The organism is Sphaerospermopsis sp. FACHB-1194 (assembly GCF_014696235.1).
Taxonomy (GTDB): domain Bacteria; phylum Cyanobacteriota; class Cyanobacteriia; order Cyanobacteriales; family Nostocaceae; genus Sphaerospermopsis; species Sphaerospermopsis kisseleviana.
The window spans coordinates 1-57671 of record NZ_JACJPU010000027.1; the positions used below are offsets into that span (position 1 = coordinate 1).

The 57671-nt window shown below is 38.2% G+C and carries 56 protein-coding genes, 1 rRNA gene and 1 pseudogene; 24 read left to right on the forward strand and 34 right to left on the reverse strand.

The features are described 5' to 3' along the window. Positions 1 to 208 (reverse strand): 16S ribosomal RNA (locus H6F45_RS15845); the annotation flags it as partial. 476 nt (positions 209 to 684) lie between these two features. Here H6F45_RS15845 and H6F45_RS15850 point away from each other — a divergent pair. Both H6F45_RS15850 and H6F45_RS15855 read left to right on the forward strand, forming a co-directional pair. Next, positions 685 to 1008, forward strand: coding sequence for a phasin family protein (locus tag H6F45_RS15850; protein WP_096571264.1), 324 nt, complete (start codon positions 685 to 687; stop codon positions 1006 to 1008). A 79-nt stretch (positions 1009 to 1087) separates the two neighbouring features. Continuing rightward, positions 1088 to 1615: an FKBP-type peptidyl-prolyl cis-trans isomerase gene (locus H6F45_RS15855; RefSeq protein WP_096571262.1), complete on the forward strand. Its 528-nt coding sequence runs from the start codon at positions 1088 to 1090 to the stop codon at positions 1613 to 1615. Positions 1616 to 1685: 70 nt separating this feature from the next. Here H6F45_RS15855 and dnaB read toward each other — a convergent pair whose 3' ends face one another. Further along, on the reverse strand, positions 1686 to 3473 hold the full coding sequence (gene dnaB / locus H6F45_RS15860) for a replicative DNA helicase (RefSeq protein WP_190347663.1): 1788 nt from the start codon (positions 3471 to 3473) through the stop codon (positions 1686 to 1688). 159 nt (positions 3474 to 3632) lie between these two features. After that, entirely contained in the window at positions 3633 to 4091 is a 459-nt protein-coding gene (gene rplI / locus H6F45_RS15865) for a 50S ribosomal protein L9 (protein ID WP_096571258.1), read from the reverse strand. 434 nt (positions 4092 to 4525) lie between these two features. Here rplI and H6F45_RS15870 point away from each other — a divergent pair, with 434 nt between their 5' ends. The 3 genes from H6F45_RS15870 to H6F45_RS15880 are packed head-to-tail and all read left to right on the forward strand — an operon-like array spanning position 4526 to position 8673. Beyond that, complete coding sequence (locus H6F45_RS15870) at positions 4526 to 5209, forward strand: hypothetical protein (protein ID WP_096571256.1); 684 nt, start codon at positions 4526 to 4528, stop codon at positions 5207 to 5209. Positions 5210 to 5256: 47 nt separating this feature from the next. Next, positions 5257 to 7197 (forward strand): P-loop NTPase fold protein, encoded by a 1941-nt coding sequence (locus tag H6F45_RS15875; protein ID WP_137668590.1) that lies wholly within the window; start codon positions 5257 to 5259, stop codon positions 7195 to 7197. A gap of 6 nt (positions 7198 to 7203) precedes the next feature. After that, complete coding sequence (locus H6F45_RS15880) at positions 7204 to 8673, forward strand: DUF1802 family protein (protein WP_137668591.1); 1470 nt, start codon at positions 7204 to 7206, stop codon at positions 8671 to 8673. 67 nt (positions 8674 to 8740) lie between these two features. On the opposite strand, the gene H6F45_RS15885 is transcribed toward H6F45_RS15880, so the two are convergent. The 6 genes from H6F45_RS15885 to H6F45_RS15910 are packed head-to-tail and all read right to left on the reverse strand — an operon-like array spanning position 8741 to position 10858. Then, positions 8741 to 9103: an aspartyl protease gene (locus H6F45_RS15885; RefSeq protein ID WP_190347664.1), complete on the reverse strand. Its 363-nt coding sequence runs from the start codon at positions 9101 to 9103 to the stop codon at positions 8741 to 8743. Then, positions 9100 to 9417, reverse strand: coding sequence for a hypothetical protein (locus H6F45_RS15890; RefSeq protein WP_096571251.1), 318 nt, complete (start codon positions 9415 to 9417; stop codon positions 9100 to 9102). Before H6F45_RS15890 ends, H6F45_RS15885 begins: the two co-directional genes overlap by 4 nt. Positions 9418 to 9460: 43 nt before the next feature. Beyond that, positions 9461 to 9823, reverse strand: a complete 363-nt coding sequence (locus H6F45_RS15895) for an aspartyl protease (RefSeq protein ID WP_096571249.1) — start codon at positions 9821 to 9823, stop codon at positions 9461 to 9463. After that, on the reverse strand, positions 9820 to 10137 hold the full coding sequence (locus H6F45_RS15900) for a hypothetical protein (protein ID WP_096571248.1): 318 nt from the start codon (positions 10135 to 10137) through the stop codon (positions 9820 to 9822). The genes H6F45_RS15895 and H6F45_RS15900 overlap by 4 nt, the downstream gene beginning before the upstream one ends. Positions 10138 to 10181: 44 nt before the next feature. After that, positions 10182 to 10544: an aspartyl protease gene (locus tag H6F45_RS15905; RefSeq protein ID WP_190347665.1), complete on the reverse strand. Its 363-nt coding sequence runs from the start codon at positions 10542 to 10544 to the stop codon at positions 10182 to 10184. Beyond that, positions 10541 to 10858 (reverse strand): hypothetical protein, encoded by a 318-nt coding sequence (locus H6F45_RS15910; RefSeq protein WP_137668594.1) that lies wholly within the window; start codon positions 10856 to 10858, stop codon positions 10541 to 10543. The genes H6F45_RS15905 and H6F45_RS15910 overlap by 4 nt, the downstream gene beginning before the upstream one ends. A gap of 196 nt (positions 10859 to 11054) precedes the next feature. On the opposite strand from H6F45_RS15910, the gene H6F45_RS15915 reads away from it, so the two are divergent. Continuing rightward, positions 11055 to 11708: a Nif11-like leader peptide family natural product precursor gene (locus tag H6F45_RS15915; RefSeq protein ID WP_190347666.1), complete on the forward strand. Its 654-nt coding sequence runs from the start codon at positions 11055 to 11057 to the stop codon at positions 11706 to 11708. Between the two features lie 70 nt (positions 11709 to 11778). Here H6F45_RS15915 and H6F45_RS15920 read toward each other — a convergent pair whose 3' ends face one another. After that, entirely contained in the window at positions 11779 to 13365 is a 1587-nt protein-coding gene (locus H6F45_RS15920) for a glucose-6-phosphate isomerase (RefSeq protein WP_190347687.1), read from the reverse strand. A 253-nt stretch (positions 13366 to 13618) separates the two neighbouring features. On the opposite strand from H6F45_RS15920, the gene H6F45_RS15925 reads away from it, so the two are divergent. From H6F45_RS15925 to H6F45_RS15935, 3 genes are all read left to right on the forward strand, one after another. Further along, entirely contained in the window at positions 13619 to 14734 is a 1116-nt protein-coding gene (locus H6F45_RS15925; protein ID WP_096571238.1) for a branched-chain amino acid ABC transporter permease, read from the forward strand. A gap of 120 nt (positions 14735 to 14854) precedes the next feature. After that, a complete protein-coding gene (locus H6F45_RS15930) occupies positions 14855 to 15640 on the forward strand; it encodes an ABC transporter ATP-binding protein (RefSeq protein ID WP_137669118.1) in 786 nt (261 codons plus the stop codon). Between the two features lie 247 nt (positions 15641 to 15887). Continuing rightward, entirely contained in the window at positions 15888 to 16106 is a 219-nt protein-coding gene (locus tag H6F45_RS15935; protein ID WP_242027397.1) for a helix-turn-helix domain-containing protein, read from the forward strand. A 195-nt stretch (positions 16107 to 16301) separates the two neighbouring features. On the opposite strand, the gene H6F45_RS15940 is transcribed toward H6F45_RS15935, so the two are convergent. Further along, on the reverse strand, positions 16302 to 16814 hold the full coding sequence (locus H6F45_RS15940; RefSeq protein WP_096571232.1) for a hypothetical protein: 513 nt from the start codon (positions 16812 to 16814) through the stop codon (positions 16302 to 16304). 241 nt (positions 16815 to 17055) lie between these two features. Beyond that, the gene (locus H6F45_RS15945) at positions 17056 to 18249 is read right to left on the reverse strand and encodes an HhoA/HhoB/HtrA family serine endopeptidase (protein ID WP_096571230.1); all 1194 of its coding nucleotides are present in this window, start codon (positions 18247 to 18249) and stop codon (positions 17056 to 17058) included. A gap of 258 nt (positions 18250 to 18507) precedes the next feature. Between H6F45_RS15945 and H6F45_RS15950 the strand changes: the two genes are divergently transcribed. Next, a complete protein-coding gene (locus tag H6F45_RS15950; protein WP_096571228.1) occupies positions 18508 to 18903 on the forward strand; it encodes a metal-sensing transcriptional repressor in 396 nt (131 codons plus the stop codon). Positions 18904 to 19156: 253 nt separating this feature from the next. On the opposite strand, the gene H6F45_RS15955 is transcribed toward H6F45_RS15950, so the two are convergent. From H6F45_RS15955 to H6F45_RS15965, 3 genes are all read right to left on the reverse strand, one after another. Beyond that, positions 19157 to 20179, reverse strand: coding sequence for a DMT family transporter (locus H6F45_RS15955; protein WP_190347667.1), 1023 nt, complete (start codon positions 20177 to 20179; stop codon positions 19157 to 19159). Between the two features lie 128 nt (positions 20180 to 20307). Then, on the reverse strand, positions 20308 to 22308 hold the full coding sequence (locus H6F45_RS15960) for a DICT sensory domain-containing protein (protein WP_190347668.1): 2001 nt from the start codon (positions 22306 to 22308) through the stop codon (positions 20308 to 20310). Positions 22309 to 22524: 216 nt separating this feature from the next. Continuing rightward, the gene (locus tag H6F45_RS15965) at positions 22525 to 22719 is read right to left on the reverse strand and encodes a hypothetical protein (RefSeq protein ID WP_137666458.1); all 195 of its coding nucleotides are present in this window, start codon (positions 22717 to 22719) and stop codon (positions 22525 to 22527) included. On the opposite strand from H6F45_RS15965, the gene H6F45_RS15970 reads away from it, so the two are divergent. Both H6F45_RS15970 and H6F45_RS15975 read left to right on the forward strand, forming a co-directional pair. Further along, positions 22718 to 24946, forward strand: coding sequence for an amylo-alpha-1,6-glucosidase (locus H6F45_RS15970; protein WP_137666459.1), 2229 nt, complete (start codon positions 22718 to 22720; stop codon positions 24944 to 24946). The genes H6F45_RS15965 and H6F45_RS15970 overlap by 2 nt on opposite strands. Before the next feature lie 179 nt (positions 24947 to 25125). Continuing rightward, positions 25126 to 25296 (forward strand): type II toxin-antitoxin system HicB family antitoxin, encoded by a 171-nt coding sequence (locus tag H6F45_RS15975; RefSeq protein ID WP_137666460.1) that lies wholly within the window; start codon positions 25126 to 25128, stop codon positions 25294 to 25296. Between the two features lie 408 nt (positions 25297 to 25704). Here H6F45_RS15975 and H6F45_RS15980 read toward each other — a convergent pair whose 3' ends face one another. The 3 genes from H6F45_RS15980 to H6F45_RS15990 all read right to left on the reverse strand — a co-directional run bounded on the left by H6F45_RS15980 (position 25705) and on the right by H6F45_RS15990 (position 27419). Further along, on the reverse strand, positions 25705 to 26031 hold the full coding sequence (locus tag H6F45_RS15980) for a DUF2973 domain-containing protein (RefSeq protein ID WP_187039610.1): 327 nt from the start codon (positions 26029 to 26031) through the stop codon (positions 25705 to 25707). Between the two features lie 227 nt (positions 26032 to 26258). Beyond that, positions 26259 to 26576 carry a DUF2605 domain-containing protein gene (locus tag H6F45_RS15985; protein WP_096571220.1) on the reverse strand — a complete coding sequence of 106 codons (318 nt, stop codon included), beginning with the start codon at positions 26574 to 26576 and terminating at the stop codon, positions 26259 to 26261. Between the two features lie 654 nt (positions 26577 to 27230). After that, entirely contained in the window at positions 27231 to 27419 is a 189-nt protein-coding gene (locus H6F45_RS15990; RefSeq protein WP_096571218.1) for a hypothetical protein, read from the reverse strand. 322 nt (positions 27420 to 27741) lie between these two features. Here H6F45_RS15990 and thrC point away from each other — a divergent pair, with 322 nt between their 5' ends. Then, the gene (gene thrC / locus H6F45_RS15995) at positions 27742 to 28833 is read left to right on the forward strand and encodes a threonine synthase (RefSeq protein ID WP_187039612.1); all 1092 of its coding nucleotides are present in this window, start codon (positions 27742 to 27744) and stop codon (positions 28831 to 28833) included. 134 nt (positions 28834 to 28967) lie between these two features. Here the strand turns inward: thrC and H6F45_RS16000 are convergent, their stop codons facing one another. After that, on the reverse strand, positions 28968 to 29552 hold the full coding sequence (locus H6F45_RS16000) for a Uma2 family endonuclease (protein WP_137666463.1): 585 nt from the start codon (positions 29550 to 29552) through the stop codon (positions 28968 to 28970). A 53-nt stretch (positions 29553 to 29605) separates the two neighbouring features. Beyond that, positions 29606 to 30106, reverse strand: a complete 501-nt coding sequence (locus tag H6F45_RS16005; protein ID WP_137666464.1) for a hypothetical protein — start codon at positions 30104 to 30106, stop codon at positions 29606 to 29608. Positions 30107 to 30337: 231 nt separating this feature from the next. Here H6F45_RS16005 and H6F45_RS16010 point away from each other — a divergent pair, with 231 nt between their 5' ends. From H6F45_RS16010 to H6F45_RS16025, 4 genes are all read left to right on the forward strand, one after another. Beyond that, the gene (locus tag H6F45_RS16010; RefSeq protein ID WP_190347669.1) at positions 30338 to 30574 is read left to right on the forward strand and encodes a hypothetical protein; all 237 of its coding nucleotides are present in this window, start codon (positions 30338 to 30340) and stop codon (positions 30572 to 30574) included. 10 nt (positions 30575 to 30584) lie between these two features. Continuing rightward, positions 30585 to 31466, forward strand: a complete 882-nt coding sequence (locus tag H6F45_RS16015) for a YhjD/YihY/BrkB family envelope integrity protein (RefSeq protein WP_190347689.1) — start codon at positions 30585 to 30587, stop codon at positions 31464 to 31466. A gap of 54 nt (positions 31467 to 31520) precedes the next feature. After that, positions 31521 to 32024, forward strand: a complete 504-nt coding sequence (locus tag H6F45_RS16020; RefSeq protein WP_190347670.1) for a DUF4112 domain-containing protein — start codon at positions 31521 to 31523, stop codon at positions 32022 to 32024. A 175-nt stretch (positions 32025 to 32199) separates the two neighbouring features. After that, positions 32200 to 33135, forward strand: coding sequence for an alpha/beta hydrolase (locus H6F45_RS16025; RefSeq protein ID WP_137666466.1), 936 nt, complete (start codon positions 32200 to 32202; stop codon positions 33133 to 33135). Between the two features lie 553 nt (positions 33136 to 33688). On the opposite strand, the gene H6F45_RS16030 is transcribed toward H6F45_RS16025, so the two are convergent. Both H6F45_RS16030 and H6F45_RS16035 read right to left on the reverse strand, forming a co-directional pair. After that, positions 33689 to 34048 (reverse strand): hypothetical protein, encoded by a 360-nt coding sequence (locus H6F45_RS16030; RefSeq protein ID WP_190347671.1) that lies wholly within the window; start codon positions 34046 to 34048, stop codon positions 33689 to 33691. Positions 34049 to 34219: 171 nt separating this feature from the next. Beyond that, positions 34220 to 35299, reverse strand: a complete 1080-nt coding sequence (locus H6F45_RS16035) for a D-alanine--D-alanine ligase family protein (protein WP_096571204.1) — start codon at positions 35297 to 35299, stop codon at positions 34220 to 34222. A 266-nt stretch (positions 35300 to 35565) separates the two neighbouring features. Here H6F45_RS16035 and H6F45_RS16040 point away from each other — a divergent pair, with 266 nt between their 5' ends. Continuing rightward, positions 35566 to 35760: a hypothetical protein gene (locus H6F45_RS16040; protein ID WP_190347672.1), complete on the forward strand. Its 195-nt coding sequence runs from the start codon at positions 35566 to 35568 to the stop codon at positions 35758 to 35760. Here H6F45_RS16040 and H6F45_RS16045 read toward each other — a convergent pair. Next, positions 35691 to 36353, reverse strand: a complete 663-nt coding sequence (locus H6F45_RS16045; RefSeq protein WP_190347673.1) for a class I SAM-dependent methyltransferase — start codon at positions 36351 to 36353, stop codon at positions 35691 to 35693. The genes H6F45_RS16040 and H6F45_RS16045 overlap by 70 nt on opposite strands. A 435-nt stretch (positions 36354 to 36788) precedes the next feature. Here H6F45_RS16045 and H6F45_RS16050 point away from each other — a divergent pair, with 435 nt between their 5' ends. Continuing rightward, positions 36789 to 37727 (forward strand): phosphoribulokinase, encoded by a 939-nt coding sequence (locus H6F45_RS16050; protein ID WP_190347674.1) that lies wholly within the window; start codon positions 36789 to 36791, stop codon positions 37725 to 37727. Positions 37728 to 37788: 61 nt separating this feature from the next. Here H6F45_RS16050 and H6F45_RS16055 read toward each other — a convergent pair whose 3' ends face one another. From H6F45_RS16055 to gyrA, 3 genes are all read right to left on the reverse strand, one after another. Continuing rightward, positions 37789 to 38142: a hypothetical protein gene (locus H6F45_RS16055; protein WP_190347675.1), complete on the reverse strand. Its 354-nt coding sequence runs from the start codon at positions 38140 to 38142 to the stop codon at positions 37789 to 37791. A 115-nt stretch (positions 38143 to 38257) separates the two neighbouring features. Next, on the reverse strand, positions 38258 to 39841 hold the full coding sequence (lnt, locus tag H6F45_RS16060; RefSeq protein ID WP_242052645.1) for an apolipoprotein N-acyltransferase: 1584 nt from the start codon (positions 39839 to 39841) through the stop codon (positions 38258 to 38260). After that, a complete protein-coding gene (gyrA, locus tag H6F45_RS16065) occupies positions 39822 to 42410 on the reverse strand; it encodes a DNA topoisomerase (ATP-hydrolyzing) subunit A (protein WP_190347676.1) in 2589 nt (862 codons plus the stop codon). Before gyrA ends, lnt begins: the two co-directional genes overlap by 20 nt. A gap of 1064 nt (positions 42411 to 43474) precedes the next feature. On the opposite strand from gyrA, the gene H6F45_RS16070 reads away from it, so the two are divergent. Then, positions 43475 to 44386: a histone deacetylase gene (locus H6F45_RS16070; protein WP_190347677.1), complete on the forward strand. Its 912-nt coding sequence runs from the start codon at positions 43475 to 43477 to the stop codon at positions 44384 to 44386. Positions 44387 to 44679: 293 nt separating this feature from the next. Beyond that, complete coding sequence (locus H6F45_RS16075; RefSeq protein ID WP_187039622.1) at positions 44680 to 44817, forward strand: hypothetical protein; 138 nt, start codon at positions 44680 to 44682, stop codon at positions 44815 to 44817. A 354-nt stretch (positions 44818 to 45171) separates the two neighbouring features. Here the strand turns inward: H6F45_RS16075 and H6F45_RS16080 are convergent, their stop codons facing one another. From H6F45_RS16080 to H6F45_RS16090, 3 genes are all read right to left on the reverse strand, one after another. Further along, positions 45172 to 47043: a tetratricopeptide repeat protein gene (locus tag H6F45_RS16080; protein ID WP_190347678.1), complete on the reverse strand. Its 1872-nt coding sequence runs from the start codon at positions 47041 to 47043 to the stop codon at positions 45172 to 45174. A 112-nt stretch (positions 47044 to 47155) separates the two neighbouring features. Continuing rightward, entirely contained in the window at positions 47156 to 48487 is a 1332-nt protein-coding gene (locus tag H6F45_RS16085) for an ATP-binding protein (protein ID WP_190347691.1), read from the reverse strand. Positions 48488 to 48618: 131 nt separating this feature from the next. Further along, on the reverse strand, positions 48619 to 48867 hold the full coding sequence (locus tag H6F45_RS16090) for a hypothetical protein (protein ID WP_190347186.1): 249 nt from the start codon (positions 48865 to 48867) through the stop codon (positions 48619 to 48621). A gap of 94 nt (positions 48868 to 48961) precedes the next feature. Between H6F45_RS16090 and murF the strand changes: the two genes are divergently transcribed. From murF to H6F45_RS16105, 3 genes are all read left to right on the forward strand, one after another. After that, positions 48962 to 50317, forward strand: coding sequence for a UDP-N-acetylmuramoyl-tripeptide--D-alanyl-D-alanine ligase (gene murF / locus H6F45_RS16095; protein ID WP_190347692.1), 1356 nt, complete (start codon positions 48962 to 48964; stop codon positions 50315 to 50317). A 189-nt stretch (positions 50318 to 50506) separates the two neighbouring features. After that, complete coding sequence (locus H6F45_RS16100) at positions 50507 to 52558, forward strand: S-layer homology domain-containing protein (protein WP_190347679.1); 2052 nt, start codon at positions 50507 to 50509, stop codon at positions 52556 to 52558. Positions 52559 to 52663: 105 nt separating this feature from the next. Then, positions 52664 to 53869, forward strand: coding sequence for an ATP-binding protein (locus H6F45_RS16105; RefSeq protein WP_190347680.1), 1206 nt, complete (start codon positions 52664 to 52666; stop codon positions 53867 to 53869). Here the strand turns inward: H6F45_RS16105 and H6F45_RS16110 are convergent. From H6F45_RS16110 to H6F45_RS16130, 5 genes and pseudogenes are all read right to left on the reverse strand, one after another. After that, positions 53859 to 54212, reverse strand: coding sequence for a hypothetical protein (locus H6F45_RS16110; protein ID WP_137666477.1), 354 nt, complete (start codon positions 54210 to 54212; stop codon positions 53859 to 53861). The genes H6F45_RS16105 and H6F45_RS16110 overlap by 11 nt on opposite strands. Before the next feature lie 142 nt (positions 54213 to 54354). Then, positions 54355 to 56100: a VWA domain-containing protein gene (locus H6F45_RS16115; RefSeq protein ID WP_190347681.1), complete on the reverse strand. Its 1746-nt coding sequence runs from the start codon at positions 56098 to 56100 to the stop codon at positions 54355 to 54357. A 48-nt stretch (positions 56101 to 56148) separates the two neighbouring features. Next, entirely contained in the window at positions 56149 to 56799 is a 651-nt protein-coding gene (locus H6F45_RS16120; protein ID WP_190347682.1) for a hypothetical protein, read from the reverse strand. Positions 56800 to 56891: 92 nt separating this feature from the next. After that, positions 56892 to 57047 (reverse strand): annotated as a pseudogene (locus H6F45_RS16125) (cation:dicarboxylase symporter family transporter); the annotation flags it as partial. A 140-nt stretch (positions 57048 to 57187) separates the two neighbouring features. Further along, a complete protein-coding gene (locus tag H6F45_RS16130; protein ID WP_137666480.1) occupies positions 57188 to 57640 on the reverse strand; it encodes a tetratricopeptide repeat protein in 453 nt (150 codons plus the stop codon). Positions 57641 to 57671 lie beyond the last annotated feature (31 nt).

Here is a 57671-nt window from a genome sequence, read left to right on the forward strand (position 1 = left end):
AGACGCGAGCTTATCTTCAGGCGATAAATCTTTCACCTTCCGGCACATCCGGTATTAGCAGTCGTTTCCAACTGTTGTCCCCGACCTGAAGCCAAATTCTCACGCGTTACTCACCCGTCCGCCACTAGATCCTAAGATCCCGTTCGACTTGCATGTGTTAAGCATACCGCCAGCGTTCATCCTGAGCCAGGATCAAACTCTCCGTTTTGTTAAGTTTGTTTAGCTCTTTTATTTTTGTTTTACTTCCGAATTCCTTTTTTATCGCCAGAATTCGTTAGTTAAATTTCTTTGACGAGGAATGGTCGTCTTTTTTCTTTCAAAGTATTATTTTGTCTCGGTTCAGTGGTGGGCTTCGTTTGCCTCACCTCATTTAATATAGCTGACCTCTCTGGGAATGTCAACTACTTTTTCAAAAATTTTTTAGACTTTTTGGGGAATGGGTTGAAAGCTTTACTGGAACAGGGTTTGGTGCTGTTGGGACTACCATTATTTGTGCAGAGGGGAGGAGAAAGGGTTGGATTTTGTGATCTATTTGAGTTTTTGAAGTGGTGAGGTTAATTTGCTGATGTGGTCAAATTTGCCAAAATATATCTGTAAGCTAGGATCAGTGGGCATTCAGGATGGTCTTTTGGGGTTCAGGATGGAAGGTCTGCTGGTTATATATCAAATAAATAGGAAGGATGTATGGATAGCAATAACTGGTTGGAACAGTTAATGATGTTAGGCTTAGGAACTACATCTTTGGTTGCTGATAAGCTTAAACAGGTAGGTGATGAATTGGTGAAGGATGGGAAGTTGAATCCTGAGCAAGCTAAGGTGGTGATGGATGATATTGTGCAGCAGTTGAAGTCGGAGCAGGGTAATTGGGAAGTGCAGATGCAACGGCAGATGCGGAATATGATGCAAGATTTGGGGGTTGCTCGTCAGTCTGAGGTGGATGAACTGCGGGGAAGAATTGATCGTTTGGAGCGTCAGGTGCGGGATTTGGAAAATAAGCTGTGGCGTTAGAGTGCGGATTGTGTTTTAAACTGGTTTCTGTCCTGTTGGTAATCTGTTTACCAAGCTACCTATATAGGGAGGGCTGATTTTGAAAGGAATTTTTTTGAGCGTGGTATTCATGCTGGTGTGTGTTGTGGCTTTGGTATTAGCACAAATGGGTGGTAATCAGGATACTGCTGTTGCTGCTAAGTTAAGTCACAATCCACCAGTTTCCACTGCTGTAATTGAAGAAAAAACTACTCTAGTAGCGAGCAATATTATGTCTGATGCGAATGTCGTAACTACTTCCTCTGGACTACAGTATATTGAATTAGCAAAGGGGGATGGTGAAGCTACTCCTCAAAAGGGACAAACGGTTGTAGTTCACTATACTGGTACTTTGGAAAATGGGAAGAAGTTTGATAGTTCACGCGATCGCGGTCAACCTTTTAGTTTTAAAATTGGTATAGGACAAGTCATTAAAGGTTGGGATGAAGGTCTGAGTACAATGAAGGTGGGCGATCGCCGTCAGTTGATTATCCCTTCTGAGTTGGGTTATGGTGCGCGTGGTGCTGGTGGTGTGATTCCTCCTAATGCTACTTTGATTTTTGATGTGGAATTGTTGGATATTAAATAAAATTTGGTGATGGGTAATGGGTAATGGGTAATGGGTAAACCAATTACCGATTATCAATTACCTGTTATTATTAATAATTGTTTGGTCTAGCTAGGTTTTTGAATTTTGTAAATTGAGGATCAAATAATAGTTTTACTGTTCCTGTTGGTCCGTTACGGTGTTTGGCTATGATGACTTCTGCTATTCCGCGATCTGGTGTGTCTGGTGAGTAATATTCGTCGCGGTAAAGCATGATGACTAAATCTGCATCTTGTTCGATGGAGTTATGAACAATGATGTTATTGGCGACAAAGTTATGTAAATTGGGAACTGTTAAGTCAAATACTTCTTCTTCTCTATCTGGTATGATTGCGACAATTTTATCCCAATCAGTCATGGTTTGTTTACCCGAAATAGATAGATGTCTTGGTAAACATATATGTTGTTTAGGACTTAACTCATCTAGTTTTTTCCAACCATGAATTGTGAGGAATTTGTGATTAGCAGTTGCTCTAATTTTTCTTCCTAGTCGAGTTTTTAAGGTAAATACAGGTTTGATACCTGTAGAAAAAGCGTTACTCACAATAGCTTTTTCTAGCTTCATTGTTTTTTCATTCAATGCCCAAACTGCAAAACCAGATTTACCTACTAATTCTTTAATTGGTACTTGTAATCCAGTATCTGCTAAAGTGATTAAGCTATCACCTGTTAAACAACCAGATTCTCTTAAATCTGACAACATCGGGCGTTTATTAGTCCTTGCTTCTACTCCCCGACTTAACTGTGATAGGGCAATTACTGGTACTGATAATTCCCTTGCTAAACCTTTTAAAGAACGGGTAATTTTTGATAGTTCTTGTACGCGATTATCTCCTGCGCCTTCCATTAATTGTAGATAATCTATTATTATTAATCCTAGTTCTGTGTTCTGTTGTGCTTGGAGTTTTCGCGCTTGACTCCGCATTTGTGTAACTGTAATATTGGGAGTGTCGTCAATAAAAACGGGCATTTCTGAAAGCATACCAATTGCACGACCTAAAGAGTCCCATTGGGTTTGGCTAATACGTCCACTTCGTAAATAACCGCTTTCAATTTGGGCTTCACTGGCTAATAGTCTTTGTACTAGCTGTTCTTTTGACATTTCTAAGCTGAATACTGCGACTGGTAATTTATAACCTGCGGCGATGTTGTGAGCTAAGTTCAAGCAAAATGCTGTTTTTCCCATTGATGGTCTGCCAGCGACGATGATTAAATCAGAACGCTGAAAACCGCTAGTCATGGCATCTAAATCATAAAAACCGCAGGGAATACCAGGTAAAGCAATGCCTTCATGTCTTTTTTCAACGTCTTGGAAGGCGTTAATTAATGTATCTGCTATGTGAACTAAACCTGATTCTGGTTTTTCTTGAGTAATACTAAATACTTTCTGTTCTGCTTGATCTAAAACTATGGGTAATTCTGTTTGTGTCTCGAAACCTAGTTGTACAATTTCGTTACCTGCTTTGATTAATTGCCGTCGCAGGTATTTTTCCATGACTAATTCTGCTAGGGCATCTATGTTAACTGCTGAAACTGTACGATCTACTAGGGTGGCTAATTTATTTCTGCCACCAATGCGGGTTAGTTTATCGTTGTCTGTTAACCAACTGGTGAGGGAAAGTAAGTCTGTGGGTTTACTTTGGGCGTGAAGAGTGAGGGCGGCTTGATAGATTTCTCTATGGGCGTTAATATAAAAGGCTTCGGGAACAAGGCGATCGCGTACTCTTCCTATAGCTTCTGGATCTAGGAGAATACCCCCCAAAATCGCTTCTTCTGCTTCGATGTTTTGGGGTGGGAGACGATCGCTGCCATCACCTTGAAAACTTAGTTCTTCAGCCATAAGCAATTTAGGATTTATCAGCAGGATTTAAATATTAGCTTCAAGCTTAACTTGGTAGTTTGCAGGTAAAAGGCAAAAGGCAAAAGGCAATACTTAATTTTCTTCATTACCCTATAACCTTCTTACCTGTCACCTGTCACCTGTCACCTGTCACCTATCTTAGCTGGCAACAACTTCGATATCAATTTGGGCTGTTACTTCAGAGTGCAGCTTGATTTCGGCTTTGTATGTACCCAGGTGGTTGATATCAGGAATGGTGATACCACGTTTGTCAATTTCTTGACTGGTAGCTGCTTTAATTGCATCTGCTACATCTTGGGTGGTGACAGTACCGAAGATGGCTTCGTTTTCGCCTACTTGCTTGGCAATTGTTAATTTAGCAACTTTTTCTAGGGCTGCTTTTTGCTCTTGTGCTTGTTGTTTAAGTTCTAGTTGACGTTGACGTTCTTGTTCACGACGGCGTTCTACTTGTCTTAAAATACCGGGGGTAACTTGAGTAGCTAGACTCTGGGGAATGAGATAATTACGAGCATAGCCGGGAGCTACATCCACTAAGTCGCCGGATTTTCCCAGCTTGCTCACATCTTTTGTTAATACTAACTGCACTCGTTTGGCCATTGTTTTTCTTTTTTCCTGTAAAATCTCGTTAAATTGGGTGTCAGCAGGATAGGTTACAAAAGTGTAGCTTGACGAGAAGCGACTTTGTTTATATCCCAAAGACTAGATATTTTAACGAATTATGGGGGGCGATCGCAACACTCAATCCCCAAAAACTTTGCCCAATATTTGCTCAATATATTTGAGGACTTACGTAAGATTGGACTAAAAATCTGATTATTTCTGGGGGAGTAATTCATGAATTACCGCTATTTTGCTTCTGTTTTGCATCAGTCCAGATATTTTATAAGTTAGGTAAATTCTCTGTTGCTTTTTGTGTAGATATTTTGCGTTATTGATCGGCAATATTGAGAAAATAAACAATTTTTGAGTTGTGGTGACATAAAAATTACAATCACTATTATAATAGTTGCACTTATTTAACACACATTACCATGAGTTCAAAGATTAAGGATTTACAGGCAAGTTACGCTAAAACTCGCTTGCTGCTTGCGTTGTGGGATTTGGGAGCAAGTCAGCAGAAGGTAGCTAAGGGTAAATTAGGCAAGCGGGTAGTGTCTAAAGGTCAGAAGATGGCGGACTATCAGGGTATTTTAGAGGATTTGGAAGCACAGGGAGCGATCGCTGTCTCTAAAAAAGGTTCTGCTATTAGTTATACTCTCACATCACCAACTGGTTTAGAGGTGTTGGGTGCGGGTTTGCGTAGTAAAGAGTTTAAGTTTGAGGGAACTATTGTTGGTACTTGGGCTGCTAATGCACTGTTGCGGTGGATAAGTGATCTTAATGTTGTGTTAGGTGCGCCGGTTGCGTCTGGTAATGGGGTTAAGGGTGGGGTTATTGGTTCTTATGAGGAGTTTAAGACTGTAGCTTTAGATGTTTATGATAAGTTGAATTACGAATATAACCTGGATGATTTAGTGCCTATTTATCGCATTAGAAGAGAAATAAGTGAACGAGTTAGCCGCGAAAAATTCAATAAATGGCTGGTAGAAATGCAAGCTGATGATATTTTGCAACTGATGACAGGAGAAATACCAGATTTTACCCCTGATAAACGGGAAGATTCAATTTCTATACCTGGGACACAACTACGTTCTTATGCTAAACGCTTGATTTAATCAAATTATTTCTAAACTTTTTCGTTCCTGACACCTAAGAAATTATCATGACAAATACCCCTGTTTCTGCCATAGAAGCTGTTAACGCCGCTATCAATAGTCATAATCCATTTACTAACGCTGGAATTACTCAACAACAGAATATTTGGGGAAAAGGATTTCCCGATGTACCTACTTTAAATAGTCATGCTTCTAATAAAGTTTTTAAAGCCATCGAAGTTGTCAAGAAAAGTAAATCTAGTCAAGATAAAGTAACCTCAATTGCGATCACTGCACAAAAGGGAGTTGGTAAAACGCATCTCCTTAGTCGTATTCGTCATGAACTAGAAAAAGTAGGCGGCGCTTTATTCGTTTATTCAGGTGCTAGTAACTATACAGACTTAAATTTAGTGAAGTACCAATTCCAGCAAACTTTAGCAGATAGTCTCAGTAAAACTGGTAGTCAGGAAGTAATGCAGTGGCAAGAAGTAGCCGCAGCTATGGCCAATGAAGGTAAAGAAAATGCACTCAGTCCAGCAGAGTTAGTCAAAAAATTTGACCAAGCCTATAAAAGTAGTTTGACTAAAAATAAAAATCTCATGAATGCCCTGCAAAAACAGGTGATTAAAAATAAACCTGATGCAGATCCCTACATTATTCGAGCTATTTTGTGGACACTTTCAGAAACCCAAGCCCCTTTTGCAAGTAAATGGTTATCTGGAGAGGAATTAGCTCAATTAAATGCTGATGAATTGGGATTACCTAATCCTAGTAAAACTCCTCAAGATAGAGAAGCTGAAGCTCTTAAAAATATTCAGCAAATTTTAAATTTAGTGAGTTTTTATAACCCAGTAGTTATTTGTTTTGATGAAATCGATGTTTACAACAACTCTACTGAGGATGGTTTGCCCACAGAATGCGTAATTGCTAATTTAGTTAAAATTCTCCATGACACTCTGGAAAACTATGAACTTAGCCAAGGCATTGTTATTCTCACTGTAATGATGCCTGAAATATGGACTAACAAGATCAAGACAATACCAGGTGGTACACCTGACAGGATTTCTAAATTTACACAAGGTAACCCACTAAATTTAGATAGTATTAATGCTGGTTATATGGTTGAATTAGCAACTGTTTGGTTAGGAGAATATTACAGTTCAAAAAATTTAATTCCTCCCCATCCACTTTATCCATTTGAAGAAAGTCAACTTAGAGAATACGGTAAAAATAAACCTAGTGTTAGGGAAGCTTTGCGATGGTGTGCAGATAATTTTAAGGTTGAAGAAGAAATACTTCCTAGTGATCCTTTGGAAAGGTTTGAACTAGCCTTTACAAGAGAAAGTGAAGCAAGATTTGAAGAATATATAGAGGATGCTGCTCTTATTGCTGAAGCTCTTTATTTTGGCTTTAGCACTTTAAAAGGACAAACATTAGAAGGAGTAATAATTGAAGAAATTACCAAAGATATTTTACCTAAATCCAAGAATAACAATTTTATAAAATTCAAAATTATCGGTAATGAAAATGGTAAAGAAGTAAAAATTGGTGTAGCAGTTGTCCAAGATTCTCAATTTACATTAAATGCAGCTTTAAGACGGTTAAATGACTATCATACTTTTGATTTAACACGTGGTTGTTTAGTGCGTTCTAAATCCAAAATAAAACAAATGCAAAAAAAATCAGCAACATATAGGTTGTTTGATGAATTGATTTTACAAAAGGGGGGAGAAAATGTAGATTTAATCGAAGAACAAATACGCCCATTGATAGCGATTTTCAATCTTTATCAAAAACAACAAAATTATCAATTAACAGAAGAACAGATTTTTGATATTATCTCTAAGCATAATATTACTTTTGATAATCTCTTATTGAGAGAAATATTAAGTGATCCATCGGGTAATATGCCTGATGTTGATGATGAAGATATTATAGACGAATTTCTTACTTCTTCAAATATGAATGAAACAGAAGATGCTGATGATTTAAGTGATTTATTTGGTTAATTAATTATGAATAAATCAATTTCAATTTATAACGCCTTGTGTTTACCTGCTCCTGATGTTGAAGCTTTAATACAAGGGCAAATTATTACTGCTTTACCTCAGAAATTACTAAATTTGGGGCAAATATTCGCCCTTTATCCTGTTGATATTTCTACAATAGGAATAGATAAATATTACAGTTCAAGTTTTTTAGCTACTACTCAAAGTGTTAACAATCAAGTTAATTATGAGGAAGTTACAATTAAATCCTGGGCTAGATGTGAATTTTTAGAAATTCCAGATAAATCTAAACAACTAGATATTTTATCTCAATTAACCATCTGGAAACCAGAAAGATTTGAAAAAATATTACAAAACCGTCCGCATTTTTTTCTGGCCTATTTAAGAGTTTATCATTTAGATAAACCTTATGAAATTCCAGCTATTCCCAATATTCAAGAAAAACTAGGAAAATTTGCACCCTTACCTAATAACATTTCTGTATCTGAAGCTAAACCCGTATTAAGTGATCATGTATTTAATCAGCGTAAACAACAACTAGAAAACCGCCAACCTCCCCTACATCCTGAACTAGAAGAATTACAAATTTTATTATTAGCTATCGCTAATAATAACCTAGTAGCACAACAATTAGAACAGGAAATTAGAGTATTTTTAGGATGGAGTAGCAAACAAACGACAAATACACTAAAATCTGATTTAGCTTGGATCAAAACCATAGCAACTTTAGGAGATAGAAGTATAGAATTTGAAGAGAAAAAAACTAACTATCAAGCGGGTACAGATTTTGAAAATATCTCCCGTAAAAGTTTAGAATTTTTAGGATTTAAAGTAGAAGAATCTTGTAAAGGAGGTGCGGGAGGTTTAGATTTATATTGTTCTCAACCTTATCCTTTAGTGTGCGAATGTAAAGCAGGTAGAAGCATTCCAGATCGTGCAGTGGAAGAATTAGATAGAATTGGTAAAAGACATCTGCAAGAAAATTATCTGCAAGCATTACGTTTAATTATTGGACCGGGTGAACCTACCAAACAACTAAAAGAGTCTTTAATTAAATCTGCAAAACTATCAAAAACCAGTGTGATTAAAGCTATGACATTACAAAAATTAGTAGAACTAAAAGCCAAATATCCAGGTGCTATAGATTTGATGGAATTAAAAAAATATTTAGAACCGGGGCAAATAGATGATAAGATTAACGAATATATAGAGAAAGTAGAACAAGAAATAAAATTGCGATCGCACATTATCCAACTCGTCAAAAATTATCTACAAAATGCAGGAATAGAATCTACAGGAGTTGATACTTTACATGGTGCATATTTCGGATCACATCCACCACAACCATTAAAACCTGAAGAAATGCACGAAATATTAATAGAACTTTCATCACCCCTAACCGGTTACTTAGGAAGAGAAAAAGGAAATGACTGGAAAAACGATAAATTCTACTACCTACGCGATTTAGCAATATAAAAATAACTCTTCTTTCTTCTTCTTTTATCTTCACGCTCTTGGTGTCTTAGTGGTTCGTTTCCTCAACCTATGCCAAAGTTAAAACACCTGCTGAAAAATTCACCACCAAAGGTAAAAACTCCAACCACTCTGAACCCAACAAAATCTCCGTCAACTCATCACCAGCATAAACAGGAATTTCATACTCTTGGTTATCAAACATCACCTTACCTAAATATCTTTTAAAATTAATTTCACCCTGAGCAGTTCGCAAAATTTCTTTATCTATATACTCCCATTGGAGACTATCTAAATCTTGCGTATTAATAGCCATAAACCCTGTAAAACCTGTATCGAACAAAGCATCCACAGGTAAATTTAAACCATCATTAGTAATTAATTCAATCTCAAAAAATAACTGCTTCCTCTCACCAAAATACCCTCGTATCATATTCTCCCAACTGCTCCCGATTCATTCAAGCAAAAAACACAGTGATCTGTATTGGTGAACTTTTCCCGTGCTTTTTTATGTGCAACTTCTTTATCTTGATCAATCACATAATCACCACTATTTAGCTCAATGGCAATATACCAACCATAATGATCTTTGATCAACTCAGGACGTAATTTTTCAAAAATAGCTCTATAAAGTTGATGTTCTGCTTCATTCTCAGCTTTACGTCTAGCTAATTCTTCCGGTGAGAAAGTCAATTCTGGAAAAATTCTTCCTCTTCTTCTGGGTGGTTTTGGTGTTAGTTGAGTCATAATGTTAAACTCCGATTTTTAATTATTTTAATTGTATCAAAAATTATCCCAAAGTCAAAACATCTGCTGAAAAATTCACCATTAAAGGTAAAAACTCCAACCACCGCGAACCTAATAAAATCTCTGTTAACTCATCACCAGCATAAACAGGAATTTCATACTCTTGATTATCCAAAATCACCTTACCTAAATAAAGATCAAAAGCTTTTTGTCCTTGCGCTGTTATCAATTCTTGTTCACGCAGAAATTGCCAATTCAAAGCTTCTAAATCTTGTTTATTAATAGCAAGAAAGCCTGTAAAACCAGTATCAAACATAGCATCTACAGGCAGATTGAAACCATCAGTAGTGATTAATTCAATTTCAAAAAATAATTGACCTCCATCACCAAAATAACCCTGTATCATATTCTGCCAACTGCCCCAATTTCATTTAACCTAAACATACAATGTACAGCATGAGGGTGTTTATCCCGTGCTTGTTGACTGGCAACTTCTATGTCTTGATCAATGAAATAATCACCGCTATCTGGTTCTACGGCAATATACCAGTTATAATGTTCTTTCATTAATTCTGGACGGACACGCTCAAAAATTGCCCGACAGCGTTTATGAAATGCTTCTTTTTCTGCTTTACGTTTTGCTAACTCTTCAGAGGATAAAGTCAGTTCTGGAAAAATTCTACCTCTTCTTCTTAGTTGTTTGGGTGTTAGTTGAGTCATGGTTTTAAACTCCTATTTTTAATTATTTTAATTGTAGCAAAAAATCACCCTAAAGTTAAAACACCTGCTGGAAAATTCACCATTAAAGGTAAAAACTCCAACCACCGTGAACCTAATAAAATCTCCGTTAATTGATCTCCAGCATAAACAGGTATTTCATACTCTTGATTATCCAAAATCACCTTACCGGAATAAATATCAAATACTTTTATTCCTTGTGCAGTTCGCATTCTTTGTTCACTAATAAATTGCCAATTCAAAGCATCTAAATCTTGTTTATTAATAGCAATAAAGCCTGTGAAACCCGTATCTAACAAAGCATCAACAGGCAAGTTTAAGCCATCATTTGTAATTAATTCAATCTCAAAAAATAACTGCCCCTCATCACCAAGATAACCCTGTATCATATTCTACCAGTTACCCCAGTTTCATTAATGCGAAATAGAAAATGTATCACATTAGGATGTTGCTCCCGTGCTTTTTTACTAGCAATTTCCATATCCTGATCAATGAAATAATGACCGCTATCTGGTTCTACAGCAATATACCAGTTATAATGTTCTTTCATTAATTCTGGACGGACACGCTCAAAAATTGCCCAACAACGCTGATGAAAGGCTTCTCTTTCTGCTTCACGTTTTGCTAACTCTTCAGGGGATAAAGTCAGTTCTGGAAAAATTCTGCCTCTTCTTCTTGGTGGTTTGGGTGTTAGTTGTGTCATGGTTTTAAACTCTAATTTTCACTATTATTATGGTATCAAAAACTGAGTTTGATGTCAAAATGTTAACTTATGTTTTGATTACAGTTCAAATACAACCAGTTGAAATTTTTACATCTTATAATTAAGGCAAGATTAAACAACAGGGAATCTCTACCAAATTTAACTTCAATAAAAGCGAAAATTGGGAGTGAGAATAATGAGACACATACTCAGGAACTTTTGGCAAGAGGATGATTATATAACTTGGTTAGACAAGATTCAAAATAGCCCAGCAATTAATATTTTACAATGGGATAATGTGCAGAATTTTCTAAACTTATCAAGTTCTAGAGAAATTCTCATCAAACAAATAACTAAAACTATCAGCCTAAAACAGTTCATAGCGATAGTCAAAGAATATGGCTATAGTTTTACAGAACAAGAATTAGCTTGGGTAATGATTAATCAAGAAATAATTTGGGGCTTTTTAGCCATTGCGGAAAAATATCCAGATTTGAAAGATAAGTTGCTATCAACAACTACACCACAAAATTTTCTGGAAATTGCCAGACAACACAATTATATATTTCCCATAGAAGCCTTTATCTGGATTTTAATTGATATTAAATCATCCTCCAGAGTCAGAATTTCTATTGCTACGGGTGAAGCTTATGTCACACCAGTAATCAGTATGATTCCTACAGGACAATGGATATGGTTAGCGGAAGAATGGGGAATGTTAGCTCCCTTTTCCCATGTAAAAAAACCAGAGATGGGATTTTTTAAAAGTGGTGATATAGATGATGAAGAATATTTTCTTCGTCAATGTTTTTTACCTCATGGTTACTTTAATCAGCGTCTATTAAACTAAAAATCCCCGACTTCTTGAAGAAATCGAGGATTGTAAAAACAGGATATTTTAACAGGAGAATTGATTGTATTTAACCCAAAGAAACTGTTAAAGTTCCTGGTTTGCTTAAATCACCTGTTAACACCACACCGCGATTATTAGCATGAAGATGACGCAGAATTTTGTAAATTGCTTCAACTTGTTCAGCAGCACCAGCTTTATCAGCTATTTCGGTAATAGAAAGGGCTTTCTTTTCTGTTTGCAATACTTTGATTACTTTTTGTTGTAAATCGAGAATTGCAGCGGCAGCTTTTTTACCAGCTTCTACACCAGGTTGGTGATAAGCGTTAATATTAACTAAGCTGGCATAAAATCCTACAGCCCGTTCATATAATGCAATTAACGCTCCCACTGTGCGAGCATTAACTTGAGGAATTGTCACTGTAATAGAATCGCGGTTATTCTCATACAATGCTTGACGAGTTCCTAATAAGAAACCTGATAAATAATCACCAGATGTGACACCAGGATCAATTTCAGGAGATGCACCTTGACGATCTTCTAAAACTTCAATTAAAGTTGCAAAGAAATTGGGTACACCTTCCCGCAATTGTTGTACATAGGCGTGTTGGTCTGTTGAACCTTTGTTACCATAAACGGCAATACCTTGATATACAGTTTTACCGTCTAAATCTTGTTCTTTACCCAAAGATTCCATTACCAATTGTTGTAAATAACGGCTAAATAATAACAAGCTGTCTTTGTAAGGTAAGACAACCATATCTTTTTCGCCTTTACCGTTACCGGAGAAATACCAAGATAATGCTAATAATGCTGCTGGGTTATTTTTAATATTAGCAACACGGGTGGCATCATCCATTTCTTTTGCACCATCTAACATGGCACGGATATCAATACCCTGTAATGCTGCGGGTAATAATCCTACGGAAGACATTTCTGAAGTACGCCCACCTACCCAGTCATACATGGGGACAGTTGTTAACCAACCCTCAGATTGAGCCACTTTATCTAAGTTACTATCTGTGCTGGTGATGGCAACTGCATATTTAGCAAAGTCTAAATTTTTGGCAGCGTAGGCTTTTTTCACCTCGATCATGCCGTTGCGGGGTTCGGGTGTACCACCAGATTTAGAAATGACTAATACCAGGGTAGTAGCCAGTTTATCGTCGATAGAGGAGAGAACCCGATCAATACCAGCAGGATCGGTATTGTCGATAAAGTGAATGTTGAGGGGAGGAAAATCGGGTGCAAGTGCTTCAGCGACAAACTGGGGACCTAAAGCCGAACCACCAATACCGATAGAAATAATGTCAGTAAAGCGGCTTTCTTTGGGGGGATGAACTGCCCCGGTTTGTACCTGATCTGCAAAAGCTTCGATTTGTTCTAAAGTTTGAACTATTTCTTGTTTTAGTTCTGGAGAGGGTGCTAAGTCTGGGTTACGCAACCAGTAGTGTCCTACCATGCGGTTTTCATCAGGATTGGCGATCGCTCCCTTTTCCAAAGCGGCCATATCCGCAAAAGCCTTATCAAATTTCGACTGCAACGACTCCACGAAAGCGTTATCAAACCGCATCCGGCTGATATCTAGATACAGTCCTAATCCCTCGTGGTAATATAACCATTCTTGGTATCGTTGCCAAAGTGCCTTAGCATCCATCATGAGGGAATTCTCACATATACTTGATCAAACTCCAGTTTAATCTATGGTTTTGGCGATCCCTGCTCTGTCTTATACAGTTTGTAATGAGGAGGCAGGAGGCAGGGGAAGAAAGGGAGGTTAACCCAGTCACCAATCACCAATTTACACATCTGGCATTGGCACAACACGCAAAAACTTGACTATTTCACCTGTAATTTCTATCGTGGTGACTGGGGATTGGGGACTGGGTAAAAATAACTAATGACTAATTATGATTGAATATCTCATTTTTCTGGCTATTTCTACTGCTACTTTTGCTTTGTTCGCATTAGGGCTTAATTTACAGTGGGGTTTTACAGGTTTGATTAATTTTGGTCATATTGCTTTTATGACCTTGGGTGCATATACTACAGTTTTATTAAGTTTAAAAGGTGTACCTCTATTATTTTCGGCGATCGCTGGGGCAATTGTCTCCGCTTTGTTAGGTTTGGTTATTGGTTTTGCAACTCTACGCCTCCGGGAAGATTATCTGGGTATTGTTACTATTGGTACTGGGGAATTAATTCGTTTGGTGGTGAATAACCAAGATTTACCAGTAGGTGATGCTTGGATTTCTGGGGCGTTTGGTGTCCAAAGTTATGCGATTCCTCTATCAACCACACCCAATTTATTTTTCCGATTTTTGATGATTGGTGTACTTTCCTTACTTGCAATTGTTACTTTATTTTCTTTGTGGCGTTGGGTAACAACTGCTCAAAAATCTGTCACTGTTTCCATTAAAAAAGAATTTTCTTCCCGTTTGGTAGTGGGTATAATTTTAGGTTTATTGTCAGTCGCTATTTATGTTGCTGGTGTGGTGGGATTGTATAATTACAACCCTAAAGCGGGCTTAATGTTATTGGCTTTGTTAGTCTTAGCTTTTGTTTTTTGGCGCTTAGAATTTTTAGTCAAATCTCCTTGGGGTCGAGTTCTCAAAGCTATCCGTGAAGATGAAGAAGTACCCAAAGCATTAGGTAAAAATGTCTTTTCTTATAAGTTACAATCTTTGATGTTAGGCGGTGCGATCGCTGGTATTGCTGGTGCTTTCTTCGCTTGGCAACTGAGCGCCATTTATCCTGATAATTTTCAACCTCAACTCACTTTTGACGCTTGGATTATGATAATTTTAGGCGGTTCTGGTAATAATATCGGTACAATTTTAGGGGCAGTAATTTATTTCGCTTATGATGCCCTCACACGGGAATTTTTACCAAAAATTGTTCCTTTAGATGTAGAACGTATCGGTGCTTTTAGAATTATGTTTATCGGTCTAATTCTCATGGTACTGATGATTTGGCGACCTCAAGGTATTCTAGGTAAAAAAGAGGAACTTACTCTTGGTAAATAGGTGATTGGTGATTGGTGACTGGGAACGGAAGTTATTAATTTTGATTAATTTTGAAAATTGGTAATTGATCAAAAACGTTGATAATAATTAATTAAAAGTTAAGTTGAGAATAAAAACATCATGGTAAATAATATTCAATCTCCCCAAATTCCCCTATTAGCAGCTACCGGACTTTGTAAAAATTTTGGTGGTATTCAAGCGGTTCAAGATGCTAACATCGAAGTTACTCAAGGTAGTATCACTGGTTTAATTGGTCCTAATGGTGCGGGTAAAACGACTTTATTTAATTTACTGTCCAATTTCATCCACCCAGATAAAGGAAGAGTGATTTTTGATGGTGAACCGATTCACAATTTACAACCATTTCAAATTGCCCAACAAGGTTTAATTCGTACCTTCCAAGTTCCCAAAACTCTATCACGTTTATCAGTTTTAGAAAATATGCTGTTAGCAGCACAAAAACAAATTGGTGAGAATTTTTGGCAAGTGCAATTTCAACCACACATTGTCGCTAGAGAAGAAAAACAAAATAAAGAAAGGGCAATGTTTTTATTAGAATCTGTAGGATTAGAAAAAAAAGCAAATGACTATGCTGGTGGTTTGTCAGGTGGACAGCGTAAACTATTAGAAATGGGACGCGCTTTGATGACAAATCCTAAGTTAATATTATTAGATGAACCAGCAGCAGGAGTGAATCCTAGATTAATAGATGATATTTGCGATCGCATCCTCAAATGGAACAGAGAAAATGGTTTAACTTTTTTAATTATTGAACATAATATGGATGTAATTATGTCTTTGTGTGACAAAGTTTGGGTATTAGCAGAAGGACAAAATTTAGCAGTCGGTACTCCTACGGAAATTCAAAAAAATGCCAAAGTTTTAGAAGCGTATTTAGGACAATAAAATCATCAGCATTCAGTAATCAGTAATCAGCTTAAAGCTATAATTGAGATAGGTTTTGCATCAAGTCAAAAGTTTGATCACAAAAGTTTGATCACAGGAGTTGAGAATATTAGGATTATACAATTTAGCTGTGTAACAGCTTACCACTGTACTTGTAGTCAAAACGTCAAGTTTTGTTGAAAAAACATTAACCTCCGTTTTTTTATCCAGCAACATAAAGATCTAATAACTCATTTTTCATTGCCTTATGTTACATACATTTGCAAGCCGAAAAAGAAAAAGAGGATGTATGATCAACTCCGGTACATCCCTAACAGAAGCAGCGAGATTTCTCGGTGTAGATCACCACACATTGTATACAGCTTTAAGAACCGGACAAATTCCCACCGCTAGGAGAAATGGTTGTAATGTCATTACTCAAGGTGCATTAATGGACTATCAAGCGAGAATGAGACAAATTTTGTAAGTTTCTGGGAATTTGTATTATTTGATTTAATAACATCAATATCGTTCAATATCGTTCCTTTGCTCGTAAGTATTCAGCCGTCGGTGTCCATCAACTTTCAGCTTTCAACGCTAAAATACAAAGTGGAAATTTCCTCAATTAATGCTGCTAAATCTTTGTTTTTGCTGTTATAAACTGATAGCTGAATGCTTACATCTATTTTTGCCAAAAGCGAAAATTGAAACTGCCAGAAGCGCGACGATAACGACGGGTAGATATTCTTTTTCTGCCTCTGGTACTTTTCTCGTTGGGTTCTGGGATTTCTGCTTCTTCTAAAATTTCATCTGATAATTGAGTTTGAGTTGCTTCTTTACTTCTCCACCAAGCAATAATCCAACCACCACCTACAGCTGCTATTCCTCCAAATAAAATACTTATTGGTGCGGAATAACCAAGAAACACAAAGCTGAACATGAAAAATAACCAGTATTTCAGTGCTGCATCAATGCCATCATTAGAAGCTACATCTGGTATTTGGGGGTTATTTTCGTTGACGTTTGTAAACCACCCTAAAGCAACACCACCCATAATCCCCACAAATAAACTGAGAATTAATGAAGCTCCTGCAAAACTGGAAATAATAGCTAACAGAAAGCCAAATACCAGTTGAGAAAAAAAGTTTGGCGAAGAAGATAATATTTCGCTGAGAATATTTTTGTTAGATGCCATATTTTCAGAAATTCAAAATTAGGTAATTGGTAATAGGTAATTGGTAATAGGTAATGGGTAATTGGTAATTGGTAATTGGGTACTCTTCCCAGTCACCAGTCCCCAGTCACCAGTCCCCAGTCCCCAGTCCCCAGTCACCTAGCCTTCACAGATAAATTTTTCAGCAAACCCTAATTAGAAACTTAACATGAAAAAATGAGGATATGCCTCAACATATCCCCATTTTCTTGGGATTTGGATATTAAGAAATGTCTTGTAACTCAGCAGTACGCACAGAAAGCACCTGAAGTTGATTTCCTCTTTGTACTTTTACCTGCAACGCTTCACCTAAACGACTATCTTCTACAACTCTTTGCAATTGTTCAGCAGTGGTAATTGTTTGACTGTCAATTTGTAAAATCACATCACCGCGTCGCATACCCGCAGTAGCAGCAGGGGAGTTAGGTACAACTCGGATCACTAACACACCATTCACTTCTGGTATTTGAATTGCAGAGTTAGGATCAGTGTTATTTTGTCTTGCTAACTGGGGTGTTAATGTCACCATCTGTACCCCTAAATAGGGATGAGCAACTTTACCGTTTTTTTGTAATTGTGCAGCGATCGCCTTAGCTTTATCTATCGGAATAGCAAACCCGATTCCCATTGCATCTGCACGAATAGCGGTATTAATGCCAATTACTTCTCCTTCAGCATTTAACAACGGACCTCCAGAGTTACCAGGGTTAATCGCTGCGTCAGTTTGAATGAAATCTAAACGTTTATCACTAATTCCCACCTGGGCGCTAGAACGTTTTAAAGTGCTGACAATACCCAAAGTGACAGTATTATCAAATCCTAACGGATTACCGACAGCGATCGCCCAATCTCCCACCTGTACACTGCTAGAAGATCCCAAAGGTGCGATCGGTAAATCGCTACCAGCATTAATCTTAACTACTGCTAAATCAGTAACTTCATCAATGCCTTTTACCTTACCTTCATAAGTACGGCCATCTTTCAAGCGTACAGTTACTTTATCAGCTTGATCTACAACATGGGCATTAGTCAAAATTATCCCACTTTTATCCAGAATAAAACCAGAACCTAAACCCCTTAACTGTTCAGTGGGTGACATTTGGGGGAAACCATCACCAAAAAACCTTCGTAAAAACGGATCTTCCAAAATGGGATCAACAGGACGAGTAATAGTTTTTTCGGTATCAATCCTTACCACAGCAGAACCCACACGATTTACCGCCGCAGTGACAAAGCTACTGTTACCAATAGCACCAACAGCAGCAGATGGTTTTTGGGCAACCACTTGATCCGGTGCTGTTTCTGCGTGGGAAGGTAAAACTGACACACAAGAAACCGTTAACACCACTCCTAAAAAAATCGCTAAAACACGGGTACTGAGTTTACGTATAAACTGAGGTAGTTGAAAAATTTGCATAATCACAACCTAATCTAGAAGCCTAATGTTTGCTATCTATTTACAAATCTAGCTACAATTATTTTTATAGCTGGTTTACAAATCTGTGCTGATTGAAGTTTTTACCCAACTTGTGATCTAACAACTTCTGTCATCAAGTTAATGGAACATACACCAACCAAGCTATTATGGACATCTACCCTGACTCAGTACGGTTTTTCCGCCAATCTCAAATCACTCTAGGCTAGGATCTAATTAATACCAAACCCCACAGGACTCATGACAGCATCAAACCGATTAGCTGAAACATCCTTGCCTTCATCACAGCAAGCAGAACACACACACCACCACAACCACGAGCATACAAATCATAATTCAGAAACAGTCAACTCGGTTCATCCTCATGTTCATAGTGAAGAATCTTTACGGCGAATTGTTAACCGACTATCACGAATAGAAGGACACATTCGCGGTATTAAAACAATGGTGCAGCAAAACAGCCCTTGTCCCGATGTATTATTACAAATTGCGGCTGTGAGGGGTGCATTAGATAAAGTAGCGCGGATTGTTTTAGATGAGCATTTAACGGAATGTATTGCTAGAGCTTCAGAAAATGGCAATATTGATGTAGAAATTGAACAACTCAAAGCAGCTTTAGATCGGTTTTTACCATAGAGTTGATTATCTATGGTTTGGTAATTGATAATTGATAATTGATAATGGGACTTACGCACTGTACAAATTTACCATGATGTGCATGAACGAAAATCCGTTGTTTCAGGCTTTTGGCGATTAACTTCCGATCAATAGCGAACTGCTTGCAGCAGCGCTTCGCTATCGCTCAAAAATCATCAAAAAATCACGTTAAAATGCATGAAACCCATACCTCATTTTCCTGATCTCCCAAGGAGTATATTAGGGTAATTTTTTAAAGTTTCTTAGTTACAGATGCTTCTAAAACTGGTTTTTGTTGATTAGTGTTTTCATTGATGGTAGCTTTTTGATTTTGTCCTGCTAAATTTTCCCGTTGGTTAATTAAATAAATACTGATTAAAGTCAGCATAACTCCTAGCCATTGAATGGGGGTGAGAACTTCTGCAAGAAAAAGATGACCAAATATTAAAGCAAAAACTGGTGTGAGAAAGGTAAGAGAACTTAAACTCGTTAGATTTCCACTTGATGCAAAATAAAAGAATAAACCATAGGCGATCGCACTACCAAAGATAGTTGCATAACCCAAATTTAACCAATCGGACAATACCAGATTTTGCCACTGTTGGTTTTCTACAACCGCAGAAATTCCCCACAGAGGCAACCCCCCCAAAATTATATGCCATCCCGTGGCTGTTACCGGATCAGCATATCTACAGACAAAGCGAATTAATACCGTACCTACAGCCATTGATAAAGCTGCCAGTAACATTAACCATTCACCACTGTTAAATAATTGCTGCCAATTATCAGTAGTAATTTTTACCCCTGAATCGAGAAGGTGAAAAATCCATTCTTCTTGTAGGCCAATTAAACTAATACCAGTAACTCCCAATCCTAACCCTAACCATCCCCAAAGACCAATATGTTCTTGAAATAACCACAGGGACAATAAAGCTACTGCTAAAGGTTGGGAGTCAATCATTACAGAACCTAAACCCGCACTGGTTCTCACTAAACCTTCTGCTAAAAAACCTTGAAACAGGGTAGCATCAACTAAAGCAAAGATGATAATCCATAACCATGCTAACCATCCTTTGGGTTGGGGTCTACCCATGAAAGCAGCAGCGATGAGAATTAATACCCCCGCAGGTAGTAAACGTACTCCTGCCATAAATAATGGTGTGGTATGAGGTATGACTCCTTTCATTGCTACCATTGCTGTACCCCAGAGGAAAAAGGGAGCAATTAATAATAGGGAAGCTAGGGTAGATTTTGATCCTCTCAGTTGCAGTTGCATCAGTTGTATTGGATTTTTGTTAAATTAAGTGTAAATATTACTTTACCTAATTTTACAGAAACATTGGTTTTTCTGTTTATGTAACATTGTTACCGATCTTTTTTGCATTATTACTGTCACCTGTCTCCTCATCTTTTGATCTTCTCTAGCTCCTGACTACTCTGAACAATGGGAATAGTGAAATGAAACTGACTTCCCTGGTTCTTACCTTGGGACTCAGCCCAAATTTTCCCACTCCAACCGTTGACTATTTGCCTACAAATGGCTAAACCCAGTCCCGTACCTCCTGCAGTCCGTCTTAAAGCTCCCTCTTCTTGATAAAAACGATCAAATACTATTTCTAAGCGGTTGGGTTCAATTCCCCTACCAGTATCAGCTATAATCACTTCTACCTCATAATTACTATTTTGATGAGCTTTAATTGTTATTTCCCCTGATGTGGGTGTGAACTTACAAGCATTATCTATAATTTTGGCTAATACTTCCACAAGCCAATCACCATCAGCCCTAACTAAAGGTAAACTTTCGGCAATTTGTGTTTTGATGGTTGGTGGTTTTTCTGCTGTGGAGCGTGTACGTAGGCGACTAAGGGCTAAATCTACACATTCTTGTAAAGTCAAAGATTCGGGATGCCATTCCACACGCCCGCTTTCTAAGTTAGAAAGAGTGAGAAAATCCTGTACCAGTTTCCGCATTCTTTCTGAATCAGAAAGTGCTGTAGTTAGCATTACCTGTTGCAACTCTAAAGGCATATCCGGTTCACTGGCCAGACTTTCTAAACACACTTGAATGGTGGAGAGGGGGGTTCGCAGTTCATGACCGGTGATAGCAATTAAATTACTGCGGGTACGGTCAAGGGCTTCTAATTGTTTGTTTAGTTCTTCTAAATTGGCAAAAGCTTCAGCTTGAATCAAAGCTGCACCTACTTGAGTAGCGATCGCCTTAACTAAATCCAATTCTCCAGCTTGCCATTCATGGGCAGGTAAATGACAAAAATGTAACTCTACCATTCCCAGTAGTCGTCCCTGGGAAAATACAGGTTCTATCAACCACGAATGAATAGTAAACCTTTTAACAATTAAAGAAAGTGCGGTAGAACTAGTAACACGACAATCTGTAAGTGTATCAGTAATACATATACCTTCACCCAGTTGGGTAATTTCGTGAAATAAAGGATTTTGTGCCAAATTCCAGGTTTGTCCCCGTACTGAGACAACATCAGGACTTAAAAACTCATGTTCAATTATTGCTTGGTCATCAGTAGATTGAGCGCGGTAAATCAGACAACGATCAGCTTCTAGATGTTGACCTAACTCTTGAGCAGCTACTTGCAAAACTGCCTGTGGATCAAGCGATCGCCTAATTGCCATACTAATAGAATTGATCAACTTTTCTTTTCTAGCTTGAGCAGCAATAGAACGATAAGCTTTATGCAGCTTATATTGACTAGCTTGCAAATAAGTTACTAATCGCTGTACAAAAGGGTCAGTATCAATACTAAAAGCGGATTCATTAATTGATTTTGGTTGGGACTTGAGTGGTACTGAACCGATACCAAACCTCTGACGTGCCTGGTTAATTTTGCCCGCTAAATCGGGTCTATAAACTTCTATTCTTTGCAATATCAATTCTGCGGCCTTGAGACTAACTCCTCTGTCAGAAGTCCAAATTCCCTCAAATCTCCGCGCTGTGTCTATATCCAGACTAGAGGTCATTTCTGGTAACTGCTGATTTTTAGCAATTGACCTCACACTTTCTCGACATACTAAACAAGTAGCATAATTATCCGCGATTACAACTAAATGCCATTCTTTACTTAAAGCATCATCCGGTTCAAAAGCTACCTTTTCATAGTCATCCGAACTATTAGCAAACTCTGTTTCTGGTGCAGATAATACGTATATTTGGTCACTTCTCTCGGCAAGGCGTTGATAGCGATGAGCTTCTTGACGATAAAATCGCTCTCGCTGAAAACTAGCAATAATAAGCGGTTGATCCAAGGAAGTCGCCAAAACCTGATCTTCCATTGCATGGGAGAGCGCAGTTAGGGAAGCCTTGAAATACAACTGAGTCCGCAAGTAAGGTAGTGACTGTAGCAAATCACTCAGCACAGAAGTCGAAATGCTCATGAATATCTTTAAACGCCCAATCTAGACCTTTAGAAAGCACCTGTCCAGATATTAACCCAAAAACTACCTTGGTAAGTTTGATGACTGTTGACCATTGACAAAACTCAAAATTTTTTTAAATAAACATTAACTAAACATTAACTAAACATATTTATGAGTATTTTCTAGTTCTAGTATCTCTCATTGCTGATCAAAGAATAAAACCCTAGAAAATCCTCAGTTTTCAGCCTTGACTTCAGATGTAAAAGGTATAGATTTATTGGTGACTGGTGACTGGTGATTGGTGATTGGTGACTGGTGATTGGTGACTGGTGATTGGGTTATTAATCTTCCCCTGCCCCCTGCTCCCTTGCCCTGTGCTTCCCTGCCTCTTCCCCAGTCCCGCGTCCAGTATAGGGAAATTTGGCTCATGACACCGGATATGTTGATGACCCCAGAGAAAATCGTCCTCGATGGCAAAATTTTTATTCCTGCTGAACAAGTACCCATTCCAGAATGGCCTTGCGTTGTCAGTGAAAGACCACAACCCACTTTAACGGTTAAAGATGATGATTTATTTTTGGTGACAGATACAATGGGGAACATTTCCGGTTGTTCCCTAGAAGATGGGAATCCCAGTGTGGGTTTATTTTGCGCTGATACCCGATTTTTGAGTCGTTTAGAGTTACAAATTAATGGGCGATCGCCTGTTTTATTAAGCAGCACTGCTGATAAAGGTTTTGCTCTCTCTGTTTTATGCACTAACCCCAAAATTGATGATCACTTAAATGCTGATACTATTGGTATTCATCGGGAAATTGTCCTTAATGGTGCATTATTTGAAGAAATAGAAATTTCTAACTACAGCACTTCTAGCATTACTTTTGAAATTAGTCTTAGCTTTGATGCTGACTTTGCAGATTTATTTGAAGTTCGTGGTTTTTATCGAGGAAACCGGGGTAAATTATTACGATTATCAGAACTAAAAAACTGTTCAGAAAACCTCAGCCTTGCCTATCAAGGTTTAGATGGTGCAGTGATGGAATCCCGGATACAATTCCAACATCAACTACCAGATTATTTTCAAGGTTATACCGCAATTTGGCGTTTAGAATTAGCTTCTCACGAAACCAAAAAACTCGGTTATCGGTTGCAGAGTTTAACTAATAATCAACCGATTTCTAATGTCAATGCTGCCACAACTTTGGCACAAGCAAAAGCTTCTGAATTAATGGAGGAGCAAAACTGGGTACAACAAATTACCCGCATTCACTCAGATAAAAGTCTTTTTAATAGAGTGATTGAAAGAGCAGAACAAGATTTGTATTTATTGCGCCAATCTTTTGGCAAATATAAAACTGTTTCCGCAGGTGTTCCTTGGTTTTCCACTTTGTTTGGACGGGATTCTATTATTACCGCTTCCCAAACTTTGATGTTAAATCCCCAAATTGCTAAAGAAACTTTAATGATCTTGGCAGAATATCAAGGTAAAAAAGAAGATATTTGGCGAGAAGAAAAACCAGGGAAAATTTTACATGAGTTACGGTTTGGAGAACTAGCAAGGTGTCAAGAAATTCCCCATACACCTTATTACGGAACAGTAGATGCAACGCCTTTATGGTTGATGTTGTATGCTGATTACTATGCTTGGACTCATGATCAAGAAACCCTAGAAACATTGTGGAGAAATGCTTTATCCGCCATGGATTGGATTGATAGAAATATTCAAGAAACAGGCTATCTTAGCTACAATCGTAAATCAAAAGGTGGTTTAGTTAACCAAGGTTGGAAAGACTCTGGTGATTGTATTGTGAATAGAAAAGGTGAGTTAGCTAAAGGGGCGATTTCTTTATGTGAAGTGCAAGCTTATGTCTATGCTGCAAAAATCAAATTAGCAGAAATAGCGAAGATGAAAAAGCGGCTAGATTTAGCTGAAACTTGGTTAGAAGAAGCTAAAAATCTCAGAGTTAGATTTAACAAAGATTTTTGGATAGAAGATCAAGATTTTTGTGCTTTAGCTTTAGATGGGGAAGGAAATCAAGTAGATAGTATTAGTTCTAATCCTGGACATTGTTTATCTTTGGGAATTTTTACCCCAGAAAAAGCCTACAGTGTAGCAGAAAGATTGCGAGCGCCGGATATGTTTAATGGTTGGGGAATTAGAACTTTAAGTAGTTTGTCACCTGCTTATAATCCAATGGGTTATCACATTGGTTCAGTGTGGCCACATGATAATTCTTTAATTGCGATGGGACTGCGTTCTTTGGGTTTAATTGATCAAGCTTTGGAATTATTTCAAGGTTTGTTTAATATGACTTCTCAGCAATCTTATCAACGTCCACCAGAATTATTTTGTGGTTATGAAATGAATGGAGATAATGCACCTGTGCAATATCCTGTTGCTTGTAGTCCCCAAGCTTGGGCTACAGGTAGTATATTTCAATTATTGCAAATGATAGTGAATTTAGTACCAGACGCACAGAATAATTGTTTACGAATTATTGACCCTGCTTTGCCGGAATCAATTAATCGTTTATCGTTGCATAATTTGCGTGTTGGTGCGACGATTCTTGACTTAGAATTTGAGCGGGTGGGGAGTACAACTTCCTGTAGAGTTGCGAATAAAAGGGGGAATTTAAGAGTTGTAATTGAAGCTTAGATTAGTTCATAGATCCCCGACTTCTTGAAGAAGTCGGGGATCTGGGTATAATCAGATGAACACAGATAAACGCAGATTTTTTTGATAAACATCCTGTTAATCCTTTAATCCTGGACATCCTGATTCTGACAAAAAAATAAGTTATAATAATCTATCAAAGACTTCATAATTAAAGCCTTATGCTAACTACATACACTGCAAAATATACTAAAACCAATAGCGGATATATGGGACAACTAATTGAATGGCAAGAAGTCATTACAGAAGGAGAAACATTAGAAGAATGTAGAGATATGTTACAAGATGCTCTCAAAGAAATGATTATTGCCTATACCTATATCAGCAACTAACCACTGAAAATCACCTGATATTTTTTCTATTTCATCTTCTGAAGTGGAAACCATAACTTGAGAATCTTGTTTTAATTCACCCTTTTTTTGAGTGCATTAAGCTGTTGTGCATTTAATTTGTATAAGTGGAACAGGCATCTTGCCTGTTAAATAAGAGTTCAGAATATTAGGATTATACAATTTAGCTGTGTAACAGCTTATTTGTCAATAATTAATATTAATATTAATATTAATATTATAACAAAAGTAGGGGTAAAGCACATTGCTAAACCCCTACAGATTCCCAAATTATAAAAATAATTATTGAATTACAGCAGATTGCAGATAAGTGAGGTACAGAATCTAAATTGAAACCTATACACCAAGCCAGTTTTACTCCTGACCCCTGACTCCTGACTCCTGCTGTAATTAAGCATCTTCTGAACGTTCAATTTTTTGACCAGGAGAAGATTCATATAAAGCATCCAACTGTTGACGCGCATCATCCACATTAATAGAACGCATTACCAAAAGCGGTTCTTTAATTAAATTACCGGAATTATCTAATAATTCTGGATGAGGTACAGATTGTCTTTTTGCTCCATAATAACCAAAGCTACCTTTATTCCCCGCAGAGGATGTATTTGGATAAGGTCGCTCCCGATCAAAACTGAACATGACTAGGTTACGAATTAAATTACTGACAGCAATAAACGCTAAAACGGTAAAAGCTAAAACGTAGAGCAGGTGTAACATAAAATTATCCTCCAGGGGCAACAAATTTTACAAAATCTAAAGTTTTATATCGTAGTCCTCAACTTTTCTTTACCTGCAATTTACAGGGAAAACAAAAGTTAAGTTATTTATTTGTGTTGTGATATTTTGTAATCTTATTCAGATTAACGTAACATGGTATACATTATTTTTTTATGAAAATAATGTTAAGGTCTTTGTCCTAATGTTGGGATTTATGACCATAAAGATCACTCATGCTGTGATTGACGGTAACGCATACCAACTTTCCAACATTCGCCTAATAATTGATGCCAAGGCATTAATGTAGCCATATCCAGTCCCACTTTTTTACCAGTTACAGCAAATAGCATTTTGGAAGTATTTAATTCTGCTTGTGCTTGCGTAACTCGGTTGAGTAAATCAGATTGTTCCTGTTCACTCATAAATGAGATTTTCTCATTTTCTAATAATTGACGTGATCGCGCAAACCAATATTCAAAATCCTCTAACAGCGGCTCCAAGACTGACTTTAGCAACTCAGCACTTGGTGAATTTGAGTCACCCATATATAAGAAGCATATTTCCTAATGTCTTCTTAATATTAACGCTATTTACGAAACTTAACAATCGCCTCATAACTTACCTGCCAAAACAACCAAAATTTGTAATTTGTTATACAATACACAATTGTATAATTTTGGCAAGAGGTTTGTACAGTTCCTTGCGACTATTTTTTGATCTGTCTAAAGGAGTATCTATTGTTAACATTTAGAGATAATAATTACAAACAATTGTTAGGGGGCAATGCAGTTTTGTGGGGTCATCCCACAAAATTGCATTACTCCCAGATCAAAATGAGTGACTGACCTGTACAGATGATTGATCTTACCAATGATGGTAACTATGATGTGGTTTTGACTATTTCTGGTTCAGCTATTGCTTCTTTGACTCCAGATGGAAATGAAAATTTAGTAAATGAATAAGAGCAGAAACTTCCCCAAACCATGATTTTTTCCGTCCGAACCATGATTTTTTCTGCTAATTGTCAGGTTATCTATACTGAATTTTACTGATAAATCACCACAAAATCTGACAGCGATCGCTCAACTCCACAGTGACCAATCTCTAGCTTTGCTGGTGGAAACTGCTGATATATATAGCTTTAGGCGCTGGTCGAAAATTAATCAGCGCCTGGAATGATGACCTCGCTGGTTAATTTATTATTCGTGGCTAGAAGTTTCTAGTCTTTGGCTTTTGAGGTTCTGTAACTGTTGCAGCAGGGAATCTACTTCTGCTTGCAGGTCAATAAATTTTTCTTGTTGTTCGTCTTGGTAGTAAGCCTTGGTGAGCTTCTTTACCAATTCACTATGAGATTCGCAGCTGGCAACACTGGATGATAAAGTTGACATAGTTATGTTCTTTCCGAAACTAAACTCACACCATTAGAGATATTATAATAAAGCTATCTTAACCTTTCTTAAAATCAAGTATACTTTTAATTACATACTCTAATAGGTTTCCTGCTAAATCATAAGTGACTGCGATAATAGTGAGTGTGTTCCTCGGTGGTGATTGGTGACTGGTGATTGGTGACTAGGAAAAATCTTTCCTCCCCTGCTCCCTGCCTGATCTGTTGCTAGATATCGCCATTTGCATGGTAAAGTGATTGACACTATCAAAAAAATCTATTTTTCTCATCTCCTAATCCCTAGTTAAGAAGTTTAGAATCCTGTGACTTTGAGCTTGTCTGTTGCTAAATCTCATCGCCAACCTTGGCCGGGGCTAATAGAAGCCTACCGTGAATACTTGCCTGTGAGCGAAAGTACCCCTGTGGTGACTTTGTTGGAGGGTAATACTCCTTTGATTCCTGTACCAGCGATCGCTGAACGTATTGGTAAGCAGGTGCAAGTATTTGTTAAATATGATGGTCTGAACCCCACTGGCAGTTTTAAAGACCGGGGTATGACTATGGCTATTACCAAGGCTAAGGAAGCTGGTGCTAAGGCGGTGATTTGTGCTAGTACAGGCAATACTTCCGCTGCTGCTGCTGCCTATGCTAAACGCGGAGGAATGCGCCCCTTTGTATTGATTCCTGATGGTTATGTGGCTTTGGGTAAGTTGGCTCAAGCTTTGTTATATGGGGCGGAAGTTTTAGCTATTAAAGGTAATTTTGACCGGGCTTTAGAAATTGTCCGGGAAATGGCGGATCATTATCCGATTACTTTGGTAAATTCTGTCAATCCTTACCGCTTGGAAGGTCAGAAAACAGGGGCTTTTGAAGTGGTGGATGCGTTGGGTAATGCTCCTGACTGGTTGTGTATTCCGGTGGGAAATGCGGGAAATATCACAGCATATTGGATGGGTTTTTGTCAATACCATCAAGCGGGAAAATGCGATCGCTTGCCAAAAATGATGGGTTTTCAAGCTGCTGGGGCTGCACCGTTGGTAAATGGTCAACCAGTGCTACATCCTGAAACTATAGCGACGGCGATTAGAATTGGTAATCCTGCGAGTTGGGATAAGGCGATCGCTGCCCAAACTGCCAGTATGGGTAGTTTTAACTCTGTTACAGATGAGGAAATTTTGGACGCTTATCGGTTGTTAGCGTCTTCTGAAGGTATTTTCTGTGAACCTGCCAGTGCTGCTTCCGTAGCTGGGTTATTAAAAGTGAAAGATCAAGTTCCTGCTGGTGCGACGATAGTTTGCATTTTAACTGGTAATGGTTTGAAAGATCCAGATACAGCCATTAAACACAGTCATGCTCAGTTTAAACAAGGTATTCCCGCAGATTTGCAAGCGGTAGCTGAGGCTATGGGTTTTTAAATAATGCTGGGGACTGGTGACTGGGAAATCAGGCAAAAGGCAAGAGGCAAGAGGCAAAAGTTTCTTAATTTTGAATTTTGAATTTTGAATTTTGACTTGATACCTCCCCTGCTTCCTCTGATTTTAATAGCTATCTATGAAACGAGAATATCACTGACCTTAATCTTAATTTCTGGCAATACTTCACTTTTAATTAATTCATCACCTGTATAAATAAATTCTTCATACAATCCTTCTACTAAAGATAAAACCGTAATTTTGTTTTGTGCAGGATCAACAATCCAATATTCAGAAATTCCCCTAGCTGCATACTCAGAACGCTTGAAGCGATAGTCTCTAACTTCATTTTCAGTACCAGGTGATACCACTTCTATAGCTATTAATGGTGGTGGCATTTCATGGGTAATAGTTCCTCTTTTTGTCGCTTCTAAAGCGGCGCGACATTCTTCACCCAAGATTAGTAAATCAGGGATTCTTACCTTAGCTCTACGTCCACTTACTTCAATCATAATTTCTTTATATTTTAATAAATGAAGAGGGACTATTTTAGACAATTCCAACAATAATCGCATTGATATATCAGAATTAAAAATTGATTCTGGTGGCATTAAAACTAATTCTCCATCTACTAATTCATAGCGATTTCCAGTGCCATCATCATAGGCATAGTAATCTTCAAAGGAAAAATAATTGATTGGTGCTTGAGGAGTTTGAACCATAAATATAATTCCATAATTCCATTCGCTTAGTACATATTAACCCAAGTTGATAACTAGGTACTTACGTTATCTCCCACCTCCCCTGCTTCCTCTGTCTCCCCTGTTGCCTTTGTGGCTGCTCTCAACTGTGTCAAACTATCAATAGCATCACCTAAAGCTGTAGTGAGATTTTTACGGGTTTGCTCGTGGTTTTCCTGTTCTGTTTTGAATGCTTGAATGAGGCGATCGCGTTCTTGAGTCACAGCGATCAATTTAGCTTTTAATTCCTCTATAGATGTGTCTTCAGTTAGTTCTGACTCAATAGCCGTTGTGGTCGTTTCTGTAATTGTATCAGTGTTAATACCTTGAAGTTTCCAAAGTTCAGCTTTTAAAGATGCAATTTCTTGTTGATACATCTTGGCATCGGTGCGACGTTGTTCTGATTCAGTGTTATAGAGTTGTCGCCATTTTTGTGAACTTTCCCAAGCTTCATCACGTTTTTGTTGCAGTTGAGCCATCTGCTGTTTGAGGCTTTGAATTTCGGATAACCATTTTTGTGTTAAATCTTGAGTCATATCATGTCCGGTTGCACAATTATCATATCTGTTGAGGCTGGTAATTGGTAATTGGTAATTGGTAATTGGTAATTGGTAATTGGTAATTTCTCATGAAACAGCTATATCGTAAGTGATTGGGCGGACATTATATCATAGTAGCTTTTATGTATAAATTTTGACATAAAATCTGTTCCCTGTTCCCTGCTATATATTGACAGTAAAACTGGACTCTCATCAATTATTGGGGCAATGTTGATTTCTCCATTGATGGGGAGTATTCTAGTTAACCAGGAAGTTACCGAAGCACAAGATATAATTCAGAAGCGATCGCAAGCTATTACAGAATACCTACAATTAAAATGGCAAGTCAGTGATGCTCGGATCAGCACCCAAATAGGAACAGAAACTCAAAGAAATGCCAAACTCCAACTTACAGTAGAATCGCTGAGAAAACCATCAATGGAAATTCTAGAAACACCACGCTAATATGCTGAATATACTCAAGCATCGCTGGATCAAGTTCTTTCGTCACCTCAATTGGCGTACACTGAAAAAAACTTTTGCCAGGACTATGGAAAGGAGACTTTTAGGACTGGCTTCAGAAATCGCTTTTAATGCTATGTTATCGTTGTTTCCGGCGATTCTTACCTTGTTAACAGCAATTGGCTTATTTGCAGAATCTTTGCGAAAAACTTTTATTCAACTCACAACACAACTGAGTCAAGTTGTACCCCAAGAAGCGTGGAATTTGATTAGTGAATTTGCTACTAAAGAAATTGCTGAATCTAAAAATTCTGAGTTATTTTCTTTGAGTTTTGCGATCGCTCTTTGGACAGCTTCTGGTGCAGTTAGTACCGCTATGACTGCTTTTGATCAAATTGAGCAAGTTTCCCCACAAGATACGCGCCCTTTTTGGAAAGCTAAACTCATTTCTTTAGGATTAACAATTGGTACTATCTTACTTTTAATGCTGGCTTCTTTTCTGGTATTTATTAGTGATTTACTTTTGGGTATGCTGGTGCGTGGTAATCCTTATTTGGGATTCTTATTACCTCTTTGGACATTGTTACTTTGGCCTTTAGCTTTAATGATTGTTGCTGCTACATTTAGCTTAGTCTATCGTTATGGACCAAGTGTGTGGAAACCAGGTACACCATTAATGCCAGGAGCAGTTTTAGCAGCTATCTTTTGGGCGCTGGTTTCGGCATTATTTCGCCTTTATGTTACCAACTTTGGAAATTATAATAAAGTTTATGGTACAGTGGGAACTTTTATAGTATTAATGTTATGGTTATGGATGAGTGCCTTTGTTCTCCTTGTTTGCAACCAATTAAATGTAATTGTTGGTGACTCTATGACAGTGAAAACAGGAAACTAGGAAGGTAAATAACCCAATTACCAATTACCAATTACCAATTACCAATTATATAAAATGTCTAACTCTCACAATAAAATTTACATTGAATATGATGGTTATGCACCAACATTAAAACGTTTACAACAAATTAGTAAACTGTTAGATAATGCTATTACCATTCCGGGAACTCCAGTAGGTATTGGTTTAGATCCAATTTTGGGATTAATACCTGTTGGTGGTGATGTTTTGGGATTGATATTTTCTCTTTATATTATCATTGAATCGGCAAAGTTAGGTATATCAAAAGCAACTTTAGGCAGAATGATTGTAAATATTATCATTGATGCTTTAGTCGGTGCTATTCCGATGTTGGGAGATTTATTTGATTTTGCTTGGAGAGCAAATAATTACAACCTGATTTTATTGGAAGATTACTTAAAATCTCCTGGTGAAAAAAAGAAGGCCGATCAAGGTTTTATTATTGCTCTTTTTGCAGTGTTGGTTGTACTTGGTATTGTTTTAATTGCATTACCTGTTATTTTTATAGGAATGCTATGGAAAGCTTTAAATGGTGGGTAAATTAATCATTAACTAAGCTGTTATGCATTTAATTTGTATAAGTGGAACAGGCATCTTGCCTGTTAAACAAGAGTTCAGAATATTAGGATTATACAATTTAGCTGTGTAACAGCTTAACTCAAAATATCCTATTCCCTATTCCCTATTCCCTATTCCCTATTCCCTAACTAATAATATGAAAAACTGGTGGCAATTTCATTTTCCTCAAGGTCAACAAAATATAATTATTACTGATGCGTATGGCTATCCTGTAAAAATTGCTTATGGTGAAAAAGGTACAGGTAAACCATTAATTTTATTACATGGTTTGGGCAGTTGGAGTTATAATTGGCGATACAGTATTGAACCATTATCTAAATATTTTCGGGTAATTTGTTTTGATGCTAAAGGTTATGGTTTTTCGGAAAAAGCTATTTACCGTAGAGAAAAGAGTGGTCATCAAATAATTGAATTAGAACGGATTATTCAATCTTTATGTGATGAACCTCCCGTCATTGTCGCTGAGTCTTTAGGTGCGTTAGTTTCTTTAGCATTAGCGGCTAAAAATCCTCAATTAATTGGGAGTTTAGTGGTTATGAATGCGCCCATTTTTACCGAAACCTTACCTCATTGGGCAATGGGTTTATTAGCACAAACACCATTAGAAATTATCCACACAATTGATTTTTTACGTCTTGCTTTTGTGTTTGCACCTCTAGTTAGGGAAGTCATGGGTATGGAAAGACGAAAAGTGTTATTTAATCCTGCTATTCTCACAGAGGAAGATGTTTATTGGATAACTTATCCTTTTATTGAAATTCCCGGAACTTTAGTGAAAGTTGCGGAAGAATTACAAATAGCAGCTAGAGAAATTGAGAATTTACAAGCTAAAAAACCAAATATGTTAACTGAAATTCAAAATAGTCTCACTGCTATTGAATGTCCAACTTTAATTTTATGGGGTGATCAAGATAGTTGGTTTCCTGTGAGTCACGGTGAAAAATTACATCATTATATTCCTCATTCACAGTTAAAAATTATAGAAAATTGTTATCATGACGCATCCACAGGTGCTAATGATGTAGTGAATAGAGAAATTATGAAATTTTTGCAAGATACGAATTTCTGTTAAACTGTAATTTAAGCCATTATCAATTGTCAATCATCAATTATCAATTATTAATTGATAAAAGAAGAGTGGGAGAAGGCATACCAAGCGCCTTTTTTCTCCCACTCTACATTTGCTGCTGGGGCGTTCAGGAATATGTTTTAATAGACGCTATCCGTTATTTAGGGGGCTATGTATTTCAACGATAGTGTCTAGATGATGTGAGTATTCCTGTTGCAGCAAATGTTAAACCTGATTTCTTTTTGATTTCTTTGATTTTTTATTATTTTTTGCTGAACTAATAGCCCAACAAAATATTAGTAGATTGCTTTGTTTGTTCATAATTCAAACTTGTGAAACAGCCTTTTTAAGCAGAAGCTATTTTATGTAGTAACCCCAGATAACAACATTATTGAAGTCGTTTATCTTTTAATAATTTAACCGGGTTGTTTACTGATTGGTTGCCAAGTTGGCACTTTTTATTATTTGTTTTTAACCATTAGTCATTGGGGAAAATCTTCTCCCCTGCTTCTTCACTGTCACCTGTCACCTGTCACCTATTCCTCGACACCCTTTCTTAAATACGTTGTGGAAGTTTGAGTATGCGATAAATAACCCAACAACCAGATGCACAACTGAGGGCGATCGCCAACATTAACCATAAAGGTGTAGGATTACTGATATTAGAAGATATTACGTTTTCTTTTTTACTGACTACTTCTATGGTTTTTTCTGGTTCTATTTTGGGAACGTAGCCAATATAAATTAGCTGGAAATAGCCAAATATTCCCACTCCCAGGGGAATAACTAACAACCCCACAAACCATAACCAAGGATACTTTAGGCACCGTTTCTTAATTAGAGATGTATTTTTTAATTCTTCTGAAGTGCTGTTTACAGTTGTGGTTAGTTCTGGTTTTGCATTGTGACTGTTCATGATTCATTTCCACTTGCATCCTCTAGTAGTTTATTATACTATAAGATACAAGTGTTATTTAACAGTAGGATAAAGAGGGTTGAAAGTAGTTTTTTGGCAAAATAGCGGTTTTTTACCAAAAATTTCCAAAAAAATTGGATATTATGCTACTTTTTCCCCATTATCTGCAAATTACTTTACTGAATCTTCTAATTTAGAATTGGTATGTCTTTCAATGGCAAGTTGAATTAATTGATCTACTAATTCTGTAAAAGAAATACCAGTATTTGCCCAAAGTTGCGGATACATACTTGTAGATGTAAACCCTGGTAAGGTGTTAATTTCGTTAATCAAAATTTCTCCAGTAGCTTCTACATAGAAAAAGTCTACTCGCGCTAAACCTGCACCATCAACTGCTGCAAAGGCTTGTAATGCCATTTCTTGAATTTGTTGAACTACTGTTTCTGGTAAAGGTGCAGGAATTAATAAGTCTGCTTTACCCTCAGTATACTTGGTTTCATAATCGTAAAAATCGCTATCAAAGGTAATTTCACCAATAACGGAGGCTTTGGGGTTGTCGTTGCCTAAAACCGCACATTCTACTTCTCTGGCAACTACTCCGGCTTCGACTATGATGCGTCTATCATAAGTTGCAGCGTTATCTAAAGCCGCTTCTAATTCTTGACGCGATCGCACTTTGGCTATTCCTACGGATGAACCCAGATTAGCAGGTTTGACAAAACAAGGATAGCCTAATGTTGCTTCTATTTCATCACACAATTTAGGAAATATACAAGGGTTTGACCAAATTTGCGCTCTCGTTATTGCTTTGTATTTTACCTGGGATAAACCTGCTTGGGCAAAAGCGGTTTTCATAGCAATTTTATCCATCCCGGCGGCTGAACCTAACACCCCAGAACCAACAAAGGGAACTTGCATTAATGTTAGTAAACCTTGAATTGTTCCATCTTCGCCATTGGGTCCGTGGAGTATGGGAAACCACAAATCAATTTCTGCTGTTTCTGCGGGAAATTGCCATAAATTAGGGGTTATAGCGGGATTTTCTGTGGCTTCACTAGATTTTAAAACTTGTTGTGCAGTTTCTCCCCCTTGCCAAACACCATTTTTTTGGATGTAAAAAGGCACAATTTCATATTTCTGACTATTTGCTTCTGCACTCAAAGCATTTGCGATCGCCCTTGCAGAAATTATTGATACTTCATGTTCTCCAGAACGTCCACCAAACAGCAACCCCACCCGCAGTTTAGACATCTTCCTTACCTCGACACTATCTAAAGGTGATAGCGTACCACAAGGAATGTTATTAGGAGTCAGGAGATCAAGGAGTCAGGAGAAAGATAAATAGGGTTTGCTGAAAAAGTTATCTGTGAGGGCTAGGAGTATGGCTAACGCCACGCTTCGCTATCAAGGAGTTTTTTTTATTTTGAAATTCTGCAAACACTCACAAAGTGCAAGCTTTTTGAGGATCATAGCACCTAAAACCAGGCGCAATTTTAATTTTCATCATCCTCAATCCCTTGATTTATCTAGGTTTTACATTTATTCAGCATCCCCTAAATATTTCCTGTTTCTTGTTTTCACAGTCCCCAGTCATCAGTCACCAGTCACCAGTCCCCAGTCCCCGTTCCCCGTTCCCTGTACTTCAATTTTTATTAGCTAATGTCAAACCATCAGCTATGGGAACTAAACTCAAGGTAATTCTTGAGTCTTGATATAATTTTTGATTAAAGGCGCGAATTTTTTTAGTTTGATTATCTTGTATTTCTGGATCTGCTACTTTCCCAGACCATAAAACATTATCAATGGCAATTAGTCCACCGGGTCGAATTAATTGCAGCGATCGCTCATAATAATTTTCATAGTTTCCTTTATCAGCGTCAATAAAGGCAAAATCAAAACTTTCTGCTTCTCCTGCTGCTAACAAGTTATCCAAAGTTTCCAAAGCTGGGGCAATATGCAAGTCAACTTTATCTGCTATTCCTGCTTTTTCCCAATATCGCCTAGCTATGCTGGTATATTCTTCACTGACATCACAGGCAATAATTTTACCATCTGCTGGTAAAGCCAACGCTACCACTAAGGAACTATAACCCGTAAATACTCCTATGTCTAATGTTTTTTTTGCTCCTATCAATTTAACCAACAATACCATAAATTGTCCCTGTTCTGGGGAAATTTGCATTATAGACATTGGTAGCTGGGCGGTTTCTTGACGTAGTTGGGTTAAAATTTCTGGTTCACGTACAGAAACAGAAAGTAAATAATCATACAGGTTTTGTTCTAAGCCTATAGTTTGTTTTGCCATTACTGTGATGCTAAATTTATTGAACTAATATATCTGTATCTCAGTATTTTTTATTAGACATCTCCAGAAAAGAAATTATGGAACCTATTTATGGGGGCAGGGCGAAGCTTATGGGATATCTAGATGTCTGATTTTTCCGTTAAATTATCGCCCATAAGCTTCGCCCCTACAACTTATGACAAATTAATACATTCTATTGTGGAGATTTCTATTTAACTTAACATATTTTTTCCTTATCACAATTATAAATGCGAATTTTACAGTTTTTGAATCAGGATAAGAGCAGGATTATGTTGAGAGATGTTGCGAGAAAAGAGAAAGCTGGAATTTTCTAACTAATTTGCCACTAGAATGAATAAACTAACTAAAAATGTTCTCCAGAAACATTATTAAGTAACCAGCATTAAGTAACCAGCTTGTATTCAAGGGGGTAAGATGAGTCGTCCAATCATTCTTGGTATTGTTGGTGATAGCGCAGCAGGAAAGACTACGCTAACTAGGGGTATTGCTCAGGTACTTGGACCGGAGAATGTTACACTCATCTGTACCGATGATTACCACCGTTATGATCGTCAACAACGGGCGGAAATCGGTATTACAGCCTTGCATCCTGACTGTAATTACTTAGATATTATGCAGCAGCATTTATCGCTGCTACGGACAGGTCAAACAATTCTAAAGCCTGTTTATAGCCACAAAACGGGTAAATTTGAGCCTCCACAGTACATTAAACCGAATAAGTTTGTCATTATTGAAGGCTTACTGGGTTACTCTACCCGTGCTGCTCGTGATGCTTATGATGTTAAGGTTTATCTTGCTCCTCCTGAATCACTACGGGCAAAATGGAAGGTTAAACGGGATACAGAAAAACGCGGTTATAGTGAAGAACAAGTATTAGCAGAGTTAGAAAAACGGGAACCTGACTCAGAAGCGTTTATTCGTCCCCAACGTCAATGGTCTGATATTGTGGTGAGTTTCTATCCTCCCAATGAAAATGAGGATGAAAGCAATGGACATTTAAATGTACGTTTGGTATTGCGTCCAACTATTCCCCATCCTGATTTTACTCAGATTATTCACCCAGATAATGATGATTCTGAATCAGCGGTGCGTTTGGGACTAGGTAGGGATATGGGTAAACCGGTGGATGTGTTGGAAGTTGATGGACACGCTACCTTGGAACAGGTGAATAAGATAGAGCATATCATGTGTAATGATCTGCCTTATTTAAAGAATATTTGCGATCGCGAAATCAATCCTGAACTTGGTAAAATCGCTGGCACAACAGGGGAAACATTGCAAAGTTACCCCCTAGCTTTGACACAGTTGATTATTACCTATCATATGCTCAAAGCAACGCAGATTCATCAGTAAATAGGACTGCTGATTGGTGACTGGTGGTTAGCAGACTAGGCAGACATGATAAGTATTAAACTTAATCATAAAATTCGTAACTACCACCTGCCAATTTACAAATATTGATATCATATTTTTCCACTACACCACCATCAGCAAATTTGGCTAGAAAGTCATAGATACAAGTTGTGCGCTCGTCATTGAAATTAATTTCTATCACCTTTCCAGATCGTAAAACATCATCACCTAAAATATCGTTTTCCCAATTTTTAACCCCACTAGGAGAAGCGTAAAATTCTGTCATATTTGCCCTTGTTTTATTTTCTAACAGAATGGTAATGTCTTCAGCCAAAACTTTTGATGTATTTGCTAATACACTGGGAATAACCAAAGCGGTTACGGCAACACTGGTCAAAAAGGTTTTCAGTTGCATGGTGACAACTCTTTAATTTAAAAAAAGGATACTTTAAAAGTATGTGTTACAAAATAGCTACTTGTCAAATAAGGATATCTTATATCCAGCAAGTCCTACTTACCAAAATTCCCGGCTATTTAGTCATAAACCACCCCAAAAACCCCAAAACCAACAACAAAGGCATCAACCAATCACCCCAACGCACGTATAAAGTCTGAGTTTTCCGAGTATAAATAGTTTCAGCGTGGGTTTCATAAATATTATACCCTGATTTCCACAAAGTTCTCCCATGCGGATCGACAAAAGCAGAATAACCGGTATTTGTTGCCCTCACAGCCCATCGATCAGTTTCAATTGCTCGCATGATATCCTGGGCATGATGTTGATCTGCCATTGCTGCCGTATAATGGGCATCATTAGAAGAACTCAAAATAAATTCCCCACCATTAACAGCCTGATATCTAAAGATTTCCGAAAAAGCAGACTCATAACAAATACCCACAATAACCCGCCCCAAAGGAGTATCAAAAACTTGATTTTTTGCCCCATGTACTTGATGTTCATCCAAAGGAGATAACCGTTGAACTAACGCCCCAATAACTTCTTCAAAAGGAACAAATTCCCCCAAAGGTACAAGCTTTGACTTATCATATCTACTAGTAACTTCCCCTTTACCATTTACCCCAAATAAACTATTAGTATAACTTCTCCCCCTTTGCCCAAAACCACCGATCCAAACTACAACCCCTTTATCCTTCACCGCATCTAACAAAGGAGTATTTTGAAAATTACGTTCATATAAAGGTAAAGCACCTTCAGGAGTTAACACCCCATCAACACCTTGATTTACTAATGTTAAATATCCATTAGTATAGTTTGTAATTGCTCGTCTAAATCCTTGAGGAAGCAACTTAATTTCATTAGGAATATTACCTTGAACAATACCTATTTTTAAACCTGAATTTTCATGATTATTCAAAGGTTGAGAATAAAGAACAAAGCCTAAAACATGGGAGATAATTAACAGTAAAACAGCACAAACCAAATAACAATTAAAAAACCCCTTCCTTAAACTCTTTTTCTCCTCTGCGTCTCTGCGTCTCTGCGTGCAAAAATAAATCCAAGACTCCGCAACCAACCCATTAACCGCCACAATAACCGCCGTTACCGTATTCGGTCCAGAAAATTGCCCCAAATGCAAAATTACCAAATTATGCGGTGACTGAGTGTAAGATAAAGAACTCCACCACAAAGATCCAGAACTCCACAAACTTTCCAAACCACACCATAAAGCTGTACCAATTAACACCCTTAACCAAGACTGTTGCTTATCTAACCGCACCATCAAAAACGCCCAAAGAGAGACTAACAAACCTCCCCACAGGCTAATAAATGACCAGCAAAAGATGGTAATAAATAAACTTGGCCACCAGGGTACACCTAACCATTTCATGGGGTGAATACCTGTGATCCATGATAGGGCTATTCCATGATAGGCGATCGCCCAAATAAAGGCACATAAAAAGGCAGGAGTATTTTTTTGTGTTGTGTATTTAACAACTATCACCCAAAGAGGTGCAAGGGCAACCCAAGCCAAAAACCAAGCACCGACAGGGGCGACTGTCACCCCCATCAATGCCCCACTAGTTAAAGCTACTAGGTAAAGAAGTAAGTATTTTAACTTCTGCCTTGTTCTTTTACTCAGAGTCTTCAGCATCTCCAGCATCGGGGGGAACTACTGCTACTCCAGTAATGGCATCATCTTCATCGAGTTTCTGTACTCTTACCCCGGTTGCTGTCCGTGATTGTACAGAAATGGCGTTAACAGATTGGCGAATAATAATACCTCTGTTTGTCGCCATCATGATCTCTTCGTCGGGGTTGACTATCCGCAAGGTTGCTAGTTGATCCTTGGTTTTGCGGTTTTTAAATTTGGTGGCGGTGATACCTTGTCCAGCGCGGTTTTGTAGTCTAAATTGTCCTACGGGTACACGCTTTCCATAGCCTCCCATCGTGATGATTAATACCCAGGGTCCTGTGCTGTTTGGTGTTTCGGTGGTTTCTTCGCTATTTTCTGCGGTTTCTTCAATTTCGATGGTTTCTTCTTCTAGTTCCGCTTCTGTTTCTGTGTTTAAGGTGTCGAGAATGGCCGCAGGAAGAATATCCATTCCTACCAGTTCATCACCAGCTTTGAGTTTCATTGATTTTACCCCACGAGTCGCCCTTCCCAGAGGACGCAGTTGATCATGGGTACAACGGAAGTGTATGGCCATACCATGACGTGAACCGATGATGATACTATCTTCTACTTTGGCACGTCTCACCCAACGCAAATGATCGCCTTCTTCTAAGGATATGGCTATTAACCCGTTAGCGCGAATGTTGCTAAATGCTTCTAATGCGGTTTTTTTGATGTTACCGCCTTTGGTGAGCATGACTAAATATTCTTCGCTGCTAAATTCGTCTACAGGTACAATGGAAGTGATTTTTTCTTCTTTGGGTATGGGTAACATCTGGACGATGGGTGTACCCCGACTGGTGCGTGAACCTTCTGGTATTTGATAAGCTTTGAGGCTGTAAACTACGCCGCGATCGCTAAAAAATAAGACGCTATCATGATCACAGCAGGTTAAAAAATGCTCGATGGTATCATCTTCTTTGACTTTAGCACCGGCTTTTCCTCTGGTAGCCCGGTTTTGAGCTTCAAAGGTATTCACGGGCATCCGTTTGATGTAACCTTGTTGTGTCACCAAAATTAAAACTTTCTCGTTAGCGATCAAGTCTATATCATCTATTTCCCCTTCGGCATGGGTAATAGCTGTGCGTCGCGGTGTAGCAAACTGGGTTTTAATTTGGGTAACTTCGGTTTCGATAATTTCCAGTACCCTTTCCCGTCTATCCAGAATATCCCGCAAGTCTGCAATTTGTACTTGCAATTCTTCATGTTCTAAGCGAATTTTATCCGCTTCTAAGGCTGTTAACCGCCGCAATTGCATTTGCAAAATGGCATCAGCTTGCACTTCGGAAAGCCCATAATTGCTAATTAATTCACCTTTGGCTGAGGGTGCGTCGGGGGCGCTTCTAATCAGGTTGATAATTGCATCTAAATGAGAGAGGGCAATTAATAAACCTTGCAATAGATGATCTCTTTCCTCTGCTTTTCTCAGTTGGTAACGAGTACGTCTGTTAATGGTTTCAATGCGAAAATCTAAAAAGACGCTGAGGAAGTTTTTCAGGGTGAGTATTTGTGGTTCCCCGTTCACTAAAGCCAACATATTCGCGCCAAAGTTGGACTGAAGTGGGGTTTGTTTATAAAGGTTATTTAAAACAACACGGGGATAGGCATCACGTTTTAATTCTATGACGATTCGCATCCCGTCGCGATCGCTTTCATCTCGGATATCTGCAATACCATCAATTTTCTTATCATTCACCAACTCGGCAATTTTTTCAATCAAGGCCGCTTTGTTGGTTTGGTAGGGTAACTCGGTAACAATTATTGCTTCTCTAGCTGGGCGGTTGCGTTGTTCAACGGTTTCAATAGTTGCCACACCCCGCATGGTAATTGAACCCCGTCCGCTGGTGTACGCTTCTTTAATGGCTGATGTTCCTAGAATTTGCGCCCCTGTGGGGAAGTCAGGACCGTGAACATACTGCATTAATTGAGTGTCGGTTATTTCTGGGTTGTGAATTAATGCCACTAACCCATCAATTAATTCTCCCAAATTATGCGGAGGAATGTTAGTAGCCATGCCTACCGCAATTCCCGAAGAACCATTAAGTAATAGTTGGGGAATACGGGAAGGTAATACTGTGGGTTCTTGTTGAGAACCATCAAAGTTATCAATAAAGTCTACAGTTTCAGCTTCAATATCTTGCAATAAGGAATGACTAGTTAATGCTTGTAGACGACATTCTGTATAACGCATCGCCGCCGGTGGGTCATTGTCAATAGAACCAAAATTACCATGACCGTTGATTAAAGGCGATCGCATGGAAAAGTCCTGCGCCATCCGTACCAAAGCATCATATACCGCCGTGTCACCGTGGGGGTGATATTTACCCAAAACTTCCCCCACCACACGGGCGCACTTTCTAAACGGGCGATCGTGCAACAGCCCTAACTCGTGCATAGCATAGAGGATGCGACGATGCACAGGTTTTAGACCATCCCTAGCATCTGGTAGCGCCCGACCGACAATTACGCTCATAGCGTATTCCAGATAAGATTGTGACATCTCTTGTCGTAAATCCGTCGGGATAATCCTCTCCTGTGAGGTTGTCATAACCTGCAAAACTCCAAAAAACGTAGATTTTAGCCTTTGTACTTGACAAAATACAAAATTATGTCAAATTAATCTTGAAAAATTGTCATATTTTCCTATAATTCTAACATATATTGACCCCGTTTGTGGTAAAGACAGTCAAACAAAAAGATCATATCAGAGAAAAGTAAGAATTTAGGAGTCAGGAGTCAGAGTAATTATCAAATCATAAATTCACAAATTCAAGATTTTATTAAAAAAATGCAGCTAATAATTGAGGATTCAGAATTAAGAATTCAAGATTGAGGATTGAGGAATAAAATCAGTTTGATGTTTGATAACCTACGCCACGGTGACAGGTGACAGTTTCAAGAGTTGGATAGGAACGATTTTTTCTTTATGTAGGAATTACAGCTATTTTCAGGTAAATAAACCACATTTTGATTTAGGTTTCGCGTCAACAATGTAGGGGCGAAGCATTCGGATGATAGTCTTAGGTAAAAACCGATAATTAATTGTCCGAATGCTTCGCCCTTACCGTGGTCTAAAGACATGAAAACTGCTGTAAGTGCAGGGTTTTTCACTTGCCACCTCATAAAAGCTGGCACTTTTTGAAAGCACTTCGGCTTACTTCGACACCGCCCTTCGACACCGCCCTTCGACACCGCCCTTCGACACCGCCCTTCGACACCGCCCTTCGACACCGCTCAGGACAGGCTCAGGACAGGCTCAGGACAGGCTCAGGACAGGCTCAGGACAGGCTCAGGACAGGCTCAGGACAGGCTCAGTACAAGTCGCTCAGTACAAGTAAAAATAGCTAAAAACCTTTACCTGTAAATTTTTCGGATTTATTCATATTAGAATTATACAATTTAGCTGTGTAACAGCTTTAAAACAAACACGATTTGATCAAGAAGCGTTAGAAGAAGGTAGAGAAGAAGGAGAACTTAAAGCTAAATTAGAAACAATTCCTCGCTTGTTAGCATTAGATTGAAGTTTAGATTGAAGTACAGAAAAAATCATAACTGGTTACAGCAAGGAACAGTCAGGCTAGAATTGCATTCAGTATTTTGCTATTCCCGCCCATGCTACCAATTATTTATTCCGATGAATTTCTCGAACACCAAACCGGACGCTACCACCCAGAAAAACCAGAACGTTTAAGTGCTGTTGTCACGGCTTTAAAAACTGCTGACTTTGCCCAAAAAATCCACTGGTTAACCCCCACACCAGTTAAACAGGAGTTAATGTCTTGGATAGAAACCGCCCACACTGCAACATACATTGAAAAACTGAAACATATTGCAACTACTGGTGGTGGTTATTTAGATGGAGATACCCCAGTTTCCCCCCGCAGTTATGATGTAGCTTTGTTAGCTGTAAGTGCTTGGTTAGATGGGGTGAATGAGGTTTTAAGTAGAGAAAATCCCGCCTTTGTGTTAGCACGTCCCCCTGGACACCATGCCGAAAGTAATACAGGAATGGGGTTTTGCTTATTTTCTAATGCAGCGATCGCCGCTTTATATGCCTTACAACAACCAGGTATTAACCGTGTCGCCATCTTAGACTGGGATGTACATCACGGAAATGGTACTCAAGCCATAGTAGAAAGTTACCCAGAAATTGCCTATTGTTCTTTACATCAATACCCAGCTTACCCTGGTACGGGAAGAGCTTCCGAACAAGGCTTTTACAAAAATGTTTTAAATTTACCTCTACCCCCTGGCAGTGATATCAGCGTCTATCAACCTTTGTGGCAATACAAAATACTACCGTTTTTAAACAACTTTCATGCAGATTTATTGATTGTTAGTGCTGGTTATGATGCTCTAGAAGCCGATCCTTTAGCAAGTATCTCTTTGCAACCCGAAGATTTTGGTTTATTTACTCAATATTGTTTAGGCGTAACTAGAAAAGTCTTATTTGGTTTAGAAGGAGGTTATGAATTACTATCATTATCAAAATCAGTAATTTCTACAGTTCAAGCTTGTTTGTAAGTAGGTAAACAGAAAAAACCGAACTATGTAACGAAAAGTAAAATATCCAAAAACCTATTCCCTATTCCCTATTCCCTGTTCCCTATTCCCTTGTCATATAGGTTTTTACTAAATCTGGGTTAATTTCCTCAAATCTTTAGCTAGAAAATTTTGTCATGGGGTTTTGAAATAGCTAAAGTTTTGTTAAGATGGTATTGCTAGGAGTTAATCACCGAAATTGACTTATCAGGGTGTGAAGAAAGAAATTACACTAAATAACACTAGTAGCCGCTTAAAGTTCAGAAGGTGAACAGATGACCACCTACATTTTTTTTGACGAAGCCCTCCGAATGCTGACCAGTGCCTATCTGATCTCAGCAGTCCTGTTAATTGCAGCTTCTGGTATAGGTTTAGCAGTTATTGAAACAATTGAAAAAACAGGAGAACACTAAATTCACACCTTTGGGTGTCTTTCACCAAAGCAAAAGTTTTAATTTTTAATTCGGGCTTGCTGAAAAAGTCCTTTCGTTAGGGCTAGGAGTCAGGAGTCAGAAGTGGTAGGGGCGAAGCATTAGGGCGACTAATTATAAATTTTTGTCCAAGCATATTTTCCGAATGCTGATGCTTCCAGCACGCTTCGCGAACGCCCGTAGAGGAGTCAGGAGGAGAGTTAAAAACATTTTTTCATCTCTGGCTACCTACAAAAGTGCAAAGTTTTGCCGTGAGCATCAGCCATACGGTTTTTCAGACTCAAGACGCTATAACCTTGCACCTACTGTCTTTCTTATGAGCCTCTAACCTTTGATTTATAAAGATTGAAAACGTACATCCTCCCGAATAGCATCAAAATCTGAGTCAGTTTTTACCCATTCTTTAACTGTCTCAGGATGCAAATTAATTGCTGTTTGCAGATTTGCAATTGCTTGATTAATATTACCTTGTAGAGCATAACTACAAGCTTTGTTGTACCAAGCTTCATGTTTATCAGGTTTAAATTCCAGTGCTTTGTCGTAGGATGCGATCGCCTCTTCATACCTACCTAAATTACGTAGGGAATTACCCCGGTTGTACCAAGCTGCATGATCATCAGGTTTAAATTCCAGTGCTTTGTCGTAGGATGCGATCGCCTCTTCATACCTTCCTAAATCATCTAGGGAATTACCCCGGTTGTTCCAAGCTTCATGTTTATCAGGTTTAAATTCCAGTGCTTTGTCGTAGGATGCGATCGCCTCTTCATACCTTCCTAAATCATCTAGGGAATTACCCCGGTTGTTCCAAGCTTCATGTTGATCAGGTTTAAATTCCAGTGCTTTGTCGTAGGATGCGATCGCCTCTTCATACCTACCTAAATTACGTAGGGAAATACCCCGGTTGTACCAAGCTTTATGTTTATCAGGTTTAAATTCCAGTGCTTTGTCGTAGGATGCGATCGCCTCTTCATACCTTCCTAAATCATCTAGGGAATTACCCCGGTTGTACCAAGCTTCATGTTTATCAGGTTTAAATTCCAGTGCTTTGTCGTAGGATGCGATCGCCTCTTCATACCTTCCTAAATTATCTAGGGAAATACCCCGGTTGTACCAAGCTTCATGATCATCAGGTTTAAATTCCAGTGCTTTGTCGTAGGATGCGATCGCCTCTTCATACCTACCTAAATTATGTAGGGAATTACCCCGGTTGTACCAAACTTCATGTTTATCAGGTTTAAATTCCAGTGCTTTGTCGTAGGATGCGATCGCCTCTTCATACCTACCTAAATTATGTAGGGAATTACCCCGGTTGTTCCAAACTTCATGATCATCAGGTTTAAATTCCAGTGCTTTGTCGTAGGATGCGATCGCCTCTTCATACCTACCTAAATTATGTAGGGAATTACCCCGGTTGTACCAAGCATCTTGATCATCAGGTTTAAATTCCAGTGCTTTGTCGAAAGAAGAAATTGCAGCTTGATAATCTTGTTTAATACGTTGTAAATAACCTAATTCAAAAAACAATTTAGCTTTTTGTTCATTATCTATTTGATCATGTTCAATAATTTCCATAATTTCTATAATTTTCTCATTGGTTTCTTCAGGAGTTAAATTGACATACTTTTCATAAGTTCCTTCCTGAATAATGCGATTTGATTCTTGTTCTAGGGTTGTGGAGTCTAGGGGAAAATTAAATAAACCAGAACGCCAATCAAAAAAATCAGGGGCGCGGTGAATAAAATATTTAATTGCAAACTGTGGTAATAAGAATACAAAACAAATTTTAAATTGATCTCTAAATCTTTCTCGCTGCTGGTTAATGTTAATTAAAATTGGTGGTACACCTTCCCAGCTATAATGATGGGTTTTTCGACTACTCCAACCTGCTAAGGTTTTGGCTTCTTCATATTTATACAATGCAGATTCTAAACCTGTAATGAATAAAATATTGATATGATTTTTGTTAGGTAATTGATCAACTTCTACATATAAATTAGTAACATTTTTATTTAATTTGAGAATTTCTATCTTTTGATCATGAATATCTTCTTTAACTTTACTAATTAATTGTTCACCACTAGCAGGAGAACAGCGTACAAATAATAAAGCAAAACCTTCTGTAAACCGCAGTGTCCGCAGAAAGGCTTGATATTCTTCGTCTTGTTCTATGGGTAAATCATTATCCCATTCACTTAGTTTTAGAGGCATAGTTTTAGATAAATAAGAATCATAAATGTAGGTTGGGTTGAGTAAACCCAACATTTCCAAAACTGCTGTTATTCTGTTGGGTTTCACTTTGTTCTACCCAACCTACAATTTTTTATTCAGGATATAATTGATTATAGGCATCCTGAAATTCTTTGATCCCTTTAATCAGAGGATGAATATCATACCAAAATTTAGTTTCTCCATCAGGTTCTTGATAACGATATTCTAAAATACAGCGATTAAATAATAAACCCCGATAAAGTTGATCATTGACTATTTCTTTAGATTTATGAACCTTTGCCAGTGCTTCCCATTCATTAAAGTAAATGGTATTTTTATAGGTATTTCTTAACTCGCTAATTGACCGTTGTAAAGCCTTTTTAGAAATCGGTAAAGTATTGGTGTATTTGAGAGCTTCCTTCATTAATAATAATAAATTTCGCACATGACCACCACTCATTAAACATAAATTTTCTAAAGATTCCCTGTTGTCAAATAAATGCACAATAGATTTACTAGGGTCTATGGTAGTGAGTCGTTTTTGGAGAACTTCAATAACTTTATTAATTCCTGGTGGATAGGGTTCATTTTTAGGAGTTTGTACCATAATCATTGGTAATACTTGGGGAGTACCATATATATCTACTAATGAAGATGATCTGTCAGAATAAATTAAAGAAATTGGTACTGTATAAACTAAATGACAATCTAAAGCTTTCAGTTGTTCATTGCGATCTATAAAAATTTGATCATGGTTGCTGCGGTCTTGTCCTTGGATAACAGGAACAATTCTATCTAAATTATCAGCAATTAAAACTAATTCGTCATATCCTGAAGGTAGATTTTTTTTGACATCTTGAATAAATTCATTTAATGCCTGAGTTAAAGTAGTCGTATGGGGATTAATTAAATCGCGAATTTTGCGGCGTTCATTGGGTTCACTGCGGATTTTTGTAGTGATTTTGGCAAGTTGTGAAACCTGTGCTTCAATTGATAATTCATCTAGGAAAATTTCTGTTTGTAAGAAATCTTTTAAATCCTCAAATCGTCCTTTTAACCAATTTAATATAGCTGGTGAATTAGTTTGATCTTTAAATGCTGCTAAAATATTGCGAGTGCAAGCTAAAAGAATATCTGTATATTGAACATCCTCTGGATCAATATCTTTTTCATCTGCCGGAAAGTAGACGACAAAAAACCCTTTTTCATCTAAAAATTGTTGTAGTCTTAATAATTCTGTAGATTTTCCCGCACCACGATGACCTGCATACAGTTGACAGGTATTTCTATCAGAATATAAAATTTCATTTCCTAATGCTTCCAATATATTCCCATCTCCCCGCACTTCCTCGCAGTCAACATAAGCAGGATCTCCCGCAGGTAAAGGTTGAAAGGGATCAAAAGCGTTATATAGCCGTTTAAGAAAGTTAAAATCTGATGTTATTTTAATCATTTTAGTAGAAAATCTCACCACTTGGCGGTATTTTAACACGAAAATACTGAGATTCATATTTTGAATTACAGCTATTTTCAGGTAAATAAACCACATTTTGATTTAGGGTTTGCTGAATAAACCTAAAACCTTGATATATCAAAGGTTAGAGGCTGATAAACACAGAAATTAGTGCAAGGGTTTTGAAGGGTATACCGGAAAAAGTGTGCATTTTTGGGGATTTCAAGAGATGGCAAAGAAATTTTCAAATCTCCTCCTGACTCCTGACTCCTGACTCCTGACTCCTGACTCCTGACTCCTGACTCCTGACTCCTGACTCCTGACTCCTGACTCCTGACTCCTATGCCCTCACGGAAAGACTTTCTCAGCAACCCCTATTTAGGTTTCGCGTCAAAAATGTAGGGAGTGTCAATTCTGTCCTCAAAGATTGTAGGATTTGGTAATTAACTTTTATTGATGATCAGTATGTCTGTTTCGGCTACTTTATCCCAATTGGTTGAAGTTCTATCAGCCCATCCTGTAAATTTATCTGCATCTGCATTAGCTCAAGTAAGCAAGGGTATCCAAACAGACACCAGGATTTTACAACCGGGTGAAGTGTTTTTAGCTTTACGCGGCGAAAAATTCGATGGACACAAGTTTGTAAAAATGGCGATCGCCAAGGGTGCAATTGCCGCCATTGTAGAGTATACTGATGAAAACCCTGACATACCTGTATTACAAGTTCCCGACACTCTGAAGGCATATCAGCAAATTGCTAGATGGTGGCGGGATTCCTTGATTATTCCTGTAATTGGGGTAACAGGTTCAGTAGGTAAAACCACAACCAAGGAACTGATCGCCGCAGTTTTAGGAACTAGAGGACAAGTTCACAAAACCTATGGAAATTTCAACAATGAAATAGGTGTTCCTAAAACGCTGTTAGAAATGGGTGCAGAACATGATTTTGCAGTCATAGAAATGGCCATGCGAGGAAGGGGACAAATTGCGGAATTAACACAAATCGCTAGTCCAAATATCGGTGTGATTACTAATGTGGGAACAGCACATATTGAGCTACTAGGTTCAGAACAAGCGATCGCAGAAGCTAAATGTGAGTTATTAGCAGAAATGTCTGATGATAGTGTAGCAATTCTCAATTACGATAGTCCCCTATTAATGGAGATAGCAAAGAAATTTTGGCAGGGAAAAGTGATTAGTTATGGTTTTTCCGGTGGAGATATTCAAGGGAAATTAATTGACAATGAAACTATAGAAGTAGCAGGAATGGATTTACCATTACCCTTACCAGGTCGTCATAATGCCACTAATTTTTTAGCAGCATTAGCAGTAGCTAAGGTATTAGAAATTGATTGGCAAACCCTAAAAAAAGGGGTAATTGTGAATATGCCAGGAGGGCGATCGCAAAGGTTTACATTACCTAATGATATTGTAATTTTAGATGAAACTTATAACGCCGCCCCAGAAGCGATGTTAGCAGCTTTGCAGTTATTAGCAGATACACCAGGAAAGCGGAAAATTGCCGTATTAGGAGCAATGAAGGAGTTAGGAGACAGATCCCCACAATTACATCAACAAGTTGGGGAAATGGTGCAGAAATTGAATTTAGATGGGTTATTGATTTTAGTTAATAGCCAAGATGCAGAAATTATTGCTGATAGTGCAAAAGGAATTCCTTGTGAATGTTTTGCTACTCATAGTGATTTAGTAACCAGATTAAATACTTATGTAAAGGAGGGCGATCGCTTATTATTTAAAGCTGCCCATTCCGTAGGATTAGATCAGGTTGTTAATCAGTTTCGATTGTCAATTGATAATTGATAATTTGCAAGGAGTCAGGAGTCGTAGGGGCGAAGCATTCGGAAAATAGCCTTGGACGAAAATTGATAATTGATTGCCTTCGGCACCCTACGCGAACGCCCGAATGCTTCGCCCGTACTTCTAAAACCATTGAAATTAATATAAAGTATAAATTATTAATTATGTATTATAAATCCTGAATTATCAATTATGGCTGTTGCGACACTCCATGTAAATCCCGTCACAGGTAACGATGCTAATACAGGTTCTCGGTTAAGTCCGTTAAAAAGTATCACCCGTGCCTTGAAAGCCACCAGAACCCCAGGAATTATTCAGTTAGCACCAGGAACATATAGCAAGGCTACAGGTGAAGTTTTTCCGCTGATTATTCCTGGGGAAATGCTCATAGTAGGTAACGAATCTAACAAAGGTCAGGGAATTATTATTTCTGGCAGTGGTGAGTATCAAAGTCCTACCTTTGGTTGGCAAGATATCACATTACTGTTGTTAGGTAATGCCAGTTTGTTAGGGGTAACAGTGATCAATCCTGTTTCTAAGGGTACTGGGATTTGGATTGAATCAACAGCACCGACTTTAGCTAATAATACATTCAGTAAATGTGGACGGGAAGGGATATTTGCAACTGGTAAGGCTAAACCCGCCATTTTAGATAATGTATTTGTCCAAAATGCTGCCAGTGGTTTAATGATGGCACGTTATAGCAAAGGGGAAGTGTTGCGGAATGTATTTGAAAATAACCCTGTAGGGATAGCTATTAGCGATTTTGCAGCCCCTCTAGTGGCCAATAACAAACTTGCCAATAACTCGATAGGTATAGCCCTTTCTCGTGATGCTAGTCCCGTATTACGACGAAATTTGATTTGCCAAAATACCCAAGGTGGTTTATTGGTAAATGGTAATGCTGTTCCTGAGTTGGGTAAACCCGAAGATCCGGCTGATAATATTTTTCGTGATCACAAAGATTTTGATATTCAAAATATATCATCTCAAAAAGTGATTTCTGTAGGCAATCAGTTAAATCCTGCCCAAGTTCAGGGAGTAGTAAAATTTCTCGCTGCTACAGCCGATACTCCTAGTCAAGTTGTTAGTACCAGTTTTTCAGACTTAGATGGACATTGGGCAGCGGCGTTTGTAGAAGCTTTGGTGAATAAAGGTTTTATTAGTGGTTTCCCTGATGGCACATTTCGACCTGCTACACCTATTACCCGCGCTCAATATGCTGCCTTAATTACTAAGACTTTTCAACTACCTGCTAGTAATAACCTGAATAGATTTAAAGATGTCAGAACTGATTTTTGGGCAGCTTCAGCTATTGCTAGTGCGGCTGATGCCGGTTTTTTGAGTGGCTTTCCCGATGGTACTTTTAGACCAGGACAAAATTTAACCAAAGTACAGGCGATAGTATCAATTGTTAATGGTTTAAAATTTACAGGCAGTAATCCTAACGGGTTAAATGTGTATAGCGATCGCGCCCAAATTCCTAGTTATGCTACAAATGCAGTCACAGTTGCTACTCAAAAACTGCTAATAGTCAATTATCCCCAAATAGAACTATTAGAACCACTCAGAGAAATTACTCGTGCAGAGGTAGCAGCATTAATTTATCAAGCTTTAGTTTCCAGAGGTGAGGCACAAGTTATTTCTTCTCCCTACATTGTCAAACCAGATACAGAAATTCCCTCATTTTCTGATTTGGTAGGACATTGGGCAGAAGCATATATTCGGGCGTTGGTGAGTATGAATTTAACTCAAGGTTTTGCTGATGGTAGTTATCAACCAGATAAAGCCATGACTCGCGCCCAATATGCGGCTTTAATAGCCGCTGCTTTTAACCCTACACCCAAACGTCAAGGAATAGAATTTATAGATGTTCCCGCTGATTTTTGGGCAGCTAAAGCCATTCACATAGCTGCTAGAGGTGGTTTTGTCGGTGGGTTTAGCGATCGCACTTTTCGCCCAGATCAAAATGTGCAAAGAATACAGGTGTTAGTTTCCCTAGTCAACGGACTCGGACTACCACCAGCTAACAATGCTAATAACAATTTATTAACTGCCTACACTGATATAAAATCAGTACCTGAATATGCCAGAACCGCGATCGCAACCGCCAACCAACACAAAATTATTGTTAATTATCCAGATCCCAAACTGCTTGCACCTACCAGAGAAGCCACACGGGCTGAAGTTGCAGCTATGATTTATCAGGCACTAGTGGCAATTAAACGGGTTAAAGATATTTAGTTATTAGTAACAGGGAATAGGAACAGGATAAAATTCATCAACTCTTGCTATTTTGCTTGTTGCCTTGTCATAACGACAATTTTTAACACTCACCAACTTAGTGTAATGCCTAGCTTAAAACTTTCTCAGACTGGATTGCAAATTACTAAACAAGCTCGTAAAGAAAAAGGTTGGACAATTGATAATCCGCTTTGGTTAGAACAAACCAGTCAAGTTATTGAACCTAACTGTAACTGGGAAAATGCCGAAGTATTTGCAGCAGGGGTATCTTTAGCGACATGGAAACGCTTCCTTAAAGGTGATGCCATTGATGCCTCAGCATTTAAAGCATTTTGTCAGGTTTTGGGTTTAAATTGGCAAGACTTAGTGGAACGTCCTCTCAATTCTTCCATAGCTAATACAGCTAATACAACCCAAATCCCCTATATTCCCTTATTCTTTGGCAGACGTTACGAACTAGCGAAACTTAGCCAAGCAATAGAACAAAGAACACCCCTGATTGTCATCACAGGAATAGGAGGTATTGGGAAAACAGCTTTAGCTGTAAAATTAGCAGAAAATAGGCGATCGCATTTTCAACAAACTCTGTGGTTTTCCTTTCACCACAACCCACCAGCAACAGATAAACCACCAGATTTAGCACCGCAAACCCTACTAATTTTTGATGGTTGGGATGCAATTTTAGGCGGTAACCGCGGGGGACAATATCGTGCAGGATATGAACTATATGCAGACTTTCTCCGCAGTGTTGTGCAAACGTCTCATGATAGTTGTGTGATGATCACTAGCCGCGAACAACCAGAGGAATTAAATCTTTTAACTGCTGCGGGTGCGGTGATTTTTCCCCTGGGTGGACTTATGGAAGGTGCAATTGAACTTTTGCAGCATCATCAACTTACCTTTGATGCTCAACAGTGGATTACTCTAGTTAACCAATATGGTGGTAATCCCTTATTTCTGAATATGGCCGCCAATTTCATCCATGAATTATTTGCTGGAGATGTGGGAGAGTTTCTTGCTTCTGGAACATTAGTCTCTGGTGAATTTGCTCCCCTGGTAACACGATGGCTAGAACAAATTTCTCCTTTAGAAAAAATGATTATGGAGTTTTTAGCCACTAAATTACAAGGATTCACTCGTCAAGAAATACTCTTAAACCTCAAAAATAATGCTGCTAATGGCGATATTTTAGCAGCACTCTTATCTTTAAAACGACGAGCGTTGATAGAAACAATCAAAGATGAAGCAATGGAAAGATTTTATCTACAACCCGTGATTCTTAAATGCGTACAGCGATTATTTAATTGTTAATCAAACGACAACTCAATAATTGAGCTTTTGGATAAGTTTTCTGTAGCTGAGATTGTCGTTTTAAATTTGGGCGACCGTAGGTGGATAACTGGCTAATTACTGATGGTTGCGGTGGAAGTGAGAATTTTTCTTGGCTCAAATCATCAAATAAAATTACTGTATGTAATTGGGAAGTTTGATATTTTTGAGCGTAGGTTTGTGCTACTTTCTGCCATTGTTCAGGAGGACAGTAACTTTTATCAATAAGTAAAATTGCACGTGGAGAAATTTGTGTGATCGCCACTCCCGCAATCAAAAATAATCCCCAACCCCATCCTAAAATTTTGAACAAAGAACGATTCATACATTTACAAATTATTCACAAGTTGGTGTAATTCTTCTCTGAAGAAATCAGATCCCCGACTTCTGTCCATTAGTCATAATTTATTGGACTTATCAAAAGAAGAAGTCGGGGATCGACCTTATTGATTAAACTACCTGAATCCTTACAAGTTGGTTTGCAACAGTTCGGTGAATAGTGTTTGTAGTTTTTGCGGATCGCTGGATTTCACAGTAGTTTCTCGCAACTTCGCAATTTCTTGTAATTCATTTTGATTAACTTCTCCATAACCGATGGGATAGAAACGCACACCACTATATTTGAGAACATTGGCGATTTCGTTAAACCGTAATCCTGTATTCACTTCACCATCACTCAGCAGTAGCAAATAAAATCTTCCATTAGGATCAGTTTTTTGACGTTCCATTAGTTCTGATAAACCGACTATCATCCCGTCATACATAGCTGTTTCTCCATCAGCGATGAGGGAATCAGCGGCCGCTAACAAACGTTTGTGTTGTTGTGTATTAAAAGGAGCAAGGGGAAGTATTTGTTGAGGGCGATCGCTAAATGCAACTAGTCCCACATAGTTACCAGGATTGATTGACTGTGCAGCAATTCGCAGACTGTTTTTGACAGCTTGTAGGCGATCGCCTTCCATTGAACCACTGGTATCAATAACCATCATCAAGTTAACTGTCCGTCCGCCGTCTTTACGCTGTTTCCAATAAGACTGCGCCGCTTTCAGAACTGCACCATTAGGAATGGGTGGTAAAACCCGACTTTTGAACTGTTCATCCGCATTAAAGCCTTGTGTTTTGGCTAACTGCTGCATTTCTGGAGATAAAGCAAATTCACTAAATCGCCGTAAACCTTCATTTTGGGACGCAGTATTCCAATTAAACCCCACCAAAGGATTATCATTAGCTACTCCAAAGGGGATAAACACCACATCTTCAAATCCTGGCAGTTTCTTCAAAGTTTGGTAACTTTGATACTGTAGAGGAAACGCTTGTAGTTTTTGGTTGTCGCGGATAAAAATATCTTTCAATTCCAGAGTTGTCAGCGTTGTAATTAACACCTGATTTTGAAATTTATCAAATACCGAATTTACCTGTGGTGATTGTAATTCTGAGGTAGTGAGAGGTTTACCATCTTGATCATGTCCCGCACTCCGCCAAAATAAAGTGTACAGTAAATTTAAAGATGTACTGCTACTGTAAGGATTGGGATAGCCAACGGTGATTTTGCCCGATAAAATAGCATCTAGTAGTTTTTCAAAGGTGACATCACCGTTTTTTGCTAGTTCTTGATTAGCTTTCCCATCCACCACAAAACCAACAAAGTCAGATACTAATTTGGGAGTAATAATTGAAGTTGTGACTCCTTCAGATGCCAAAAGTTTTAACAATAGCTGATTAGAAGGGGAAAACCCAGCCGGACTTGCTTTTTTAGCCGCTAAAATTCTTGTGGCAGTACCAGAGGGAATATTGCGAATTCCTACCTGAAGAATTTGCCCGGAACTGTTAGTAATTTTCTTGGCATTAAAGGCTTCTGCAACATCCACCAACCAACGTTCATCTTGCTTTTGGGCATTGGATTTTTCCGCTGAACCAAAAATTTCAACATAAGCAATATTACTATCAGTTGATGGCTTGGCACCATAGAGAGGAAAATCTTCCAGATTTGGTAAAGGTTCTGCTAATTTTTTAATACTGTAACCTTGGGCAACTGCATCAGAAATTGTAGCTTTTTCGATGGAGATTTGAGGTAATAAAGATTCTTTTAAAACCCGGTAAGCACTTTCAAAAGAATCTACTTTGGGGGTGGTGCAAGAGAATATTGATGTGCTAATTAAACCGCACAAAAACCAGACAACGATGTGTTTTCGGAGTTTTCTAACAATTTTCATGGCTATTTTTAGATGATAGAATTTTAACACGCAAAGATGAGAATATGTTTAGTGGAGGGCGGTTTTATTTGCTGTAATTATCAATTGCAAAGTTTTGGGAAGATTGATATTAGGATGAGTATGATTGAGGTGGGAGAGTAGGATTTGATCCTGTAATTGTTGTAATTCATCGTGTGTTTGTTGGAGGCGATCGCAACTAATTTGTAACTGTTGCTGGGCTAAGGGACGATAGGTGGAAGATTGCACTTGATTAACTGTTACTAAAGCGAAAACTACCTGCTGAGTCAGAGAGATTACGGTATACAAAGCCTCTAATAATTCGGGAATTAAACTAGGTTCTATTTGAGCAATTTGAGTAGCGAATTGTTGAGTTGCTTCTGCCCATTGATAAGCTTGTCGCCAAGTTATTTGAGAAGTTTGAAAACTTTTATCTATCTGGGTTTCAAGTTTTTTCAAATGCGCCAGAAAAGTCTCGCGTTCTAATAGATTGTGTGTTGATTTTGGCAAAGATTGGTTCACATTCCAACACCAAAACGCTATCATTCCTAATGCGATCGCACCACCAACACCAATCACTAACCGAGTCGTTCCCAATATCACCACAAAGCCAACATATCCGATAATTGCCCCAGCTACAAGCCAGTAAGTTTGCTGGTAGCGCGTCACATTCAATAAATATCCAGAAATAATGCGATTCATCTTAAGCCTGCATTTAAAAACTCTCATTCTCTCTGCGTCTTTGGGACTCTGCGTGAGATAAATCATCTCCCAAATATGGAACATATTCAGAATTATTTACCAATTTCAATTTGCTGTTTTTGACCATCCAACAAACAACTAATAGTCATATCACCCATCAGATTAATTGCAGTGCGACAACGATCAAGAAACCAATCAACCGTAATCAATAAAGCAATATATTGAGTTGGCAAACGTACCGAAGTAAAATTCCCAGGATGGTGGCTAGAATGAGAGCGATCGCAATTTGCAATGATAAAGGAAATTGCTTCAAGAAAATAAAACCTTTGGATTTACTCATGATTTTCATCACTATTAATATTTGACAAATGATTGATTGTCTTAATCTCTAACTGATGACAGCATCAGTTGATTTATTGTTAATTTCTTTAATTATGTTCATTACCTCTTGGTACTCGGCTATTTTCCCTTTGTGTTGAAAGATATCAGCCGCTTTCTGTAAATCCTCAGTAGCACCTTTCACGTCTCCTAATTGCAAACGGGCAATACCTCTGATGCCGTAAGCTTCAGCAACGTTAGGATTAATACGTATAGCTTGGTCGAAATTCTCAATTGCCCCTTGCCAGTTTCCGAATAGCAAGCAGAAAACACCTAGATTGAGGTATGTTTCCTCATCTTGCTCAGAGTTCAACTCCATGATGATGGATGATTGTCTGTCTAAAGCCGTACTAGGAGAAGCTTTAATCTGATCGTGGGCTTTTCCCACAGCAGATATCGCTTGTGTAGACAACGAAAGGACTAACGTAACCGTAGCAGCAGCAGTTGAGATAAAACGCTTCATGGATTTCTCCTTAATGCTGAGGTATATTAGT

What these genes read in the sequence shown, in the direction of transcription:
- H6F45_RS15850 (WP_096571264.1), top strand. Translation starts at nt 685, where the DNA reads ATGGATAGCAATAACTGGTTGGAACAGTTAATGATGTTAGGCTTAGGA.
- dnaB (WP_190347663.1), bottom strand. Translation starts at nt 3,473, where the DNA reads ATGGCTGAAGAACTAAGTTTTCAAGGTGATGGCAGCGATCGTCTCCCA.
- rplI (WP_096571258.1), bottom strand. Translation starts at nt 4,091, where the DNA reads ATGGCCAAACGAGTGCAGTTAGTATTAACAAAAGATGTGAGCAAGCTG.
- H6F45_RS15870 (WP_096571256.1), top strand. Translation starts at nt 4,526, where the DNA reads ATGAGTTCAAAGATTAAGGATTTACAGGCAAGTTACGCTAAAACTCGC.
- H6F45_RS15875 (WP_137668590.1), top strand. Translation starts at nt 5,257, where the DNA reads ATGACAAATACCCCTGTTTCTGCCATAGAAGCTGTTAACGCCGCTATC.
- H6F45_RS15880 (WP_137668591.1), top strand. Translation starts at nt 7,204, where the DNA reads ATGAATAAATCAATTTCAATTTATAACGCCTTGTGTTTACCTGCTCCT.
- H6F45_RS15885 (WP_190347664.1), bottom strand. Translation starts at nt 9,103, where the DNA reads ATGATACGAGGGTATTTTGGTGAGAGGAAGCAGTTATTTTTTGAGATT.
- H6F45_RS15890 (WP_096571251.1), bottom strand. Translation starts at nt 9,417, where the DNA reads ATGACTCAACTAACACCAAAACCACCCAGAAGAAGAGGAAGAATTTTT.
- H6F45_RS15895 (WP_096571249.1), bottom strand. Translation starts at nt 9,823, where the DNA reads ATGATACAGGGTTATTTTGGTGATGGAGGTCAATTATTTTTTGAAATT.
- H6F45_RS15900 (WP_096571248.1), bottom strand. Translation starts at nt 10,137, where the DNA reads ATGACTCAACTAACACCCAAACAACTAAGAAGAAGAGGTAGAATTTTT.
- H6F45_RS15905 (WP_190347665.1), bottom strand. Translation starts at nt 10,544, where the DNA reads ATGATACAGGGTTATCTTGGTGATGAGGGGCAGTTATTTTTTGAGATT.
- H6F45_RS15910 (WP_137668594.1), bottom strand. Translation starts at nt 10,858, where the DNA reads ATGACACAACTAACACCCAAACCACCAAGAAGAAGAGGCAGAATTTTT.
- H6F45_RS15915 (WP_190347666.1), top strand. Translation starts at nt 11,055, where the DNA reads ATGAGACACATACTCAGGAACTTTTGGCAAGAGGATGATTATATAACT.
- H6F45_RS15920 (WP_190347687.1), bottom strand. Translation starts at nt 13,365, where the DNA reads ATGGATGCTAAGGCACTTTGGCAACGATACCAAGAATGGTTATATTAC.
- H6F45_RS15925 (WP_096571238.1), top strand. Translation starts at nt 13,619, where the DNA reads ATGATTGAATATCTCATTTTTCTGGCTATTTCTACTGCTACTTTTGCT.
- H6F45_RS15930 (WP_137669118.1), top strand. Translation starts at nt 14,855, where the DNA reads ATGGTAAATAATATTCAATCTCCCCAAATTCCCCTATTAGCAGCTACC.
- H6F45_RS15935 (WP_242027397.1), top strand. Translation starts at nt 15,888, where the DNA reads ATGTTACATACATTTGCAAGCCGAAAAAGAAAAAGAGGATGTATGATC.
- H6F45_RS15940 (WP_096571232.1), bottom strand. Translation starts at nt 16,814, where the DNA reads ATGGCATCTAACAAAAATATTCTCAGCGAAATATTATCTTCTTCGCCA.
- H6F45_RS15945 (WP_096571230.1), bottom strand. Translation starts at nt 18,249, where the DNA reads ATGCAAATTTTTCAACTACCTCAGTTTATACGTAAACTCAGTACCCGT.
- H6F45_RS15950 (WP_096571228.1), top strand. Translation starts at nt 18,508, where the DNA reads ATGACAGCATCAAACCGATTAGCTGAAACATCCTTGCCTTCATCACAG.
- H6F45_RS15955 (WP_190347667.1), bottom strand. Translation starts at nt 20,179, where the DNA reads ATGCAACTGCAACTGAGAGGATCAAAATCTACCCTAGCTTCCCTATTA.
- H6F45_RS15960 (WP_190347668.1), bottom strand. Translation starts at nt 22,308, where the DNA reads ATGAGCATTTCGACTTCTGTGCTGAGTGATTTGCTACAGTCACTACCT.
- H6F45_RS15970 (WP_137666459.1), top strand. Translation starts at nt 22,718, where the DNA reads ATGACACCGGATATGTTGATGACCCCAGAGAAAATCGTCCTCGATGGC.
- H6F45_RS15965 (WP_137666458.1), bottom strand. Translation starts at nt 22,719, where the DNA reads ATGAGCCAAATTTCCCTATACTGGACGCGGGACTGGGGAAGAGGCAGG.
- H6F45_RS15975 (WP_137666460.1), top strand. Translation starts at nt 25,126, where the DNA reads ATGCTAACTACATACACTGCAAAATATACTAAAACCAATAGCGGATAT.
- H6F45_RS15980 (WP_187039610.1), bottom strand. Translation starts at nt 26,031, where the DNA reads ATGTTACACCTGCTCTACGTTTTAGCTTTTACCGTTTTAGCGTTTATT.
- H6F45_RS15985 (WP_096571220.1), bottom strand. Translation starts at nt 26,576, where the DNA reads ATGGGTGACTCAAATTCACCAAGTGCTGAGTTGCTAAAGTCAGTCTTG.
- H6F45_RS15990 (WP_096571218.1), bottom strand. Translation starts at nt 27,419, where the DNA reads ATGTCAACTTTATCATCCAGTGTTGCCAGCTGCGAATCTCATAGTGAA.
- H6F45_RS16000 (WP_137666463.1), bottom strand. Translation starts at nt 29,552, where the DNA reads ATGGTTCAAACTCCTCAAGCACCAATCAATTATTTTTCCTTTGAAGAT.
- H6F45_RS16005 (WP_137666464.1), bottom strand. Translation starts at nt 30,106, where the DNA reads ATGACTCAAGATTTAACACAAAAATGGTTATCCGAAATTCAAAGCCTC.
- H6F45_RS16010 (WP_190347669.1), top strand. Translation starts at nt 30,338, where the DNA reads ATGTTGATTTCTCCATTGATGGGGAGTATTCTAGTTAACCAGGAAGTT.
- H6F45_RS16020 (WP_190347670.1), top strand. Translation starts at nt 31,521, where the DNA reads ATGTCTAACTCTCACAATAAAATTTACATTGAATATGATGGTTATGCA.
- H6F45_RS16025 (WP_137666466.1), top strand. Translation starts at nt 32,200, where the DNA reads ATGAAAAACTGGTGGCAATTTCATTTTCCTCAAGGTCAACAAAATATA.
- H6F45_RS16030 (WP_190347671.1), bottom strand. Translation starts at nt 34,048, where the DNA reads ATGAACAGTCACAATGCAAAACCAGAACTAACCACAACTGTAAACAGC.
- H6F45_RS16035 (WP_096571204.1), bottom strand. Translation starts at nt 35,299, where the DNA reads ATGTCTAAACTGCGGGTGGGGTTGCTGTTTGGTGGACGTTCTGGAGAA.
- H6F45_RS16045 (WP_190347673.1), bottom strand. Translation starts at nt 36,353, where the DNA reads ATGGCAAAACAAACTATAGGCTTAGAACAAAACCTGTATGATTATTTA.
- H6F45_RS16050 (WP_190347674.1), top strand. Translation starts at nt 36,789, where the DNA reads ATGAGTCGTCCAATCATTCTTGGTATTGTTGGTGATAGCGCAGCAGGA.
- H6F45_RS16055 (WP_190347675.1), bottom strand. Translation starts at nt 38,142, where the DNA reads ATGCAACTGAAAACCTTTTTGACCAGTGTTGCCGTAACCGCTTTGGTT.
- lnt (WP_242052645.1), bottom strand. Translation starts at nt 39,841, where the DNA reads ATGCTGAAGACTCTGAGTAAAAGAACAAGGCAGAAGTTAAAATACTTA.
- gyrA (WP_190347676.1), bottom strand. Translation starts at nt 42,410, where the DNA reads ATGACAACCTCACAGGAGAGGATTATCCCGACGGATTTACGACAAGAG.
- H6F45_RS16070 (WP_190347677.1), top strand. Translation starts at nt 43,475, where the DNA reads ATGCTACCAATTATTTATTCCGATGAATTTCTCGAACACCAAACCGGA.
- H6F45_RS16075 (WP_187039622.1), top strand. Translation starts at nt 44,680, where the DNA reads ATGACCACCTACATTTTTTTTGACGAAGCCCTCCGAATGCTGACCAGT.
- H6F45_RS16080 (WP_190347678.1), bottom strand. Translation starts at nt 47,043, where the DNA reads ATGCCTCTAAAACTAAGTGAATGGGATAATGATTTACCCATAGAACAA.
- murF (WP_190347692.1), top strand. Translation starts at nt 48,962, where the DNA reads ATGTCTGTTTCGGCTACTTTATCCCAATTGGTTGAAGTTCTATCAGCC.
- H6F45_RS16100 (WP_190347679.1), top strand. Translation starts at nt 50,507, where the DNA reads ATGGCTGTTGCGACACTCCATGTAAATCCCGTCACAGGTAACGATGCT.
- H6F45_RS16105 (WP_190347680.1), top strand. Translation starts at nt 52,664, where the DNA reads ATGCCTAGCTTAAAACTTTCTCAGACTGGATTGCAAATTACTAAACAA.
- H6F45_RS16110 (WP_137666477.1), bottom strand. Translation starts at nt 54,212, where the DNA reads ATGAATCGTTCTTTGTTCAAAATTTTAGGATGGGGTTGGGGATTATTT.
- H6F45_RS16115 (WP_190347681.1), bottom strand. Translation starts at nt 56,100, where the DNA reads ATGAAAATTGTTAGAAAACTCCGAAAACACATCGTTGTCTGGTTTTTG.
- H6F45_RS16120 (WP_190347682.1), bottom strand. Translation starts at nt 56,799, where the DNA reads ATGAATCGCATTATTTCTGGATATTTATTGAATGTGACGCGCTACCAG.
- H6F45_RS16130 (WP_137666480.1), bottom strand. Translation starts at nt 57,640, where the DNA reads ATGAAGCGTTTTATCTCAACTGCTGCTGCTACGGTTACGTTAGTCCTT.